General features: G+C 63.8%; 48 protein-coding genes (2 of these 48 only partly in view). 33 read left to right on the forward strand and 15 right to left on the reverse strand.

What is annotated here, in order from left to right; translation table 11 throughout:
* On the reverse strand, nt 1-111 hold the 5' portion of the coding sequence (locus CAG00_RS16275; RefSeq protein WP_084785190.1) for a DUF2790 domain-containing protein. The gene continues 135 nt to the left of window position 1, outside the view; only the first 111 of its 246 coding nucleotides appear in the window; its start codon is at nt 109-111; its stop codon lies beyond the left edge, outside the window.
* 251 nt (nt 112-362) lie between these two features.
* On the opposite strand from CAG00_RS16275, the gene lexA reads away from it, so the two are divergent.
* From lexA to CAG00_RS16295, 4 genes are read left to right on the forward strand one after another with little or no spacing between them, the layout of a single operon-like run.
* A complete protein-coding gene (lexA, locus tag CAG00_RS16280; RefSeq protein WP_025339260.1) occupies nt 363-980 on the forward strand; it encodes a transcriptional repressor LexA in 618 nt (205 codons plus the stop codon).
* Nucleotides 980-1,600 carry a translesion DNA synthesis-associated protein ImuA gene (gene imuA / locus CAG00_RS16285; RefSeq protein WP_025339259.1) on the forward strand — a complete coding sequence of 207 codons (621 nt, stop codon included), beginning with the start codon at nt 980-982 and terminating at the stop codon, nt 1,598-1,600. Before lexA ends, imuA begins: the two co-directional genes overlap by 1 nt.
* Before the next feature lie 6 nt (nt 1,601-1,606).
* Nucleotides 1,607-3,025, forward strand: a complete 1,419-nt coding sequence (locus tag CAG00_RS16290; RefSeq protein WP_085664774.1) for a DNA polymerase Y family protein — start codon at nt 1,607-1,609, stop codon at nt 3,023-3,025.
* Nucleotides 3,022-6,102, forward strand: a complete 3,081-nt coding sequence (locus CAG00_RS16295; protein WP_085664775.1) for an error-prone DNA polymerase — start codon at nt 3,022-3,024, stop codon at nt 6,100-6,102. Before CAG00_RS16290 ends, CAG00_RS16295 begins: the two co-directional genes overlap by 4 nt.
* Before the next feature lie 279 nt (nt 6,103-6,381).
* On the opposite strand, the gene CAG00_RS16300 is transcribed toward CAG00_RS16295, so the two are convergent.
* Together CAG00_RS16300 and CAG00_RS16305 are read right to left on the reverse strand one after the other, a co-directional pair.
* A complete protein-coding gene (locus CAG00_RS16300) occupies nt 6,382-7,203 on the reverse strand; it encodes an aldo/keto reductase (RefSeq protein ID WP_085664776.1) in 822 nt (273 codons plus the stop codon).
* Entirely contained in the window at nt 7,191-8,096 is a 906-nt protein-coding gene (locus CAG00_RS16305; protein WP_025339255.1) for a LysR family transcriptional regulator, read from the reverse strand. Before CAG00_RS16305 ends, CAG00_RS16300 begins: the two co-directional genes overlap by 13 nt.
* A 140-nt stretch (nt 8,097-8,236) precedes the next feature.
* Between CAG00_RS16305 and CAG00_RS16310 the strand changes: the two genes are divergently transcribed.
* The 9 genes from CAG00_RS16310 to CAG00_RS16345 all read left to right on the forward strand — a co-directional run bounded on the left by CAG00_RS16310 (nt 8,237) and on the right by CAG00_RS16345 (nt 16,770).
* Nucleotides 8,237-8,935: a CoA transferase subunit A gene (locus CAG00_RS16310; protein WP_085624876.1), complete on the forward strand. Its 699-nt coding sequence runs from the start codon at nt 8,237-8,239 to the stop codon at nt 8,933-8,935.
* Nucleotides 8,936-8,970: 35 nt separating this feature from the next.
* Complete coding sequence (locus tag CAG00_RS16315) at nt 8,971-9,627, forward strand: CoA transferase subunit B (protein ID WP_025339254.1); 657 nt, start codon at nt 8,971-8,973, stop codon at nt 9,625-9,627.
* A gap of 190 nt (nt 9,628-9,817) precedes the next feature.
* Entirely contained in the window at nt 9,818-11,236 is a 1,419-nt protein-coding gene (locus CAG00_RS16320) for a short-chain fatty acid transporter (protein ID WP_075045303.1), read from the forward strand.
* Between the two features lie 222 nt (nt 11,237-11,458).
* The gene (locus tag CAG00_RS16325) at nt 11,459-12,001 is read left to right on the forward strand and encodes a helix-turn-helix domain-containing protein (protein WP_075045302.1); all 543 of its coding nucleotides are present in this window, start codon (nt 11,459-11,461) and stop codon (nt 11,999-12,001) included.
* A 252-nt stretch (nt 12,002-12,253) separates the two neighbouring features.
* A complete protein-coding gene (gene eppA / locus CAG00_RS28830) occupies nt 12,254-12,430 on the forward strand; it encodes an EPS-associated small membrane protein EppA (RefSeq protein ID WP_075045301.1) in 177 nt (58 codons plus the stop codon).
* A gap of 243 nt (nt 12,431-12,673) precedes the next feature.
* Nucleotides 12,674-13,231 (forward strand): polysaccharide biosynthesis/export family protein, encoded by a 558-nt coding sequence (locus tag CAG00_RS16330; protein WP_025339251.1) that lies wholly within the window; start codon nt 12,674-12,676, stop codon nt 13,229-13,231.
* Between the two features lie 24 nt (nt 13,232-13,255).
* Nucleotides 13,256-14,371 (forward strand): hypothetical protein, encoded by a 1,116-nt coding sequence (locus CAG00_RS16335; RefSeq protein WP_025339250.1) that lies wholly within the window; start codon nt 13,256-13,258, stop codon nt 14,369-14,371.
* 19 nt (nt 14,372-14,390) lie between these two features.
* Nucleotides 14,391-15,953, forward strand: a complete 1,563-nt coding sequence (locus tag CAG00_RS16340; RefSeq protein WP_085593461.1) for a Wzz/FepE/Etk N-terminal domain-containing protein — start codon at nt 14,391-14,393, stop codon at nt 15,951-15,953.
* A gap of 10 nt (nt 15,954-15,963) precedes the next feature.
* Complete coding sequence (locus tag CAG00_RS16345) at nt 15,964-16,770, forward strand: CpsD/CapB family tyrosine-protein kinase (protein WP_085593459.1); 807 nt, start codon at nt 15,964-15,966, stop codon at nt 16,768-16,770.
* A gap of 690 nt (nt 16,771-17,460) precedes the next feature.
* Here CAG00_RS16345 and galE read toward each other — a convergent pair.
* From galE to CAG00_RS16360, 3 genes are all read right to left on the reverse strand, one after another.
* Nucleotides 17,461-18,435: a UDP-glucose 4-epimerase GalE gene (galE, locus tag CAG00_RS16350; protein ID WP_085615582.1), complete on the reverse strand. Its 975-nt coding sequence runs from the start codon at nt 18,433-18,435 to the stop codon at nt 17,461-17,463.
* Nucleotides 18,436-18,514: 79 nt separating this feature from the next.
* Nucleotides 18,515-21,130, reverse strand: a complete 2,616-nt coding sequence (locus CAG00_RS16355) for a cellulase family glycosylhydrolase (RefSeq protein ID WP_085664777.1) — start codon at nt 21,128-21,130, stop codon at nt 18,515-18,517.
* 5 nt (nt 21,131-21,135) lie between these two features.
* Nucleotides 21,136-22,662, reverse strand: coding sequence for an O-antigen ligase (locus tag CAG00_RS16360; protein ID WP_085664778.1), 1,527 nt, complete (start codon nt 22,660-22,662; stop codon nt 21,136-21,138).
* Nucleotides 22,663-23,035: 373 nt separating this feature from the next.
* Between CAG00_RS16360 and CAG00_RS16370 the strand changes: the two genes are divergently transcribed.
* From CAG00_RS16370 to CAG00_RS16410, 9 genes are all read left to right on the forward strand, one after another.
* Complete coding sequence (locus CAG00_RS16370; RefSeq protein ID WP_085664779.1) at nt 23,036-24,502, forward strand: FAD-dependent oxidoreductase; 1,467 nt, start codon at nt 23,036-23,038, stop codon at nt 24,500-24,502.
* Nucleotides 24,503-24,557: 55 nt separating this feature from the next.
* A complete protein-coding gene (locus CAG00_RS16375; RefSeq protein ID WP_085664780.1) occupies nt 24,558-25,514 on the forward strand; it encodes a glycosyltransferase family 2 protein in 957 nt (318 codons plus the stop codon).
* An 8-nt stretch (nt 25,515-25,522) separates the two neighbouring features.
* Complete coding sequence (locus CAG00_RS16380; RefSeq protein ID WP_025339010.1) at nt 25,523-26,047, forward strand: serine O-acetyltransferase; 525 nt, start codon at nt 25,523-25,525, stop codon at nt 26,045-26,047.
* A gap of 5 nt (nt 26,048-26,052) precedes the next feature.
* Nucleotides 26,053-27,030, forward strand: coding sequence for a glycosyltransferase (locus tag CAG00_RS16385; RefSeq protein WP_085664781.1), 978 nt, complete (start codon nt 26,053-26,055; stop codon nt 27,028-27,030).
* Between the two features lie 70 nt (nt 27,031-27,100).
* Nucleotides 27,101-28,105: a VirK/YbjX family protein gene (locus tag CAG00_RS16390; RefSeq protein ID WP_085664782.1), complete on the forward strand. Its 1,005-nt coding sequence runs from the start codon at nt 27,101-27,103 to the stop codon at nt 28,103-28,105.
* A gap of 60 nt (nt 28,106-28,165) precedes the next feature.
* On the forward strand, nt 28,166-29,368 hold the full coding sequence (locus CAG00_RS16395) for a glycosyltransferase (RefSeq protein WP_085664783.1): 1,203 nt from the start codon (nt 28,166-28,168) through the stop codon (nt 29,366-29,368).
* Nucleotides 29,365-30,552, forward strand: coding sequence for a glycosyltransferase family 2 protein (locus CAG00_RS16400; RefSeq protein ID WP_085664784.1), 1,188 nt, complete (start codon nt 29,365-29,367; stop codon nt 30,550-30,552). Before CAG00_RS16395 ends, CAG00_RS16400 begins: the two co-directional genes overlap by 4 nt.
* Entirely contained in the window at nt 30,552-31,304 is a 753-nt protein-coding gene (locus CAG00_RS16405; protein WP_085615600.1) for a WecB/TagA/CpsF family glycosyltransferase, read from the forward strand. The genes CAG00_RS16400 and CAG00_RS16405 overlap by 1 nt, the downstream gene beginning before the upstream one ends.
* Before the next feature lie 157 nt (nt 31,305-31,461).
* Nucleotides 31,462-32,883: an undecaprenyl-phosphate glucose phosphotransferase gene (locus tag CAG00_RS16410; RefSeq protein WP_085664785.1), complete on the forward strand. Its 1,422-nt coding sequence runs from the start codon at nt 31,462-31,464 to the stop codon at nt 32,881-32,883.
* A 170-nt stretch (nt 32,884-33,053) separates the two neighbouring features.
* On the opposite strand, the gene CAG00_RS16415 is transcribed toward CAG00_RS16410, so the two are convergent.
* Nucleotides 33,054-33,995 carry a LysR substrate-binding domain-containing protein gene (locus tag CAG00_RS16415; protein ID WP_075046970.1) on the reverse strand — a complete coding sequence of 314 codons (942 nt, stop codon included), beginning with the start codon at nt 33,993-33,995 and terminating at the stop codon, nt 33,054-33,056.
* 146 nt (nt 33,996-34,141) lie between these two features.
* Between CAG00_RS16415 and CAG00_RS16420 the strand changes: the two genes are divergently transcribed.
* On the forward strand, nt 34,142-35,518 hold the full coding sequence (locus CAG00_RS16420; RefSeq protein WP_085664786.1) for an L-serine ammonia-lyase: 1,377 nt from the start codon (nt 34,142-34,144) through the stop codon (nt 35,516-35,518).
* Between the two features lie 140 nt (nt 35,519-35,658).
* Here the strand turns inward: CAG00_RS16420 and CAG00_RS16425 are convergent, their stop codons facing one another.
* The 4 genes from CAG00_RS16425 to CAG00_RS16440 form a co-directional block, all read right to left on the reverse strand.
* Nucleotides 35,659-36,336: a DUF3313 domain-containing protein gene (locus tag CAG00_RS16425; protein WP_025339019.1), complete on the reverse strand. Its 678-nt coding sequence runs from the start codon at nt 36,334-36,336 to the stop codon at nt 35,659-35,661.
* Between the two features lie 161 nt (nt 36,337-36,497).
* Nucleotides 36,498-37,793, reverse strand: coding sequence for an FAD-binding oxidoreductase (locus CAG00_RS16430; RefSeq protein ID WP_085664787.1), 1,296 nt, complete (start codon nt 37,791-37,793; stop codon nt 36,498-36,500).
* A gap of 13 nt (nt 37,794-37,806) precedes the next feature.
* Nucleotides 37,807-38,895 carry a polyamine ABC transporter substrate-binding protein gene (locus tag CAG00_RS16435; RefSeq protein ID WP_075045168.1) on the reverse strand — a complete coding sequence of 363 codons (1,089 nt, stop codon included), beginning with the start codon at nt 38,893-38,895 and terminating at the stop codon, nt 37,807-37,809.
* Nucleotides 38,896-39,034: 139 nt separating this feature from the next.
* Nucleotides 39,035-40,393, reverse strand: coding sequence for a glutamine synthetase family protein (locus CAG00_RS16440; RefSeq protein WP_085589569.1), 1,359 nt, complete (start codon nt 40,391-40,393; stop codon nt 39,035-39,037).
* Nucleotides 40,394-40,576: 183 nt separating this feature from the next.
* On the opposite strand from CAG00_RS16440, the gene CAG00_RS16445 reads away from it, so the two are divergent.
* Together CAG00_RS16445 and CAG00_RS16450 are read left to right on the forward strand one after the other, a co-directional pair.
* The gene (locus CAG00_RS16445; protein WP_085664788.1) at nt 40,577-41,476 is read left to right on the forward strand and encodes a helix-turn-helix domain-containing protein; all 900 of its coding nucleotides are present in this window, start codon (nt 40,577-40,579) and stop codon (nt 41,474-41,476) included.
* Between the two features lie 164 nt (nt 41,477-41,640).
* Nucleotides 41,641-43,551: an AAA family ATPase gene (locus CAG00_RS16450; RefSeq protein ID WP_085664789.1), complete on the forward strand. Its 1,911-nt coding sequence runs from the start codon at nt 41,641-41,643 to the stop codon at nt 43,549-43,551.
* Nucleotides 43,552-43,673: 122 nt separating this feature from the next.
* Here CAG00_RS16450 and CAG00_RS16455 read toward each other — a convergent pair whose 3' ends face one another.
* Entirely contained in the window at nt 43,674-45,059 is a 1,386-nt protein-coding gene (locus tag CAG00_RS16455; RefSeq protein ID WP_025339025.1) for an aldehyde dehydrogenase family protein, read from the reverse strand.
* 107 nt (nt 45,060-45,166) lie between these two features.
* On the opposite strand from CAG00_RS16455, the gene CAG00_RS16460 reads away from it, so the two are divergent.
* The 4 genes from CAG00_RS16460 to CAG00_RS16475 all read left to right on the forward strand — a co-directional run bounded on the left by CAG00_RS16460 (nt 45,167) and on the right by CAG00_RS16475 (nt 48,122).
* A complete protein-coding gene (locus CAG00_RS16460; RefSeq protein ID WP_013972688.1) occupies nt 45,167-46,033 on the forward strand; it encodes a LysR substrate-binding domain-containing protein in 867 nt (288 codons plus the stop codon).
* 125 nt (nt 46,034-46,158) lie between these two features.
* Nucleotides 46,159-46,602: a hypothetical protein gene (locus CAG00_RS16465; RefSeq protein WP_025339026.1), complete on the forward strand. Its 444-nt coding sequence runs from the start codon at nt 46,159-46,161 to the stop codon at nt 46,600-46,602.
* Nucleotides 46,603-46,656: 54 nt separating this feature from the next.
* A complete protein-coding gene (locus CAG00_RS16470; RefSeq protein ID WP_085664790.1) occupies nt 46,657-47,403 on the forward strand; it encodes a phytanoyl-CoA dioxygenase family protein in 747 nt (248 codons plus the stop codon).
* 197 nt (nt 47,404-47,600) lie between these two features.
* Entirely contained in the window at nt 47,601-48,122 is a 522-nt protein-coding gene (locus CAG00_RS16475; protein WP_015270391.1) for an acyloxyacyl hydrolase, read from the forward strand.
* A 169-nt stretch (nt 48,123-48,291) separates the two neighbouring features.
* On the opposite strand, the gene CAG00_RS16480 is transcribed toward CAG00_RS16475, so the two are convergent.
* Both CAG00_RS16480 and CAG00_RS16485 read right to left on the reverse strand, forming a co-directional pair.
* Nucleotides 48,292-50,415 carry a TonB-dependent siderophore receptor gene (locus CAG00_RS16480; RefSeq protein ID WP_085664791.1) on the reverse strand — a complete coding sequence of 708 codons (2,124 nt, stop codon included), beginning with the start codon at nt 50,413-50,415 and terminating at the stop codon, nt 48,292-48,294.
* A 245-nt stretch (nt 50,416-50,660) separates the two neighbouring features.
* Entirely contained in the window at nt 50,661-51,551 is an 891-nt protein-coding gene (locus CAG00_RS16485; RefSeq protein ID WP_025339029.1) for a universal stress protein, read from the reverse strand.
* A gap of 146 nt (nt 51,552-51,697) precedes the next feature.
* On the opposite strand from CAG00_RS16485, the gene hisN reads away from it, so the two are divergent.
* Complete coding sequence (hisN, locus tag CAG00_RS16490; RefSeq protein ID WP_075045172.1) at nt 51,698-52,489, forward strand: histidinol-phosphatase; 792 nt, start codon at nt 51,698-51,700, stop codon at nt 52,487-52,489.
* A 233-nt stretch (nt 52,490-52,722) separates the two neighbouring features.
* Nucleotides 52,723-53,454, forward strand: a complete 732-nt coding sequence (locus CAG00_RS16495) for a hypothetical protein (RefSeq protein ID WP_085664888.1) — start codon at nt 52,723-52,725, stop codon at nt 53,452-53,454.
* A 139-nt stretch (nt 53,455-53,593) separates the two neighbouring features.
* Here the strand turns inward: CAG00_RS16495 and CAG00_RS16500 are convergent, their stop codons facing one another.
* Nucleotides 53,594-54,574 (reverse strand): LysR family transcriptional regulator, encoded by a 981-nt coding sequence (locus CAG00_RS16500; RefSeq protein ID WP_025339032.1) that lies wholly within the window; start codon nt 54,572-54,574, stop codon nt 53,594-53,596.
* Between the two features lie 418 nt (nt 54,575-54,992).
* On the opposite strand from CAG00_RS16500, the gene CAG00_RS16505 reads away from it, so the two are divergent.
* Nucleotides 54,993-56,153, forward strand: a complete 1,161-nt coding sequence (locus tag CAG00_RS16505; RefSeq protein WP_025339033.1) for a glycine betaine/L-proline ABC transporter ATP-binding protein — start codon at nt 54,993-54,995, stop codon at nt 56,151-56,153.
* A gap of 19 nt (nt 56,154-56,172) precedes the next feature.
* Nucleotides 56,173-56,957: the 5' portion of a glycine betaine/L-proline ABC transporter permease ProW gene (gene proW / locus CAG00_RS16510; RefSeq protein WP_085664792.1), read on the forward strand. It continues 169 nt past the right edge of the window; only the first 785 of its 954 coding nucleotides appear in the window; its start codon is at nt 56,173-56,175; the stop codon falls past the right edge of the window.

Raw genomic sequence — 56,957 nt, forward strand, 5'->3', positions numbered from 1 at the left:
GGCGATATCCAGGTTCATGCCGTACTGGTACGGGGAGGCGGTCTGGGCGAAGGCGCCGACGCTGCTGCCGAAGGTCAGGGTGGCGATGGCGATTGCTTTGATGAAGGTCATGATCATGCTCCGTTAGCTTGGGTAGTGGGATCAGCGACTGCTTGCTGCCTGGGTTGAATATTGCGTGATAATATTTAGCGCGCAAAATATATTTCCACTATCTGGTCTATTGGAGCGCTGCATCGCTGGCAAGCGCGGCTCCCACAGTGTCCCTGCTGATTCAATTCGCCATGTGCAGTCAGGTTTGCCGGATCGCAGCCGCCAAGCCGTCGACGAAGGGGGCTGTTCAGCGTGCTCCGAAAAGAGTACAAATGTGCTCCATGGACAATCTTACCCCAAAACGCCGCGCCATCTTCGAGTTCATCCGTGAGCGCATCGCCGACCACGGCCAGCCGCCGAGCCTGGCCGATATCGCCACGCGCTTCGGTTTTGCCTCGCGCAGTGTCGCGCGCAAGCACATCACCGCCCTGTGCCAGGCCGGCTACATCGACGTCACGCCGAACCAGGCGCGGGGCATACGCCTGGCCGAACGGCTGCGCCGCCCGGAAATCCTCGAAGTGCCGGTGCTGGGCCAGGTGGCGGCAGGTGCCCCCATCGGCCCGGACCTCGACATTCACGAGCAGTTGCTGCTCGACCCCAGCCTGTTCCGCCGTACCCCTGACTACCTGCTGAAGGTGCGTGGCGACTCGATGATCGACGACGGCATTTTCGACGGCGACCTGGTCGGCATCCTCCAGCAGGCCGACGCTCGCGATGGCCAGATCGTGGTCGCCCGCCTGGACGGCGAGGTGACCATCAAGCGCCTGCAGCGCCAGGGTGGCAATTACCGGCTGTTGCCACGCAACCCGGCCTATGCGCCTATCGATGTGCGGCCTGAACAGGAGTTCTTCATCGAAGGCGTGTTCTGCGGCTTGCTGAGGCGTGACTGATGGGCGCGGTGGTCGACCTCGACAGGTTGCTCGACCAGCGCCGGGTATGGCGCGGTCGGCAGGCCCAGGCGCGGCCGCTCGGCCTGCAGCCCACGGGCCATGCCGCCCTTGACCAATGCCTGCCGGAAGGCGGCTGGCCGGCGGCTGCGCTCAGCGAACTGTTGCTGGCCAGCCCCGGCTGTGGCGAATTGCAGCTGCTGTGGCCAACCCTGGCCCGCTTGAGCGCTGAAGCCAGCCGAATCGTGCTGGTGGCACCGCCATTCATTCCTTACGCCCCGGCCTGGCAGGCCGCGGGGGTAGACCTGCGCTGGCTGGTACAGGTGGACGCCGCACCTGCCGATGCCCTGTGGGCCGCCGAGCAGTGCCTGCGCTCCGGCAGTTGCGCGGCGGTGCTGTGCTGGCCGGAACGTGCCGATGACCGCGCCCTGCGGCGCTTGCAGGTGGCTGCCGAAACCGGGCAGGCGCTGGCCTTCGCCTGCCGGCCGCAACAGGCGGCGCACAACCCTTCGCCCGCAGCGCTGCGCATTGCCGTCGACACCCGCCCGGCACAATGGCGCGTGCTGAAAAGCCGTGGCGGCATGCCCCCGGCGCTGCCCATCGCCTGCCCGGGGCGGGGCTGATGCAACATGCTCTGGGCCTGCATCCTGCTTCCGCAGCTGGCGCTGGACACGGTCCTGCGTGAGCGTGACGACCCTGATACACCCCTGGTGCTGCTTGGCGGGCCGACCCAGCGACGCGTGCTGCAGGCGGTCAACCCGGCGGCGGCCGCGCTCGGCCTGCGGGCCGGGCAAACCCTGACGGCGGCGCGTGCGCTGGCCGATGGCTTCAGCTGCGTCGAAGCCGACCCCAGGCGCATCGACCAGGTGCAGCAGTTGCTGGCAGCCTGGGCCTACCGCTTCAGTGCCCAGGTCAGCCTGCACTACCCACGGGCGCTGTTGCTGGAGGTGGGCTCCAGCCTGCAACTGTTCGGCCCCTGGCCGCTGTTCGAGGCACGCCTGCGCCAGGAACTGGCGGAACTGGGCTTGCGCCAACGCATCGTCCTGGCCAGCAACCCGGTGGCGGCGCGCATGCTCGCCAACGCTCACGATGGCCTGGCCGTGAGTGACGCCGATGCCACCCGTGCGGCGCTGCTGGGCATGCCCATCGAGCGTATCGGCCTGCCTGCGCCGGCTGCCGAGGCCTTTGCCCGCATGGGCCTGCGCCAGTTGAGCCAGGTGCTGGCCTTGCCCCGCGACAGCCTGGCCAGGCGCTTTCCGGCCCAGGTGCAGCTGCACCTTGACCAGTTGCTCGGCCTGCGCAACCTGGGGCTGGGCTTCTACCAGCCACCGGACCGTTTCGAAGCCCGGCTGGAGCTGAACTTCGACGTCGAATCGCACCAGGCCCTGCTGTTCCCGCTGCGGCGCATGCTCAACGACCTTGCCGCGTTCCTCGCCGGGCGTGACTGTGGCGTGCAGCGTTTCTGCCTGCACCTGGAGCACGCCGAAGGGCCGGATACCTTGCTGCAGGTAGGCCTGCTGGCCGCCGAACGCGATGCGGCAATGTTGTTCGAACTGGCGCGCGGGCGCCTGGAACCGCTGCGCATTCCCGCACCGGTGCGCAACCTGCGGCTGGTTGCCGAGGACCTGCCACCCTTCGTGCCGCAACACCAGGCATTGTTCGACCCGCGTGCGCAACAGGCGCAACCTTGGGAACAATTGCGCGAACGGCTGCGCGCCCGCTTGGGGGATGAGGCGGTCAAGGGCCTGAGCGCGGCAGCCGATCATCGCCCCGAGTGTGCCTGGCAAGCGGTAGAGCAGGGTGCCCAGGGCAACATGCCGGTCGTTCCTGGCAGCCGCCCTGGCTGGCTGCTGTCGGCCCCCATGGCGCTGGACGAAGGCGGCTATCGCCTGCAAGGCCATGCCGAGCGCATCGAGTCGGGCTGGTGGGATGGCGGCGATGTGCGCCGCGACTATTACCGCATCGAAACCCGCGACGGCCTGCGCGGCTGGGCCTATCGCGACCTGGGCAAGGCCGGCCCGTTGTGGCTGCAGGGCTGGTTCGCATGAACACCCCGGGTTATGCCGAGCTGCACTGCCTGTCCAACTTCAGCTTCCAGCGCGGCGCGTCGAGCGCCGACGAGCTGTTCCGGCGCGCGCGTGAACAGGGCTACCAGGCGCTGGCGATCACCGACGAATGTACCCTGGCCGGTATCGTCCGTGCCTGGCAGGCGGCCAAGGAACACCAGCTGCGGCTGATCGTGGGCAGTGAAGTGCAGTTGCAGGACGGCCCCAGGCTGGTGCTGCTGGTGCAGGACCTGGTCGGCTACCAGAACCTGTGCGCGCTGATCACCCGGGCCCGGCGGCGGGCGCAGAAGGGCGAGTACCAACTGTTTCGCGATGACCTGCAGCAGCACCATCAGGGCCTGCTGGCATTGTGGATAGCTGATGACAGCGGCGATGCCACGCCCGGGCAGTGGCTGCACGGCGTGTTCGGCGAGCGCCTGTGGCTGGCCGTGCACCTGCACCGCGGCAGTGACGATACCTTGCGCCTTGAACGCTTGCGTAGCCTGGCGGCCAGGGTCGGCATCCGCGCCGTGGCCTGTGGCGACGTGCACATGCACGTGCGCGGTCGTCGCGCCCTGCAAGATTGCATGACCGCCATTCGCCAGCATTGCCTGGTGGCCGAGGCGGGGCGCTTCCTGTTTGCCAATGGCGAGCGGCACCTGCGCAGCCAGGCGCAACTGGGCGAACTCTATCCCGCCGACCTGCTGGCCGAGACCCTGGCCATCGCTGCGCGCTGCCAGTTCGAACTGAGCGAATTGAAATACCAGTACCCACGCGAACTGGTGCCCCAGGGGCATAGCCCGGCGAGCTGGTTGCGCGAATTGTGCCAGCAGGGTTTGCCGTCGCGCTGGCCAGACGGGCCGAGCAGCAAGGTGAGGGATGTGCTGGCCAAGGAGCTGGCGCTGATCGAGGAGCTGGGCTACGAAAGCTACTTCCTGACTGTGCACGACATCGTCGCCTTCGCCCGCAGCCAGCGCATTCTGTGCCAGGGGCGGGGCTCGGCTGCCAACTCGGTGGTGTGCTTCGTGCTGGGCATCACCGAGCTCGACCCCATGCAACACCACCTGTTGTTCGAGCGCTTCCTGTCGCGCGAGCGCAACGAGCCGCCGGACATCGACGTGGACTTCGAGCACGACCGGCGCGAGGAGGTGATCCAGTATGTATTTCGTCGCTATGGCCGGCACCGGGCGGCGCTCACTGCGGTGGTCAACACCTACCATGCCGCCGGTGCGGTGCGGGATGTGGCGCGGGTGCTGGGGCTGCCGGCCGACCAGGTGGACGCCCTGGCCAAATGCTGTGGCCGCTGGAGCGATCGCATTCCCGATGACCAGCGCCTGGCCGAGGCCGGTTTCGAGGCGGGCAGCCCTTCGCTGCGCCGGGTGCTGGTGCTGGCCGGCGAGCTGATCGGCTTTCCCCGGCACCTGTCACAGCACCCGGGCGGCTTCGTCATCTCGCAGCAACCCCTGGACGAGCTGGTGCCGGTGGAGAATGCCGCGATGCCGGAGCGCACGGTGATCCAGTGGGACAAGGACGACCTGGACATGGTCGGCCTGCTCAAGGTCGACGTGCTGGCGCTTGGCATGCTCAGCGCCTTGCGCCGTTGCTTCGACCTGCTGCAACGCCACCGTGGCCGGCACCTGACCCTGGCGACCATCCCCGCCGAAGACCCGGCCACCTACGCGATGATCAGCCGTGCCGAGACCATGGGCGTGTTCCAGATCGAGTCCCGCGCGCAAATGGCCATGTTGCCGCGGCTGCGGCCCGTAAAGTTCTACGACCTGGTCATCGAGGTGGCCATCGTCCGCCCCGGGCCGATCCAGGGCGACATGGTCCACCCTTACCTGCGCCGGCGGCTGAAGCAGGAGCCGGTGACGTACCCCTCGCCGCAACTGAAGGAAGTGTTCGAGCGTACCTTGGGCGTGCCGCTGTTCCAGGAGCAGGTGATGGAACTGGCGATGGTCGCGGCCGACTACACCCCGGGCGAGGCCGACCAGTTGCGCCGCAGCATGGCCGCCTGGAAGCGTCACGGCGGCCTGGAGCCGCACCGCGAGCGGCTGGTGCAGGGCATGTTGCGCAATGGTTACGACTTGGCGTTTGCCGAGCGCATCTTCGAGCAGATCAAGGGCTTTGGCAGCTATGGCTTTCCGGAGTCGCACGCGGCCAGCTTTGCCTTGTTGTGCTATGCCAGCAGTTGGCTCAAGTGCCATGAACCGGCGATTTTCACCTGCGCGCTGGTCAACAGCTGGCCCATGGGCTTCTACAGCCCCGATCAGTTGCTGCAAGAGGCCCGGCGCCAGGGTATCGAGGTCAGGCCGGTGGATGTGTGCCACAGTGACTGGGACTGCACGCTCGAGCCTGAGCCTGGAGAGGTGCTGGCCATTCGCATGGGCTTGCGCCTGGTGCGCGGCCTTGCCGAGGCCGATGCCAGGCGCCTGGAGCAGGCGAGGGCGCAGCGACCATGGCGCGATGTCGAAGACCTGTGCCTGCGTGCCGGGCTCGATTCGCGCGCCCGCGCTCACCTGGCCGATGCCGGCGCGCTGCGCGCCTTGGCCAGCGACCGGCACCAGGCGCGCTGGCAGGTGGCGGCGGTGCAGCCGCAGCTGCCTTTGTTCGCCGATATCGAGGCCTTGCCGGAAAGCACCGTCGAACTGCCCGTTCCCAGCGTGGCAGAGGACCTGATGGCCGATTACCAGGCCCTGGGTACCACGCTTGGGCCGCATCCCTTGACCTTGCTGCGCTCACGCCTGCGGGCGCTGGGCTGTCGCAGTTCGCGCGAGCTGCAAGATGTCGGGCATGGTGACAACATTGCCGTGGCCGGGTTGGTGGTGGGCCGCCAGCGGCCCCAGACCGCCAGTGGCGTGACCTTCGTCACCCTGGAGGACGAGCACGGCATGGTCAATGTGGTGGTGTGGCGGGCGCTTGCCGAACGGCAGCGGCGGGCGCTGGTGGGGTCGCAGTTGCTCAAGGTCAGCGGGCGGCTGGAGCAGGAGAATGGCGTGCGCCACCTGATAGCACGGCGGCTGGAGGATGTGAGCCCGCTGTTGCAAGGGCTGGACGTACGCAGCCGGGACTTTCACTGAATCCCCATCTTTGCGCGGGCCCTTGTGGGAGCGGGCAAGCCCGCGAAGCAGGCACTGCGGTGCATGGCACCGGCTTTGCCGGTGTTCGCGGGCACGCCCGCTCTCACAGGAGTCTCGCCATAGTCCGGATTGCGCTGACCTGTGGGGGCGGCCTTGCGTCGCGAAAGGGCTGCGTAGCAGCCCCAGGATTTCGGCGTCACTGCAGATAATGCTGGGGCCGCTTTGCGGCCCTTTCGCGACGCAAGGCCGCTCCTACAAAAAACGAGTCCGTGCCAGTCGCTACACCATCGCCAACCGCTGCTTGCGCGTCGGTGCCGGGAACGCCCGGTCGATCGCCCGTAGGTCTTCGCTGGTCAAGGTCAGCATTCCCGCAGCCGCATTCAACTGCACATGCTCGGGCGTCACGGCCTTGGGGATGGCTATCACCCCGTCATCACGGGTCACCCAGGCCAGGCTGACCTGGGCCGCCGTGGCACCATGGCGCTCGGCGATTTCCGCCAGCACCGGGTGCTGCAGCAGACGCCCGGCCTGGGCCAGCGGGCAGTAGGCCATGGTCGGCAGCGCGCGCTTTTCGCACCACGGCAACAGGTCGAACTCGATGCCACGCTGGGCCGGGTTGTACAGCACCTGGTTGGTGGCGCAATCGGGGTTGTGCAGTTCGCGCAGGTCGTCGACGTCGAAATTGGAAACACCCCAGCGCTTGATCTTGCCTTGCTCGCGCAAGCGCTCGAAGGCCTCGACGGTTTCCTCCAGTGGGTGCTGGCCACGCCAGTGCAGCAGGTACAGGTCGATGCAGTCGGTGCCCAGGCGCGTGAGGCTGCGTTCGCAGGCCGCCGCCATACCGCGCCGGCTGGCATTGTGCGGGTACACCTTGCTGACCAGAAACACCTGGTCGCGGCGCCCGGCAATGGCCTGGCCAACCACTTCTTCCGCGCCACCTTCGGCATACATCTCGGCGGTATCGATCAAGCTCAGGCCAAGTTCGATACCCTGTTGCAGGGCCGCCACCTCGGCCGCCTTGCGGGCCGGATCTTCACCCATGTACCAGGTGCCCTGGCCGATGGCCGGAACGCTCGAACCTGCCAGTTTCACGTAACGCATGTCACCTCCGGGATGCGGGTATTGGAAAGCAGTACTTCAAGCAGCGCTTGCGCCGCCGTGGAAAGCTTGTGTTCGCTGAGGGCAATCACGCCGATGCGGCGCTCGACCGTGGGCTCGACCAGGGTGACGCAGCGGGCGCCAAGCTCCTGCATCTGGTTGATGCACAGTGCCGGCACGGCACTGACCCCCAGGCCACTGGCAACCATGCGGCCGATGGTCGACAGCTGGTGGCTCTCGAAAGCCACCGCCAGTTTGCCGTGCTGGGCGGCCACGTTCTGTTCCATCAGCAGGCGCACCGCCGAAGGGCGTTGCAGGGCCACGAAGTCTTCGGCCAGCAACTGTGCCCAGCTGACCTGGGGCAGCTGCGCCAAGGGCGAATCGGCGGGCACCACGGCGACGAAGCGGTCCATGTACAACGGGTGGAAATCCAGGCCATCGATGTTGTCCGGTTCGAAGCCGATGCCCAGTTCGACGCGGCGATGGCGCACCAGTTCCTGCACCTGTTCGTTGATCACATCGTGCACCGTGACGTTGACCTTCGGGTATCGCTGGCGAAACACCTTCAGCGAGTAGGGCAGCAGGTTGCCGGCAAAGGCCGGCATGGCCGCCACCGAAACCCGGCCCAGTTGCAGGGTGAAACGCTGGCGCAGCATTTCTTCGGTGTCGTCCCAGTCGGCCAGCAGGCGCCGCGCCAGTGGCAGCAGTACCTCGCCCTCGGCAGTCAGGCTGACGCTGCGTGTTGTGCGGCTCAGCAGGGCGCCGCCAAGGTTTTCTTCCAGGGCCTTGATGGTCAGGCTCAGGGCCGGTTGCGAGACATGCAGGTGTTCACCGGCCTGGGCGAAGCTCTGGTACTTGGCCACAGCGACAAAGGCGCGCAGTTGCTTGACGTTCATGACAGGCCTTTTGGTTGTTTTGCAAAAGTTATCAATCGATGATGAAAACAAAATTAACAAATCAGTCGCTTGCGGTGAAGATGTCCCCACACGCTCACCGACAGCCTCGTCGGTTCAACAACTACAAAAGGCGGATCAGCATGGCCGGACTGGACAAGCGCGTTGCAACCTATGAACAGGCCCTCGAAGGCCTGACCGACAACATGACGGTACTGGCTGGTGGTTTCGGCCTGTGCGGCATCCCGGAAAACCTTATCAGCGAAATCAGGCGCCGTGGCGTCAAGGGCCTGACCGTGGTCTCCAACAACTGCGGTGTCGATGGCTTTGGCCTGGGCGTCCTGCTGGAAGACCGGCAGATCCGCAAGATGGTTGCTTCCTACGTGGGCGAGAACGCCGAGTTCGAACGCCAGCTGCTGAGCGGCGAGCTGGAAGTGGAACTGACCCCGCAAGGCACCCTCGCCGAGAAAATGCGCGCCGGTGGCGCCGGCATCCCGGCCTTCTACACGGCCACCGGCTACGGCACCCCGGTTGCCGACGGCAAGGAAGTGCGCGAGTTCAACGGCCGCAAGTACATCCTCGAAGAATCCATCACCGGCGACTTCGCCATCGTCAAGGGCTGGAAGGCCGACCACTACGGCAACGTGGTGTACCGCAACACCGCGCAAAACTTCAACCCGCTGGCCGCCACCGCCGGCAAGATCACCGTGGTCGAAGTGGAAGAGATCGTCGAACCTGGCGTGCTGCTGCCCAGCGAGATCCACACCCCGGGCATCTACGTGGACCGCGTCATCGTCGGCACCTTCGAAAAGCGTATCGAAAAGCGCACCGTCAAGGCCTGAGCGCCATCCACCAGAACAACAAAGAGATCCTGACCATGGCACTGACCCGCGAACAGATGGCGCAACGCGTCGCCCGTGAACTGAAGGACGGCTACTACGTCAACCTGGGCATCGGCATTCCGACCCTGGTGGCCAACTACGTACCCGCCGACATGGATGTGATGCTGCAATCGGAAAACGGCCTGCTCGGCATGGGCGAATTCCCCACCGAAGGCACCATCGATGCCGACATGATCAACGCCGGCAAGCAGACCGTCACCGCCCGCCGCGGTGCCTCGATCTTCGATTCGGCGCAGTCGTTCGCCATGATCCGTGGCGGCCATGTCGACCTGACCGTGCTCGGCGCTTTCGAAGTGGATGTGCAAGGCAACATCGCCTCGTGGATGATCCCGGGCAAGCTGGTGAAGGGCATGGGCGGCGCCATGGACCTGGTGGCCGGTGCCGAGAACATCATCGTCACCATGACCCACGCTTCCAAGGACGGCGAGTCCAAGCTGCTGCCGCAGTGCAGCCTGCCGTTGACCGGTGCTGGCTGCATCCGCAAGGTGCTGACCGACCTGGCCTACCTGGAAATCGAAGACGGCGCCTTCATCCTGCGCGAGACCGCGCCCGGGGTGAGCGTTGAGGAAATCATCGAGAAAACCGCCGGCAAGCTGATCGTGCCGGATGATGTGAAGGAAATGACCTTCTAATCTATCGCCGCGCACCGCCCCTGTAGGAGCGGCCTTGTGTCGCGAAAGGGCTGCAACGCAGCCCCGCGATTTTGGCATCGATGCCGAGATCGAGGGGCCGCGTTGCGGCCCTTTCGCGACACAAGGCCGCTCCTACAGGGGTTTTGCATTTGCTGATGTATCCGATAAAACCAATAAAAGGAATTGAACTGTGGCCGCTGAAATCCAAGACAGCCGTTCCGCGCGCTTTGCCTTGCGCTGCTCCAACTGGGCCGAACGCTGGTTCCCCGATTCCTGGGTGTTTGCCGCCCTGGCGGTGCTGCTGGTGTGCATCGGCGCCCTGGCCATGGGCGCCAAGCCGACCGACACCGCCAAGGCCTTTGGCGATGGCTTCTGGAGCCTGATCCCGTTCACCATGCAGATGGCCTTCGTGGTCATCGGCGGCTATGTGGTGGCGAGCTCGCCGCCCGCGGCGCGGCTGATCGACCGCCTGGCGCGCATCCCCGGCAATGGCCGTTCGGCAGTGTGCTGGGTGGCGCTGATCTCGATGCTGGCATCGCTGCTCAACTGGGGCCTGTCGCTGGTGTTCGGCGGCCTGCTGGTGCGCGCCCTGGCCCGGCGCACCGAACTGAAGATGGACTACCGCGCCGCCGGTGCAGCCGCCTACCTGGGCCTGGGTGCCGTGTGGGCGCTGGGCCTGTCTTCGTCGGCGGCGCAACTGCAGGCCAACCCGGCCAGCCTGCCACCGTCGATCCTGTCGATTACCGGGGTAATCCCGTTCACCGAAACCATCTTCCTCTGGCAGTCCGGCGTGATGCTGGCGGCGTTGGTGGTGGTCTCGCTGGTGATCGCCTACGCCACGGCCCCGGGCCCGAACAGTGCGCGCAGCGCCCAGGACTGTGGGGTCGACCCCAGCTTCACCGCGCCACCGGCACCCCAGCGCACCCGCCCGGGCGAGTGGCTGGAACACAGCCCCATCCTGATCCTGCTGCTGGTGGCCCTGGCTGCCGGCTGGCTGTACCAGGAGTTCGCCACCAAGCCGGCGATTACCGCCATTTCCGGGCTGAACACCTACAACCTGTTGTTCATCATGCTTGGTGCCTTGCTGCACTGGCGCCCGCGCAGCTTCCTCGATGCGGTGGCGCGCGCGGTGCCGACCACCACCGGGGTGCTGATCCAGTTTCCGCTGTATGGTTCGATCGCTGCCATCCTCACCCAGGTGAAGGGCCTCGACGAGCAGACTTTGGCCCACCACATTTCGCTGTTCTTCACCCAGATCGCCACGCATGACACCTATGCCGTGCTGATGGGCGTGTATTCGGCGGTGCTGGGCTTCTTCATCCCATCGGGTGGTGGCAAGTGGATCATCGAGGCACCTTACGTGATGCTGGTGGCCAATGACCTGCAGTACCACCTGGGCTGGGCAGTGCAGATCTACAACGCCGCCGAAGCCTTGCCGAACCTGATCAACCCGTTCTACATGCTGCCGCTGCTGGGGGTACTGGGGCTCAAGGCACGCGACCTGATCGGCTTCTCGTTCGTGCAGTTGCTGGTGCACGTGCCGCTGGTGCTGGTGTTGCTGTGGGCATTGGGTACGACGTTGCAGTACCTGCCGCCGGTGATGCCGTAACCCTGGGCCTGCGCTGGCTTTTTGTAGGAGCGGCCTTGTGTCGCGATAGGGCCGCAAAGCGGCCCCAGGATTTCAGCAACTGTGCACAAATTGCCGGGGCTGCTCTGCAGCCCTATCGCGACACAAGGCCGCTCCTACAAGACTCAGCGCAGCAGCCCCAGCATTTCCTGAGCAGTCCACGTATCATTACCAGGCTGCCTTCGCCTGGGAAACCCGCGTCACATGTCTATCCGATTGAAACTGCTGCGAAAGAAACTGGGGATGACCCTGGAACTGCTGGCCGACAAGACCGGCATGACCAAGAGCTACCTGTCCAAGGTCGAACGTGGCCTGAACACCCCCTCGATCGCCGCCGCGCTGAAGCTGGCGCGGGCACTGAATGTCAATGTCGAAGAACTGTTCGCCGAAGAGCAGGCCGGCCAGAGCCGCTACAGCCTGGTGCGCCATGGCGAGCGCCAGGCCCTGGTGGGTGACGGGGCAGGGCCGGGGTACGCGGCCCTCACCAGCCAGGTCGGGCAGCGCAGCCTGCTGCCGTTCCTGATCCAGCCGCCGACCGAGTTCAGCGACCCCACGTTCAAGGAACACCTGGGCGAAGAATTTCTGTTCGTCCACGCCGGCCAGGTGGAGGTGGACTTCATGAACGAGCGGGTGCTGCTGGAGCAAGGCGATGCCTTGCATTTCAATGCCCAGACACCCCACCGGCTAAGGTCGGTGGGGCCGCTGCCGGCGCAGTTGCTGGTCGTGGTACATCACGCAGACGAGTAACACGCTGGGGCGCCAAAGTGCCCCACGGCCTTGCCTTTCTCAGCGATGAAACTCTGGCGTCACCAATGCAGCGCCCTTTGCTCAATTTGTGCGCCGATATTTTGACTGCATTGTCCGGCGCCCATTGAATTTTATTATAGTGTCGAATCGTTGACGCAATGTCATTGTGTTCATAAGCTCAATTCAACAGTGAAACAACTCCCGAACACCACGCCAACAAATAGTTGATTTTCCTCTTTACAGGAGGGGCGTATGCGCACGGCTCTGATTATCAAATCGATGTCTTTGCTGGCGCTGATGAGTGGCGCGGCGCGTGCGGCGGATATGTATATCAATCAGAACAGTATCATCCCTGTTTCAACCGCAGGGTGGTTCTTTGCATTTGCTGTCGTTGGCTTTGTGGCAGTCGCCAACAGGAAACAGATCTGAGTCCGCCAGCCTGGGTTTAACCCTTGACGCCAGCGGCCCGGGGCCTGGCTTGTCAATTCCCCAGCCGTTGCTATATTGCCAGTAGCCCGTGCAGGTCCACGGTTGCAGGCACACAGCGTCAAGGCAAGGCCTCTGGAAGATCGAGGCCATCGCGGTTGGTGTATGCCGCGAAGCGGAGCGAGAGTTGGTGTGTTGTTCTCATTCAGTGCTCTTTGTCGGGCCTTTTCGGCCGGAGGGACCCTCATGGTGCGTTCAATGTTTGCCGCGTTCTGCATGCTGATGGTGTGGTCTGGTGCCGGTAAGGCCGACCCGCACAGTGCTACCTACCTGCTCAGCCCCGGCGATGTGGTGATGGTTTCGGTATGGCAGGAAGACAGCCTGCGCCAGGAAGCCACCGTACTTCCCGATGGCAGTATCACGTTCCCCCTGGCCGGGCGCATCGATGTTGCCGGGCTGGATGTGACGACCGTTGAAAAACAAGTGGCTGCCAAACTCGAGAAGTTTCTCCCCGACCCGAATGTCAGCGTTGTCGTCAAGAGCATCGCCGGCAACCTGGTCTATGTACAAGGCAAAGTGATCAAGCCCGGGCCGGTACAAATGGCAGGCCCTACGGCAGTGCTGCAGGCTTTGAGCATGTCGGGCGGCCTGGACAAGTTTGCAGATGAAAGCGAAATCAAAGTGGTGCGTGGCACCGGCGCTTCCCAAAAAATTCTGCCCGTGCGATATAGAGACCTGGTGTCTGGCCGGGATATGTCCACCAACATCCAACTGCAGGCTGGCGATACGCTGGTCGTTCCTTGATCTTGCCTTTAATAAGAACACTTAATGCCTCTTCTCAGAACAACTAGCATTGCAACGGCAATCTTGGTGTTGCCGTTTACGGACACAGTCCTGGCAGCAAATTGGCAGTCTACGGTGGTGGTACCGACATCCGTCGAACATGACAGCAACCCCTTGCTGCTGTCGTCGGGTGAAAAGGGCATAACGCGCACGATCATCGCGCCGGATTACACCCTGATCGGTACCTTCGACCGTGACGAACTGAGGTTGGGGCTGGGCGTACATGTATTGCGCTCGTCCGACACGGCGGTGGTCGACAACCGTGAGGACCCCGACGTGAGCCTGGGCTGGCAGCGCCAGACCGAGCGCGGGCGGTTTGGCCTGCTGGCACGTTACAACGAAAGTTCGACGCTGTCGGGAACGGTGCTGGATACCGGCGTGGTCACCACCGATGGCACGCAAAAGCTGTATACGCTGGCCGGCAACTGGAGCCAGGCGGTTACCGAACGCAGCACCTTGAGCAACGAAACCACGTACAACCGTGCCCGTTATGACATCAGTACGCTGACGGGTTACGAAGAACTGGGCAACGTGTTCACCTGGACCTACGCCTGGAGCGAGCGGGCTGATCTGTACAGCCGCTTTGGCGCCCGGCGCTATGAGCCCGAGCAAGACCAGACGGCGACGGCGTCCAACAGCTACAGCCCGGCGGTCGGGGTCAAGTACCAGTTCTCCGAACGCCTCAGCGCCGATGCACATGTGGGTGTCACCGAGGTTTCCGGTGACGAAGGTGGCCGACGCGGGGAGGGTGGGGTAGCGCTGCTGTATACCGGTGCGCGCGCCGTCGCCAGCTTTACCGCCGAACGCAGCACGGTGGCCAGCGCCGAAGGCGGCTTCGCCGAGCTGGACCAGGTGCGCGGTGTGTGGAGTTACGCCGTCAGCGAATTGACCCGGGTGGGCGCGGACGCTGCCTGGCAAGACAGCAAAGGGCAGACCCCCAACACCCTGCAGACCTACAGCGTGTGGGCCAGCCGCGAGTTTTCGCCCTACTGGGACCTGCGCCTGTCGCTGATGTACAAGGATCGGCAGCAGGATCACGAAGCTGATGCGAACGCTACGATCGTGGGTTTGACGTTGACGTACAGGTACCCCGACATCTGAACTTCAGGCAGGTGGCCCCATGAAGTCCGACTACGAGCTCTCCCTCAGAGATTACATCGCCATAATCAAGGACCGGGCCCTGTTGTTGGGGGTGAGCATCGTAGTCATCCTGGCCGCGACCGTCGCTGTCGCAGTGATGGTGCCGCCGATCTACCAGTCGACCGGCACCATCCTGGTGGAGTCGCAGCAAATTTCACCCGAGCTGGTATCGACCAACAACACCAGTTTCGCCGATGAACGCATCGAAGTGATTCGCCAGCGGGTGATGACCCGCGAGAACCTGCTGCGCATCATCGACAAGTACAACCTGTTCCCCGACAAGCGCTTCAGCGATAGCGACAAGATCGACCACATGCGCAGTGCCATCGTGGTTGAAACCCTCACCACCTATGTACGCGGGCGTGGCGAAGCGACCGTGGCGTTCAATGTGTCCTTCGAGCACAAGCAGCCGGAGGTGGCCAAGGAAGTTGCCGACGAGTTGGTCACGCTGTTCCTCAACGAGAACCTCAAGCAGCGTACCGAGCGGGCTAACGAAACCACCGAGTTCCTCACCCAGGAGGCGAACAAGCTGGGTGCCGAGCTGGCCAGCCTGGAAAACCAGCTGGCGGATTTCAAGCAGGCCCACGCCAATGCCTTGCCCGAGCACCAGACCCTGCGCATGAACATGCTGTCACGCTCGGAGCTGGAGTTCCGCGAGGTCGACCGTGATTACAAGGCCGCCCAGGAAGAGCTGCGTTACCTTGAGCTGGAACTGTCCGCGGCCAGTGCCGGGCTGGCTACCAAGGTCGGCGAAGGCCCCAGGGTGGCCAGTGCCGAGCAGCCCCAGGACCTGCCCAGCCTGAAAGCCGAGTATGCCCGGCTGCTGAGCCGCTACAAGGAGGCCCACCCCGATGTGGTGGCGGTCAAGCGCAGGATCCAGGCGCTCGAAGCCAGTGGCAATCGCACGGCTGCGGCCTCCACGGTCGGCCTCGATGTCGCCCGCGTGCGCGCCAAGATGAGTGCGGCACAGGTGCGCATTGCTTCGCTGGCCGAGCAGAAGCGCGAGCTGACCCGCAAGATGGAAGGCTACGAGGCCGAGATCCTCGAGGCGCCGCAGGTCGAGCGTGGTCTGGTGACCTTGATGCGTGACCACGACAACGCGCGCAAGAAGTACGAGGAAATCCGCGCCAAGGAAATGGGCGCGAAGATTACCGAAAGCCTGGAGCAGGAGAACAAGGCCGAGCGCTTTGTGCTGCTGGAGCCACCGCTGATGCCCGAGAAACCGATCAAACCCAACCGCAAGAAAATCGCTGCGCTGGGCCTGGTGCTGGCACCGGCAGGTGGCGGTGCGCTGGTGATGCTGCTGGAAATGCTCAACCAGCGCATTCGCGGCGTCGGTGCCTTGGAAAACCTGCTGGGCAGGCGGGTGCTGGTGGCGCTGCCATACATCGATACCAAGGCCGATGTGGCCAGGCGCAAGCGTTGGCGCAACTGGCTGATCCTGGCTGCATTGGTGCTGGCGGCTATCATGGTGGTGCTGGTGCACGTGTTCTACATGCCACTGGATGTGCTGTTGTTCAAAGTCATGTCGCGGTTTGCATAGGAAAGCAGTGATGGACAGGACCAAGCCGGCTGTTGGCAATAATCTTCACCAGGTTACCCCAGGTACCCCGCAGGCCTTGTCACCCGCTCCAGGTACGGCGCTGGTGGAAGTGCCTGGCCAGTTCGATTACGTGAACACCAAGGTGGTGCCGCTGCGCGCGGAGCACCTGGAGCGTCACCGTATCGTCGCCTACAACAAGAACTCCAACATGAACGGGCCGATCGACCTGCTGCGCACGCAAGTGCTCAGGACCATGGACGAGAATGGCTGGCGAACCTTGGCCATCACCTCGCCAACACCTGAAGCGGGCAAGACGGTGCTGTCGATCAACCTGGCCATGAGCATCGCCCACCACACCACCAAGACTGCGTTGCTGGTGGACTTCGACCTGCGTCGGCCCAAGGTCGGCAGCAGCCTGGGCCTGCCCATGGACCAGGCGTTGAACGAGTTTCTGACGGACAAGGCCGAGCTGCAGGACTGCCTGGTCAACCCGACCTTGCCTCGGTTCGTGGTACTGCCCACGCGGGTACCGGTGCCATTGTCTACCGAAATGCTGTCGTCGCCCAAAGTGAACAACCTGATCAGCGAACTGCGCAACCGCTACGAGTCGCGCATCTGCATTTTCGATTTGCCGCCGTTGCTCAGCTCTGACGATGCGATCACCGTGATACCCAAGTTCGACTGTGTGCTGCTGGTGGTGGCCAACGGTATGAACAACAGGAAGGAAATCGAAGATTGCCTGCATCACCTGGCCAGGGTGAACCTGGTGGGGACGGTATTGAACAAGGCTGACGAGCAGCCTCGGACCTATTATTGAGGCACAGGATTCTGGGGCTGCGTCGCAGCCCATCGCGACACAAGGCCGCTCCTACAGGTACAGCGCATACCCTCAGTTGACGGGGTTTCCTGTGGGAGCGGGCATGCCCGCGAAGCAGACGACGCGGTGGCTGGCACCGGCTACGCCGGTGTTCGCGGGCGCGCCCGCTCCCACAGGTATCGCGCATTCTTTCAGCTGGTGGGGGCCCTGTGGGAGCGGGTTCACCCGAAGCAGGCGACGCGGTGGCTGGCACCGGCTGCGCCGGTGTTCGCGGGTAAACCCGCTCCCACAGGTATGGCGCATTCTTTCGGCTGATGGGGTCCCTGTGGGAGCGGGCATGCCCGCGAAGCAGACGACGCGGTGGCTGGCACCGGCTACGCCGGTGTTCGCGGGTAAACCCGCTCCCACAGGTATGGCGCATTCTTTCGGCTGATGGGGTCCCTGTGGGAGCGGGCATGCCCGCGAAGCAGGCGACGCGGTGGCTGGCACCGGCTGCGCCGGTGTTCGCGGGCGCGCCCGCTCTTACAGGTATGGCGCATTCTTTCGGCTGATGGGGTCCCTGTGGGAGCGGGTTCACCCGCGAAGCAGGCGACGCGGTGGCTGGCACCGGCTGCGCCGGTGTTCGCGGGCGCGCCCGCTCCCACAGGTATGGCGCTTGCCTTCAGTTGGTGGGTAGCGAGCCCCACAATCTCAGCTTTGGCGCTGAACCCAGGGATACTGCAACTCCCATTGCCACGCATGCCGCACAATCGGCTCCAATGCGGCAAACTCCGGCCGCCAGCCCAGCATGCGCATGGCCTTGCCAGCATCCGCCACCAACCGGGGCGGGTCGCCGGGGCGGCGGGGCGCGTCGAGGGTGCGGATCTGCCGGCCAGTCACCGCCCTGGCCATATCGATCACCTGCTGCACCGAAAAGCCCAGCCCATTGCCCAGGTTGAACGCGGTTCGCTCGCCACCCGCCAGCAGGTAATCCACCGCCAGTGCATGGGCCGCCACCAGGTCGGCCACATGCACATAGTCGCGTATGCAGGTACCATCCGGCGTGTCGTAGTCGCGGCCAAATACCGTTACCGCATCACGCCGGCCCGAAGCGGCCTGCAGGATCAACGGGATCAGGTGGGTTTCCGGGTCATGGCGCTCTCCCAGCCGGCCTTCCGGGTCTGCTCCCGCTGCGTTGAAGTAACGCAGGCATACCGACTTCAAACCGTAGGCCCGGTCGAAGTCCTCGAGAATCTGCTCGACCATCCATTTGCTCAGCCCATACGGGTTGATCGGCCCCTTGGCATGCGCTTCGTCGATCGGCACATACTGTGGGTTGCCGTAAACGGCTGCACTGGAAGAAAAAACCAGGTGCCTGATACCGGCATTCACCATGGCCTGCAGGAGGGAAAGGGTAGCCGAGACATTGTTCTGGTAATACTTGCCGGGCACGCTGACCGACTCGCCCACCTGGATGAACGAGGCAAAGTGGAACACAGCGTCGAAACGGCAAACCCCGAACAGCACATCCAGCGCGGGTTCGTCGGCGATGTCCAGTTTCGCCCACTGCACGCCGGGGCCGGGCGAGACCAGGTCCGCCACCACCACCTCATGGCCCGCGCCGAGCAAGTGCTTGACCATGTGCGAGCCAATGTAGCCTGCGCCACCGACAACCAGAAACTTCATCCATGCCTCCCGGACTCTGCTGTTGTACAGCCGCGCTTTTCAGCTACAGGTCTGTGGTGAGGGTAGATGGCCATATACCCTATTTCAAGAACAGCCAGTTGGACATGTACTTGCCATCGAACGTGATGCTGTAGCGCCCATCCTGGTAAGCCATCGGCAACGGTTTCAACTGCGCCTGCGCATCCCGGGCGAACAGTTTCAGGCCAGCAGGCGCCTTGATGCTCAAGGTGCCGGCAAGCGGCTCGACGTTGAACGGTGTCTTGTAATCGGCCTTGGGCACGGCACGGGTACCCAGCGACAGCAGCAGTTCGCGTGACTGGCCCAGGGGCTTGCCGTCCAGGCTTTGCACCACGACGCTGGCGTACGGCGTTCGTGCTTGCACCTGGATGGCGCCCAGGCTGATCGAGCGATCTCCCAGCCAGCCGGTGGCGGCCTGGGTCAGCGGTGTGTCGATGGTATAGATGCCCTGTTGCCAGTTGCGCTTGAGCTCGCCCGTGTCGCTGAGCGCTTGCGTGGCGTCGGCTGGCAGCAAGGACTGCCCCGGGTCCTGCAGTACCTGCGCACCGACAGGGATGGCGGCGGGCTTCAGCCAGGGCAACTCCGGCGTCTGTGGCAGGGCGATCTGCAGTTGGCCCTTTTCCATGGCCGTGCGCAGCAGCGCTGAAGTGCGCGGGGTGATCTCCTGGTTGTACAGGGTGGCGGGCGTCGGCGCGAACACATAGCGGGTAGTGGCCGGCTTTACGTCCGCGCGGCGATAGAGCAGGGCGGCAGCGGGCAGGGTGGCGATCATCGCCGGGTCGTTGTACGCGTGCCAGTTGTCCGCCGTACGCCAGCCTGGGTTGAAGGCTTGCTGGCTGTAGGCGTACTGCAGCATGGCGTCCCAGCCCTGGTGGGCGGCGGTGCCGGCCACGTACAGCGGCAGCGAGTGGCGGTCGGGCAGCGGGAAGGGTTCGGCGTTCCACTCGGAGACGGTCAGCGGCTTGCCGACTACCTGGGCGGCGGCGAGCCAGTCGATCATGCCGTCGCTGGTCAACGGGTTCTTCTCCAGTTGGCCATTGGCACCGTAGGCATGGGCATCGATGACATCGCCTGCGGTCAGTGCCGGCAGCGCGCTCAGGCCATTGCCGCCCCAGGTACTGGTGGTGGCAATCGGTACTTTCACGCCGAGACCGCGCAGGTGGGCGATCATGTCTGCGTTGAAGCGCTGTTCCAGGTCGTTGAGAAACAGCTTCGAAGGGCCATGCTCCCAGGCGCGCCAGGTGAGGTCGGTGGGCAGGTCGTATTGTTTGGCGAAGGCTTTGGCCGCTTCCATGTAGCGCTCGCTGTGGCGCGGCACATCCTTGTTCGGCATCAGGGCGTTACCATAATGCTGGGTGAGGTCGTTCTCATTGGTGAGCAGTACGGCAGCGATGGCCGGGTCGTCCTTGTAGGCCAGGCCGGTGTATTCGTTCACATGGGTCAGGTACTGCTCGGCAAAGCGTTTCATCGCTTGTTGGATACTGCGGTTCACATACGCGTAACCCTTCAGGTCGACGTGGTTCTCGCCCTTGGCCAGTTCCTTGAAGTCATCGATGTTGTCATTGGCGGTAAGCGCCCGCTGCACGTGCAGATCCAGCCAGATATAGATGCCTTCATCCTTGAGCGCCTTGATCCACAGGTCCAGCTTGCGCAGCGATTCGACACTGAGCTGCTGGGTATCGCGCACCAGGGTGCCGTCGCCAAACACGTTAGGGCTGACCCAGGGCGAGTCGTGGTGGTGCAAACGCACCAGGTTGAAACCCAGTGCCGACAGGCGTTTGGCCTGTTGGCGGATTTCTTCGTCGGGGCTCTTGAACAGTGAATAGGCGGACAGGTTGGTGCCCCAGAAGCGCACCGGGGTGTCGTTTTCGAACATCAATTGCTCGCCAACGGCCTTGACGAAGCCGTGCTTGCCGGCAGGCTTTTCCGCAGCGTTGAGGAATGACAGGTCCACTGGCGAGGTGCGCCAGTCCAGTTGGTCGTCGGGCCAACCGGCGGGGTCGGCCAGGCCGAAGCGTTCGCTGGGCGTGGGCCCCAGCTCAATGTCGCCGGTAATGTTCAGCATCGCCTTGATCTGCTGCTGTCCGGCGTTGATCGGGTCGCTGTAGATGAACGCACGCAGTTCGGACGGGTTGCCGCGCTCGAAATACACCTTGGTCAGCGGCGGGTCGAAGCGCATTTCGATGCGCCGGCCCTGGTCAGCCTTGCCCCACGACCAGCCACGGTTGCCGGGCAGCAGCTGCGGGGCGCCCATCTCGCCGGCAATTTGCGCAGGGTCGAACTCGAACACCATGCCGCCGCCCATCACCCCGGCCTGGCGGCTATGGGCGTCGAGGTCGAAGGCCCAGCTCAGGGTTTGCGCCTGCTCCTTGCGGATATCCGCCGCCAGGTCGAAGTCCAGCTCCTTGTTCTTGCCCTGCAGCATGTAGTGGTAGGGGCCATTGACCTTGAACGTGGTGGAGAAACCGGTCCAGCTCCAGTTGGCTGCCCAGAAGTCGAACTTGGCTTTCATCACCGGCCCACCGCCGCGGGTCACCATGGGCAGGCCGTTCTGTTCATCGACACTGACTTGCCACGCTGATGCCCAGCCGGTGAGCGGCAGCAAGGCCAGGCCGGCAATGGCCGAAACCCGCAGCAGGGTTTGAAAACCCCGGCTGCGCAGGGGGAGCAAGCTCATAAGTGTCACCTTGGTTGAAGGCCGGGGTCGGCCAGCGCGATGGCCTGGCTGTTGTGCAGCCTGCGGACCATCTGGATGTAGGCCACGCCCAGCCCGGCGACAGTCCAGTACACCACCGGGATGAAGGTGATGCTGCTGACGGTGAAGATGATCACCAGGATGCCGATCAGTGTCGCCAGCAATGCCCGGCCGAGCTGGCGTTGTTCGTCATCCTTGTCAGGGAAACTGCGCATGGCCTTGCGGATGCCGTGCAGTACGGCGGCGAAGAACGCCACGAACAGGCCAAGCCCGACCAGCCCTACCCGTAGCGCCAGGTTGATGTAGGTGTTGACGATGTCGATGATGCCTTCACCCTGGATCATCGATTGCATTTCCGGGGTGTTGCGGAAGTCGAACGAGCCGAACAGCGGGTTGCGCTGGATGACGATCCACGAGTTGTCCATCAGCCTTGCGCGGTAGGTGATGTTCTCTTTCTCGAGGTTGCCAATGAACGGCAGCATGTCCAGTACCTTGTCGCCACCGGGCACGATGGTCAGCAAGGGCAGGGCCAGCACGCCTGCCACGGCGAGCAGCGCCAGGCGCCTGACCGCACCTTTGCCCAGGGCGATGAACACCACCACGATGACCACGGCGCCGATCCACGGGCCACGGGACAGTGGCGCGAACAGCCCGGCGGCCAGCAGCAGGGCGCCCAGCGCCCGCTGCAGGGGGCGGCGCACGTAACCCTGGACGAACAGGAACAGGCCGATGGCCACGCTCATCACATAGCCCAGGGCAATCGCCTGCCCGGTGGTGACGCTGGCGCGCAGCGAACCGCCACGGCTCAGGTAGCCGGACATGCTCCACGGCACGCCCATGGCGTCGACCAGGGCGCTGTACAGCAGCCAGTGGCGCACGTACTCGGCCACGCCGATCAGGGCCAGGACGAAGGAGGCAAGCACGAAGGCCAGCAGGGTGTCCTTGAAGTCGCTGATCTGGCGCAGGCCACGGCTGGCCACGTAATACGGCAGTAGCACGTCGACATACAGGTACAGCGTCTGGCGCAGGGTGTCGGTCAGGGTGGTTTCGCGCAGGTACAGCACGCTCATCAGCAGCAGGCCGGCCGCCAACAGCCTGTCGGGCCAGGTGCGGCCGAAGCGCAGGGTGTCGCCCTGCCGGCGCAGGGCCAGTGCCGCCGGCAGCAGCACGCACAGGGTCAGCAGGCGGATATGGTTGAGGTCGACCAGGTAATTGACCACGCCAAACCCGGGCACCTGCACCGAAGCCGGCGGGACCAGGAACAGCAGCATGTAGAACAGCGCCATGGGGTTGTGTTCGCGGCGCCCGGCGATGTACAGGATGACGGCGCCAGCACCCAGGTACAGCCAGAAGCTGTGCGAGAAGAACGCCAGCAGGGTAAGCAGGAACCACAGGTTGCGCCGGCGCTTGAAGTCGCTGAGCGGGATCAGGTCGGTGGCAGGCCGCCGCGCCAGCAGGAAGACCACGCTCGCCAGAAACAGGATGACGATCAACGCACGAAAATGTTCAGGCATTGGCTATGTGCACCTTTGCGTCGGTGGGCAACGGCTAGCATCGTGGCTGATTGAAACTATAGTGACCTTTTAGCCAATCGGTCAGAGATCGACGCCATGCCGTCGATTGTGAAGCTGGCCCCGGGGACTGGCGGTAATGCGGCTTGTCGGGTAAATCTTTCAAAGGTGCAGGTCACTGTGTCATGGGGAAGCTTACTTTTTGTACTGCGCAAACGGGTCGTAGAGGATTTCTCCAGAGTTGCGTGTTGCTGGGGGTTGGTGGTTTGGTGTTCGCTGCTACGCCAGCCGCTGCCAGCCAACCTGCCGGCAGGCCCGGGTTCGTGGTGATCAACGGCTGGGTATTGCCGTCTCGCTACTTCCGGAACGAACACCCATGATCAAGGATTATCAGCAGCAGAAGGCCCTGCGCGACAGTTACGATGTCTGCATCATCGGTGCCGGCCCCGCGGGCATTACCCTGGGCCTGCGCCTGGCCGCCGCCGGCTGGAGCGTACTGCTTGCCGAAGGTGGCGGGCGTGAATATTCGGCGAACTCGCAAGCCTTGTACGCCTGTGCATCCACTGGCCTGGAGCTTTACGCCGGGGAGGCTCGCCTGCGTTACCTGGGCGGCACCTCCAACCATTGGGCCGGCCGTTGCCGGCCGTTCAGCCCCTCGGACTTCGCCGTTCCCCCCATTGGCGACCTGCCTGGCTGGCCCATTCCTTATTCGGAGATAGCAGGCTACCTGCCTGTTGCAATGGATATCGTCGACCTGCCGCCCGGGTCGGATTTTCACGCGTTGAATGCTGGCCTCGACGGCGGAGAATTCGAGCCAGACCGCTTTCTGCTCAGCCCGCCCACGCGTTTTGCGCAAAAGTACGCCACGGCCCTGGAGCAGACCCAAGGCCTGGACGTGTTCATCAACTGCAATTGCGTGAACCTGGAGTTCGACCAGGCCTCCGGCCACCTGGCCGCAGTCGTACTGTCCGATTACGCGTGCAATCGCCAGCGCCTGGTTGCGAGAAACTTCGTGCTGGCCACCGGTGCCATCGAGAATGCCCGGCAACTGCTCAACAGCGAGTCGTTGCTGGCGGCGGGGGTCGTGAGCAAGGACGGGCTGGTCGGCCGGTGTTTCATGGAGCATCTGAACATTGACCTTGGCTCCTTCATCCTCAAGTCGGGGCTGGACCCCGAGCCGCGCGAGTACTACACCACCGATGCCTTCGTTGACGAATACAAGGCAGGTAAAGGCAATGTCAGGGCCGCCTTGCTGGCCGATGTACAAACCTATGGTCGTACTGCCGAGGTGAAGCATTTTCTGGAGAACCTGGCCTGCGACATGGGGGTAGCCAGCAAGATCGCCTTCGTGACCAAGTTCAGTTGCCCCGGTGACGGTGTCATCAGCACCATGATCGAGCAGTTCCCCAACCTGCGCAGCCGCATTTCGCTGCTGGACGAGAAGGACGCACTGGGCGTGGCCAAGGTCAATGTCAACTGGGCCCTGAGCGCTGATGACCGGCACACCATCAAGTGCATTGGCAGCGAACTGGCCAAGCAGTGGGCGGACATGAACCTGGGCTTCATCAAGCTCAATGACTTCGTTTATGACACCTCGATACCGCTGAAGCTGTCGCCACATGCCCACCACATGGGTACCACGCGCATGGCGTCGTCGGCGCAGTTCGGTGTTGTCGATACCAACTGCAGGGTGTTCGGTACCGAAAACCTTTACATCGCCGGCAGCAGCATCTTTGCCACGGGCGGTGCCTCCAACCCGACCATGCCGCTGCTGCAGTTTGCGGTACGCCTGGCCGACCACCTCGATGCCAGGATGAGCGCGGCCAGGGAAGCCGTGGTGTGACGAATGTTGTGCTGATGCTGCAAAGGCGCGGGGACTTCTTCGAGGGATGGCAACAATGGCTAGCAAACCTGTGGACGTCATGGTGGTCAACTTCAACACGGCCAGGCTGCTGCAGCCGATGTTCGATGCGTTGCGCCGGGCCGACAGCGAACGGCTGGCCAGCTACCTGGTGGTGGACAATGCCTCGGTCGATGACTCGCTGCAGCGCATGGCCGAGGTGTGCCCGCAGGCGCTGCTGCTGAGCAACACGCAGAACGTGGGGTTCGGCCGGGCCAACAACCAGCTGCTGGCGCACCTGAAGGGCAAGTACGCCTTGCTGCTGAACACCGATGCTTTCGTCGCCACCGACTCCCTGCAGAAAACCCTCGACTACATGGAAGCCCACCCGGAGTGCGGGGTGCTGGGGGTGCGCCTGGAGAGCCGCGACGGCGACCTGCAGCCCAGTTGCCGCTACTTCCCCACACCGCTCAACGTGTTCGTCGGGCGTACCGGGCTGGGGCGCTTGTTCCCCGGCCTGAAGATGGTCGACGAAATGAACTGGGACCACGCCTCGGTCCGCGAGTGCGACTGGCTGCCTGGCTGCTTCTACCTGGTGCGCCGCGAAGTGCTCGACCAGGTGGGCCTGTTCGACCCGCGCTACTTTCTTTATTACGAAGAGGTCGACCACTGCAAGCGGGTGAAGGCGGCCGGCTGGAAGGTGGTGTTCTACCCGCATACCACGGTGGTGCACATCGGTGGGGAAAGCTCCAGATCGGTGGCCGAACTTGAGGCGGCCAGCCGGCAGATCTCGTCATACCAGATCGAAAGCGAGCTGCTGTACTTCCGAAAGCATCACGGGCTGGCGGGCCTGGCCCTGCACATGCTGCTGGTCACCTTGGGCGACCTGGTGCTGGCACTCAAGGCGCTGTTGAAACGACGCGGCCGGGGCGCGATACAGGCCTGCTGGCGTCACTGCCGGGCGACCTGGTCTCTGTTGTTCAAGACCCGGTACGCCAGCCAACCGACAAGGTAGGTGGAGCCATGTTCGAGAATATACGTGCCGACCTGCGTGCCCATGGTGGCGACTGGGGCGCCCAGGGCTTCTGGGTACTGCTGGTGTACCGCTTCGGCCGCTGGCGCTATGGGGTGCGCCCGGCACTGCTGCGCAAGCTGTTTTCGCTCATCTACAAGGTCCTGTTCAAGTTCGTGCAGATCATCACGGGTGTGGAGTTGCCGTGCGAAGTGGTAATCGGCCGCAACTTCGTCATCGACCATTTTGGCGGCATCGTCATCAGCGGCTATGCCCGCTTTGGCGATGACTGCCGCATCCGCAATGGGGTGGTGGTGGGCCTGAAGAACGTCAACGAGCCGATTGCACCGGTGTTCGGCAACAACGTCGATATCGGCACCGGGGCCAAGGTGCTCGGTAGCATCCGTATCGGCAACGACGTGATCATCGGTGCCAATGCCGTTGTGCTGGTGGATGTGCCGGACAATTCGCTGGCGGTGGGGGTGCCGGCCATCATCAAGGCCAGGCAACCGGCCGCCACGGCGCCCGTGGAGTGAGGCCCATGGCGAGCGGGATCGGTGTGGTGGTGATTGGCCGCAACGAAGGCCAGCGCCTGGAACGTTGCCTGATTTCGCTGCAGCAGGGGGCGGACAAGGTCATGTACGTCGATTCGGGCTCCACCGATGGTTCACTGCACTTGGCCCGCAGCCTGGGGGTAGAGGTACTGGCGCTGGACCTGGGCACCCCGTTTACTGCCGCACGCGCCCGTAACGAAGGCTTTTTCGCCTTGCAGCGGCGGCTGCCGTCGATGCAACTGGTGCAGTTCGTCGATGGCGATTGCGAGGTGGATAGCGGCTGGCTGCCCGCGGCGCAGGCGTTTCTCGACGACCATCCCGACGTGGCAGTGGTGTGTGGCCGCCGACGCGAGCGCTTCCCGCAGCGGTCGGTGTACAACCTGTTGTGCGACCTGGAGTGGGACACCCCCATCGGCGAGGCCAAGGCGTGTGGTGGCGATGCCCTGATGCGGGTAGATGCCTTTGCCGCGGTCGGCGGCTTTCGCCCCGAGCTGATCGCCGGAGAAGAGCCCGAACTGTGCGTGCGCCTGCGGGCAAAGAATTGGAAGGTCTGGCGCCTGGACGCCGAGATGACCCTGCACGACGCCGCCATGACCCGTTTCAGCCAATGGTGGCGGCGTAGCCTGCGCGCTGGCCACGCCTATGCCGAAGGGGCTTACCTGCATGGTCAGCCGCCCGAGCGGCACTGGCTGCGCGAGTCGCGCCGGGCCTGGCTGTGGGGCCTGGGCATCCCCGTGGTGATCGTGCTGGCCTGCCTGCTGCTGGGCGGCTGGAGCCTGCTGTTGCTGCTGGTTTACCCGCTGCAGGCCGTACGCCTGGCCCGGCGTGGTGGCAAGTCGGTGCGGGAGAACTGGCTACAGGCGGTGTTCCTGGTATTGGGCAAGTTCCCGGAAATGCTCGGGCAACTGAAGTTCTTGCGCCACCGCATCGCGGCCGGCAAATCGACGTTGATCGAGTACAAGTGACAAGGAGTCCGCCCCCAAAGGGCCCCTGCTAATTCAATAAGTTATGTGCAGTTCTATGAGAAAGAGGCCCATGATGCTCGGCATGATCGTGAAAAGCGTGTTTACCTTGCAACCGGGCTACTCGTTGCGGGCGCTGAACAACAAGCGCAAGTTGACGCTGCAGATTGCCAGGCAATGGCCTGAGCTGAATGCGTTCCTGCAGCGCATGACGGCGACGCTGGGCCCGCAAGGTTTGCAGCGGCTGGGGGTGGATTGCATCGGTGTCGTGCAGTGGCCTTACCTCAGCAAATGTTGGGAAGCCTCGCAGCGCCTGGAGGTGCTGGCTTCGCACTTCGAAGTGCTGGCCGGGCAGTTTCCGGCGCTGTTGCTGCTGGGGCGGGACGAAAGCCTGACGCTGTGCGAGCTGTCCAGCCATTCGCCGGGCTGCCGCCTGGTGCTGGACCGGCCGATCTGGTTCAAGCGCGAAGGCGAGTTGGTATTGAACCTGTTCCAGGGCGACCTGCGGGTGGCCTCCCTGGCGTTCAGCCTGTGCCGCAGCCAGGGCGAGCTTTGCCTGTTCATCGGTGCCGTGCAGGGCATCCACAAGGGTGTCGACAGCGAAACTTCATTGGCCATCTACCGCGACCTGACCAAGGACTTCGAAGGGTTGCGCCCACGCAGCCTGCTGCTCGAGGCATTGAAGTGCCTGGCCAGGACCCTGGGCGTGGCACACCTGTATGCCGTCAGTGACGCCTGCCGCCACCATCGGCACGCTTATTTCGGCAACGACAAAGGCCAGGACCTGGCGGCCAATTATGACGTGATCTGGCTGGAGCACGGCGCTACTGCGTCGAACCATGCGGATTTCTTCGCCCTCCCGCTGGCCGCGGTACAGCGGGCGGAACAGGACATCCCGGCGAAGAAACGGGCGATGTACCGCCGCCGCCAGGCGTTGCTCGACGATGTTTTCACCCGCTTGCAGGCCACGTTGCCAGGCAGCGGTCACAACCTTGGACTACAAGGGAAACAGGAGGATGCACCTGACGAGGTGGCATCGGCGGGGCGCCGGCCGCCGGTAATCGACAGCCTGAAGTAACGGCCGGCCCTGCCACGGCAGGCCTGAAGGTTCATTACGCGGGTCTTGATCTGGATTCCTATGCGCATTGCTTATTTCATAAACCAGTACCCGAAGGTCAGCCACAGTTTCATCCGCCGCGAGATCCTGGCGCTGGAGCGCCAGGGGGTAGAGGTGCAGCGTATTGCCCTGCGCGGGTGGGACGCCGAGTTGCAGGATGCCGAGGACTCGAGCGAACAGGCCAGGACCCGCTATGTGCTGCAACGTGGCGTCAAGGGCTTGCTGGCACCGTCCTGGCAAGTGCTGCGCGCACAGCCGCGCCGGTTCTTCCAGGCGCTTTGGCTGGCCATGCGCCTTGGCCTGCGGGCCGACCGCGCCTGGCCCTACCACCTGGTCTACCTGGCCGAGGCCTGCCAGGTACTGCAGTGGTTGAAGGCTGGCGAAGCAAAACATGTGCATGCGCATTTCGGCACCAACTCCACCGAGGTGGTGATGCTGGCCAACGTGCTGGGCGGGCCAGCCTACAGCTTTACCGTGCACGGGCCGGAAGAGTTCGACAAACCGCAGTTCCTGCACATGGGCGAGAAGGTGCGGCGTGCCGCATTTGTCGCGGCGGTCAGCTCGTACGGGCGCAGCCAGTTGTTTCGCTGGGTGGCGCACGACCACTGGGCCAAGGTGAAGGTGGTGCATTGCGGCCTCGAGCGCAGCTTCCATGAGTTGGCGCCGGTCGGCGTGCCCACGGCGCCACGCCTGGTGTGCGTCGGCCGCCTGTGCGAACAGAAAGGCCAGCTGCTGTTGCTCGAGGCCGCGCGGGTACTTGCCGCCCGGGCGATCGCCTTCGAGCTGGTGCTGGCCGGCGACGGTGAAATGCGTGGGCAGATCGAGGCGTTGATTGCCCGGCATGGCTTGCAGCAGCAGGTGCGCATCACTGGCTGGATCAGCAGCGCACAGGTGCGCGAGGAAATCCTTACGGCGCGTGCGTTGGTGCTGCCCAGCTTTGCCGAGGGGTTGCCGGTGGTGATCATGGAAGCCATGGCCTTGCGCCGGCCAGTACTGACCACCTATGTGGCAGGTATTCCCGAGCTGGTGCGGCCGGGCGAGAACGGCTGGTTGTTCCCTGCCGGCGCCGTGGACGAGCTGGCGGCGGCCATGGCCGACTGCCTGGCGCAACCTGCCGAAGCGCTGCAGCGCATGGGCGAGGCAGCCCGCCAGCGTGTGCTGCAACGGCATGACATCGATACCGAAGCGGCCAGGCTGGCCAGCTATTTCAAGGCATCCGCATGATGAGTGTATTGGCTTGGTTACTGGGCACGCTGGCGGCCATCGCCCTGTTGCCGGTGCTGCTGCTGTTGGTGCAGGTGCTGATGGCTTGCCTGCCAGCGCGCGCGCAGCCGTTGGGCAACAACGCTCGTCCGCAGGTGGCAGTGCTGGTGCCAGCCCATGACGAGGCCTCGATGATTCGTGCCACGCTGGCAAGCATTGCCCCGCAGTTGCGGCCTGGCGACCGCTTGCTGGTGGTGGCGGACAACTGCACTGACGACACCGCGCAACTGGCGCGCGAGGCCGGTGCCGAAGTGGTGGAGCGCCGCGATGCGCGGTTGCGCGGCAAGGGCTACGCCCTGGATTTTGGCGTGCGCCACCTGGCCAGCCAGCCGCCCGAGGTGGTGATCGTGGTGGATGCCGACTGCCAGGTGGATGAGGGGGCGATCGAGCACCTGGCGCGGCGCTACCGCGAGGTCGCTCGCCCGGTGCAGGCGCTGTACCTGATGCACGCATCGGCAGGGGCCGGGCTGGCAGTGCAGGTTGCCGAGTTCGCCTGGCGGGTCAAGAACCTGGTGCGCCCGCGTGGTTGGGCACGGCTGGGCCTGCCTTGCCAGTTGATGGGCGCCGGCATGGCGTTCGGCTGGCGTGACCTGGCCTTGATCGACCTGGCCAACGGGCATCTGGTGGAGGATGTGAAACTGGGCCTGGACCTGTGCCAGCAGGGCAAGCCGCCAGTGTTCTGCCCCGAGGCCGTGGTCAGCAGCCAGTTCCCTGCCAGCCAGCAAGGCTTGGGTAGCCAGCGCACCCGCTGGGAGCATGGGCACCTGAGCCTGATGCTGGCCGATGCGCCCAGGCGTGCGCTGGCCGCAGTCACCCAGCGTAACGGCAGCTTGCTGGCCATGACCCTGGACCTGCTGGTGCCGCCCCTGGCGTTGCTGGTGCTGAGCCTGCTCGGGCTCAACCTGGTGGCCTGGCTGGCGTACCTGCTGTTCGGCCTGGCGGCACCTGCCTGGATCGCCCTTTGCGCGCTGGCATTGCTCGGCCTTGCCGTCGCACTGGCCTGGGCGCGCTTCTGTCGCGAACTGATCCCGTTTTCCGTGCTGCTGTACGCGCCGTTTTACGCCGCAAGGAAGGTCCCCTTGTATCTGGGGTTCCTGATCAAGCGCCAGGTTGAATGGGTACGTTCGAAACGGGATGAAGACTGATGGCTGAATGGCAGAAACGTTGGAACACCCTTGTCGGCAAGCTGGAAGTGGTGGTGGATACCACTGCCGCGCAGCGCCTGCTGGACAGGCTGAGCGCCCCGGAAGCCGCGACAGTGCTGGGCTTCGTCAATGCCCATGCAATGAACCTGGTGGTGCGCGATGGCGCCTGCCACCAGGCATTGTCGGCGGCCGACGTGCTGCTGCGCGACGGTTCCGGCATGGCGATCCTGTATCGCCGGCTGGGGCTTGAACCGGGGCTCAACATGAATGGCACCGACTTCATTCCTCGGCTCCTGGCCGCCTACCGTGGGCGGCGGGTCGCGTTCTGGGGCACCCGGCAACCTTACCTGGACCAGGCCGTGCAGCGCAGCGCAGCCATGTTCGGGGTGGTGCCAGTGTCGGTCCACGATGGCTTTGCCAGCGTCGATACCTACCTGCAACTGGCCAGGGAGCAACAACCGGAGCTGATCGTGCTGGGCATGGGCATGCCCAGGCAGGAGGTTGTGGCGGCAAGGCTGGCTGCAACTGGCGGGCCGTGCCTGATCGTGTGCGGCGGCGCGATCCTGGATTTTCTCGGCGGCAAGGTCAGCCGGGCGCCCGAGTGGTTGCGGCGGTTGGGCGGGGAGTGGCTGTACCGACTGTTGCGCGAGCCGAAGCGTTTGTTCATGCGTTATGTGGTGGGTAACCCGTTGTTCCTGCTGCGTACCTTGCTGTACCGCCGCGACGGAGGGGCGGCCAGACACCCCGTATGAGCGGCACAATCCGCGCACACTGATGGCGGGTGGCTGCTACAGTGAGATCAATGGGTTGGGGCTGCAGGATTTCGCTTCACGGGCTTTGCATGAGCCGTTGTCAAGTCTTGCTGGTTTGTGGAAGGCACTTGCTGCGCGCAAATTGATGAGGTCTGAAATGGTTCTCGAGCCCAGAAGCAGTCGTTCCTTGCTGCAGAGAAGAAGCAGCGTAAGTAACGCCATTCAGGCCGGCCTCGATGGGATTGCAGTCACCGGTATTGCCTGGTACCTGATCTACGACCAGTTTGGCTACATCACCTCCGATTACGTGATCATGCTGCTGTTGCTGGTTGGCGCCCTGGCCGTCATCTACGATCATTATGCGATCTACCGTACCAACGTTGGCCTTTCCATCAAGGCTTTTCGGCTGTTCAAGGCCTGGTCGGCAACCTTTTGCTTCCTTGTGGTCATGGCCTTCCTGGCCAAGCAGAGCGAAACCTATTCGCGTCTGCTGGTGGTGCAGTTGTTCATCATTGGCTACATCGCCCAGTTGTTCCTGCACTTTGCCGTGCGTGAATTGCAAAAGCGCTTCACCGCCCATGCCCGCCTGGACAACGCCCTGATCATCGGCGCCGGTGACCTGGCCAACTTCCTGTACCAGAAAATCAGCAACAACCCCTGGTTCGGCGAGCGTGTGCTGGGCTGCGTGCTGATCGACAGCGCCGATGAGCCGGGGCGCGAAAGCGCCGACGGCAAGCAGCGCATGCCAGTACTCGGGCATGTTGCCGAGCTCGACGATGTCGTGGCCCGTTACGGCATCCGCACGGTGTACCTGGTGACTCCACTGGGTGGTTCCGAGGTCATCAATGATGTGTATTTCAAGTTGCTCGACAAGTGCATTGCGGTGAACTGGGTGCCGGATATCTTCTCGTTGCGCCTGATCAACCACAGCGTGCGGGAAATTGCCGGCATTCCCGTGCTGACCTTGTCGGAAACACCGCTGACGGGCATGAGCCTGTTCCTGAAGAACCTCGAGGACAGGGTGTTGGCGGCGCTGATCCTGCTGCTGGCATCGCCGGTGTTGCTGGCCGTTGCGCTGGCCATCAAGCTCGATAGCCGCGGCCCGGTGTTCTTCCGCCAGGAACGCACCGGCTGGACCGGGGAAGCGTTCCGCATCTGGAAGTTCAGGAGCATGCATGTCCATCAGCCGGAAGAGGGCGTGGTCAGGCAGGCGCAGAAGAATGACCCGCGGCTGACCCGGGTCGGCGCCTTCATCCGCCGCACCAGCCTGGATGAACTGCCGCAGTTGTTCAATGTGCTGACCGGGGAGATGTCGCTGGTCGGGCCAAGGCCGCATGCCTTGCAGCATGACACGCTGTATTCGCAGGACATCGTCGACTACTTTGCCCGCCACAATATCAAGCCTGGCATGACCGGACTGGCGCAGGTGCGTGGGTTCAGGGGCGAGACCAGGGATATCGAGCAGATGATCCAGCGGGTGGACTCGGACATCGAGTACATCAACAACTGGTCGCTGTGGCTGGATTTCGTGATTCTGGTGCGCACACTTAGCGCCTTTACCGGCAAGCAGGCCTACTGACGCACAGATCTCGCAAGCGCTCTGCGCACCCTGTGGGAGCGGGTTTACCCGCGAAGAATCCAACGCGGTGCATGGCACCGGCTGTGCCGGTGTTCGCGGCTAAAGCCGCTCCCACAGGGTCCCTGCCAATTCAATGAGTCATTTGCAGCGTGCAAGCGCAATTGGCTGGCCTAGTCCTTGTTCAGCGGGTGCAACTCCCTGAACCCCCGCGCTTCCTCCACCAGCCAGTCATGCACCGCCCGCGCCCCCGGCTGGTTCAGCCCGCCCGGCGGGTAATGCACCACATAGCGCTTGTGATTGGCGATCGGCACCCCGAACGGCACGATCAGCGCCCCGCGCTCCAGTTCGTCGTTGAGCAGCGTGCGCCGGGCAATCGCCACGCCAATGCCGGCAATCGCCGCCTCGATGGTCAGGTGGTTGCGGTTGAAGGTATGCCCGCGCCGCACATCCAGGCCGGCGGCGCCGATGCCCTCCAGGTAGAACTCCCATTCGGCATATTCCGAACTGCCGCGCCAGGCCGTGATGTCGTGCAGCAGCGGGTAGTGCGCCAGGTCTGCCGGCCCGTGCAGCGGCGGGCGCCCGCGCAGCAAGGTGGGGGAGCACACGGGGAAGATCTGCTCGTCCAGCAGCGGCGTCGAGAGCATGCCGGGGTAGCTGCCATCGTTCAGGTCGATGGCCAGGTCGAAATCGCCCGGGGTCAACGCCTGGGCACTGTCTTCGGCCACCAGGCGCAGCTCGATGTCCGGGTAGCGTTGCTGAAAGCGCGGCAGGCGAGGCGTGAGCCATTTGGCCAGGAACGACGGGATCGAGCGCAGGCGCAAGGTGCCGCGGATTTCCCCCGCGTCCAGGCGCAGCAGTTCCGCTTCGATGCTGCCGTAGGCTTCGGTCACCGTCTGCGCCAGGCGTTGCCCTTCGGCGCTCAGTTCCACACCGCGCGCCCGGCGCAGGAACAGCCGATAGCCCAGGCGTTCCTCCAGCTGGCGCATCTGTTGGCTGACGGCGCCCGGGGTGATGTGCAGCTCTTCGGCACAGCGGGTGAAGGACAAGTGCCGGGCCGCACAGGCGAACACGTGTAGCCAGACGAATGTCTGGCCATTGAGTTGTCGTCGCATCGTTTAGTACCACTAAAGCCTTGCTTAGGAAGTTTCGTTGGTCATCCATGAGCCAGCGCGGCAGTATCGCGCAAAATCGCAATACCGCTCAATTTCTCCAGATAACCGTGCTGCGGCTTCATACCCGGGCACGGGTAGGCATTAGCATGGCTATCAGTGTTTTCGACCTTTTCAAAATCGGCATCGGGCCGTCCAGTTCCCACACCGTCGGCCCGATGCGGGCGGCGGCTACCTTTGCCCAGGCCCTGCGCGAACAGGGGCTGCTGGCCCGGGCAAGCCGTGTCGAGGTGCGGCTGTACGGGTCGCTGTCGGCCACCGGGGTTGGTCACGCCACCGATCGCGCCTGCCTGCTCGGCCTGATGGGGCAGTGGCCGGATCGTATCGACCCGGCCACCATCGAGTCGCGCATTGGCCAGGTGATGCAGGAGCACTGCCTGATGCTCGATGGCAGCCACCCGCTGGAATTCGAGTACAGCCGCGACATGCTGCTGCTCGACGAGAACCTGCCGTACCACCCCAATGCCATGAGCCTGGAAGCCATGGACGGGCAGGGCAGCCTGTTGCGCCAGACCTACTATTCGGTGGGCGGTGGCTTTATCGTCGAGCAAGCCGAGATCGATGCGCCAGCCGTCGAAGCGAATGCGGTGGTGCTGCCGTACGAGTTCGACAGTGCCGCGCAGTTGCTGGCCTTGTGCAAGGCCCATGGCTTGAACGTGGCGCAGTTGATGATGGCCAACGAATGTGCCTGGCGCCCGGAGGCCGAGGTACGCGAGGGCTTGCTGCGGATCTGGGGCGCCATGCGTGAATGCGTCGACAACGGCCTGCGCAACGAAGGCATCCTGCCGGGCGGGTTGCACGTCAAGCGCCGCGCGGCGCGGCTGCATCGCAGCCTGCAGGAACTGGGCAAGCCCAACGTGATCGGTTCCACCCTCAGCGCCATGGAATGGGTCAACCTGTTCGCCCTGGCGGTGAATGAAGAGAACGCCGCCGGCGGGCGCATGGTCACGGCGCCTACCAATGGTGCGGCTGGCATCATTCCGGCGGTGCTGCACTACTACATGAAGTTCAACCCGGGCGCGTGCGACGCGGACGTGGTGGACTTCCTGCTGGCGGCAGCGGCGGTCGGCATCCTGTGCAAGAAGAACGCTTCGATTTCCGGAGCCGAGGTTGGTTGCCAGGGAGAGGTGGGCTCGGCCTGTTCGATGGCCGCTGCCGGCCTGGCCCAGGTGCTGGGCGCTACGCCGCCGCAATTGGAAAATGCCGCCGAGATTGCCCTGGAACACAACCTTGGGCTGACCTGCGACCCGGTTGGCGGCCTGGTGCAGGTGCCGTGCATCGAGCGCAACGCGATTGCTGCGGTGAAAGCGATCAACGCCGTGCAGATGGCGTTGCGGGGGGATGGCGAGCACTTCATCTCGCTCGACCGGGTGATCCGCACCATGCGTGACACCGGGGCGGACATGCATGCCAACTACAAGGAGACTTCGCGCGGCGGCCTGGCCGTTGCCTTCGTCGAATGCTGACGCGGTCAACTGTAGGAGCGGCCTTGTGTCGCGAAAGGGCTGCGAAGCAGCCCCAGCGATTTCACCTTGAATACGTGGATCTGGGGCCGCTCCGCGCCCCATCGCGACACAAGGCCGCTCCTACATGGACCAGTGAGGCTTTAGCGGGCTTTCTGCTTCGCTTCCAGGAAGCTCGCGCGCATGTCCTTGGCCCAGCCATCCAGCACCGGCTTGACGTCATTCAGGGTCAGCTGCGTGGTCTTGTTCTCCAGATCCTGCCCCGTGCCCTTGCGCACGACCTGGGCCAGCACTTTCTGGCTGGCACCATCGAGGAACGCAGCCTCCACGCCGACATCAACCTCCTGGTCACGGCCGCCCATGGCGGTGTTCACACCGGCTGAAATCAGCGCGATAGGGATGACCTCATAGGGCTTGAGGCCCTCGTTGCTGGTGGACACCGCAGTAATGGCCGGGCGCACCACGATCACGCCCGGGCCGGGGCCCTTGGCCAGCGGTACCACGCTGCCCATTTCACGGCGCAGCGCTTCGTTGAAGTAGCGGGTGATTTCCTGCAGCGTCTGCGCCGAGATGACCGCCGTCGGCTGCGGCCTGGGGTAGAACTGGCTGGGCTCGATGAACACCTGGCTGTACTGGTTGACGTTGACCTTGGGGTCGATCCAGCGCATCACCGGGTCACCCGACGGGCTCTTGGTTTCCTGCAGCCGGCTGTAATCCTTGAGGAAGCCGGAGTAGTCCTTTGGGTCCACGCGATTGCTGGAGCAGGCGGCCATGGTAAGCAGTGCGGCGCACAACAGGGTAATGCGGGGCAATGATTTCATGATGAAGATGCATCCATGATAGGTCGGCCAGAACAACGCTAGCAGGTGCGCGACAGTTGGCCAGTGGGTAGGTTCAATCGATTGTGAAATGGTAGAAAGTTGGAGGGGTTGGAAGGGTTTGTCTTGAGTTTTTCTGCGCCTGTGAGACCGAGCGCCGCAACTCAACCCAACACCTCCCGCAATCGATACCACAACATCCCCAGCGCCAGCAGCGGCGAGCGCAGTGCCTTGCCGCCGGGGAAGGTCAGGTGTGGAACGGCGCTGAACACGTCCAGCCCCTGGCTGTGGCCGAGCGCGATGCTTTCGGCCAGCAGTTTCGCCGTCCAGTGCGTCACGTTCAGCCCATGCCCGGAATAGCCCTGGGCGTAGTAAACGTTGGGGTGCTGGCTGAGGCGCCCGACCTGGGGGAAGCGGTTGGCGGTGATGCCGATCATGCCGCCCCACTGGTAGTCGATACGCACGTTGGCCAGCTGCGGGAACACCTTCAGCACCTTGGGCCGCATGTAGGCGGCGATGTCCTTGGGGTCGCGGCCGGAATAGTGGCAGGCGCCGCCGAACAGCAGGCGCCGGTCTGCCGTCAGGCGGTAGTAGTCCAGGCCGACTTTCTGGTCGCACAGCGCCATGTTCTGCGGGATCAGGCTGCTGGCCAGTGACTCGGGCAATGGCTCGGTAGCCACCACGTAGCTGCCGGCCGGCAGCACCTTGCCGCTCAGGCGTGGTTCCAGTTCATCGAGGTGGGCGTTGCAGCCCAGCACCAGGCTGCTTGCCCGCACCTTGCCACGGGCTGTGTGCAGGGTCACGCGGGGGCCGTGCTCGATGCGCAGCACCGGGCTCTGCTCGAAGATGCGTACGCCCAGGCCGTGGGCGGCGCGGGCTTCGCCCTGGACCAGGTCAAGCGGGTGCAGGTGGCCCGAGCCCATGTCCACCAGGCCGCCGGCGTACTGCTTGCTGGCGACGATTTCATGCAGCTGGTCGGCACTGACCAGGCGGGTTTCAGGGCGATAACCGAGTGCGGCCAGGTCGTCCTGTTCGTCCTTGAATGCGGCGAACTGCGCTGGGGTATTGGCCAGTTCGCAGAAGCCCCAGCGCAGGTCGCAGGCAATGCCGTACTGGGCGATGCGGCTGGCCACCAGCGCTACCGAATCGATGCCGGCCTGTTTCAGGTACTGCACGCCGTCCTGGCCGACATGCCGGGCAAAGCCGCTGACGTCATGGCCGATGCCGCGAATCAACTGGCCGCCGTTGCGGCCGCTGGCGCCCCAGCCGATGCGCCGGCCTTCAAGCAGCACCACCGAGAGCCCGCGTTCGGCCAGTTCCAGGGCGGTATTGACCCCGGTCAGCCCGCCGCCGACCACGCACACATCGGCGCTCAGTTCGCCGTCCAGGCTGGGATAGGGCGCTGCATCGCGTGCCGTGGCGGCATAGTACGAAGCGGTGTGTTGGGTAGTGAAAGACATGGGCGTTCTCGACTCAGCGGTTGGACTTGATCTTGCTCCAGGAACGGGTCATGACGCGCATGATCTTCGGGCTCGGCGTGCTGGAGATGTACAGCTTGTCCAGCACGTCCTGGGGTGGGTAGATCTCGGGGTTTTTCACCAGCGACGCGTCCATGTAGGCCTGGGCATCGGGGTTGGCGTTGGCATATCCGACCGTGGCGCTGACCTTGGCGATCACCTTGGGATCGAGCAGGTAGTTGATGAACGCCAGGGCCTGTTCGGGGTTGTTGGCGTCCTTGGGGATGGCCAGCAGGTCGAACCACAGGTTGCTGCCTTCCTTGGGAATGCTGTAGGCGACTTTTACGCCGTTTTTCGCCTCCACGGCGCGGTTGGCGGCCTGGAACACGTCGCCGGAGTAGCCGAAGGCCACGCAGACATCGCCATTGGCCAGGTCGGAAACGTACTTGGAGGAGTGGAAGTAGGTGATGTAGGGGCGCAGTTCGAGCAGGCGGGCTTCCGCCTTGGCGTAGTCGGCCGGTTTTTCGCTGCGCGGGTCCATGCCCAGGTAGTTGAGCACGGCCGGGAACAGTTCATCGGGCGAGTCCATGAACGCCACGCCGCACTGCTTGAGCTTTTTCAGGTTCTCGGGCTCGAACAGCACCGCCCATGAATCGATATGGTCGACGCCCAGGGCCGCCTTGACCTTGTCGATGTTGTAGCCGATGCCGTTGGTACCCCACAGGTAGGGTACGGCGTACTGGTTGCCAGGGTCGTTCTGCTCAAGCTGCTTGAGCAGCTTGGGGTCCAGGTGCTGCCAGTTGGGCAGCTTGCTGCGGTCCAGCGGCAGGAAGGCACCGGCCTGTGCCTGGCGTGCAAGGAAGTGGTTGGATGGCACCACCACGTCATAGCCGGTGCGCCCGGCCAGCAGCTTGCCTTCCAGGGTTTCGTTGGAGTCGAACACGTCATAGACCACCTTGATCCCGCTGCTGGCCTGGAAGTCGGCCACGGTGGTGTCGCCGATGTAGTCGGTCCAGTTGTACACGCTGACCGAGGGGGTCGCCTGGGTGGTGGTGGCGAACAGCAGGGTGAATGCGGCGGGGATCAGGGCTTGCAGATGACGCATGGGGACACCTCGTTGGTCTTGTTCTTGGAGTTCGGTGCAGGGGCTCGTGCCCTGTGGGAGCGGGTTTACCCGCGAATACGTCGTTGAATGCACCACAGCATTCGCGGGTAAACCCGCTCCCACAGGTACCGCGAAAAAGTCAGACGCTCAGCATCAGGAATTCACGCTCCCACGAGCTGATCACGCGCTTGTAGTTCTCATGTTCGGCACGCTTGACCGCCACGTACCCCTGGACGAACTGCTTGCCCAGGTACTGCTGCACGGTCTCGCAGTCTTCCATGTGCTGCAGGGCGTCCTCGATGGTGATCGGCAGGCGCAGGTTGCGCCGCTCGTAGGCTCGGCCCTGCACCGGGGCGCTGGGCTCGATGCGCTCGATCATGCCCAGGTAGCCGCACAGCAGGCTGGCGGCGATGGCCAGGTACGGGTTGGCATCGGCGCCCGGCAGGCGGTTTTCCACGCGCATCGCCTCGGGGCTGGAGGTGGGCACGCGCAGGCCGGCGGTGCGGTTTTCTTCACCCCACTCGACGTTCACCGGTGCCGAGGTGTCCGGCAGGAAGCGGCGGAACGAGTTGACGTTGGGCGCAAACATCGGCAGCAGCTTGGGGATGTACTTCTGCAAACCGCCGATGTGGTACAGGAACAGCTGGCTCATGCTGCCGTCTTCATTGGCGAAGATCGGCTTGCCGGTGGCGATGTCGACCACGCTCTGGTGCAGGTGCATGGCACTGCCGGGCTCGTCGGTGATCGGCTTGGCCATGAAGGTGGCGGCCACGTTGTGCTTGAGCGCGGCTTCACGCATGGTGCGCTTGAACACGGTGATCTGGTCGGCCAGGTCCAGGGCGTCGCCGTGGCGGAAGTTGATCTCCATCTGCGCCGGACCGTCTTCATGGATCAGCGTGTCCAGGTCCAGGCCCTGGATCTCGCACCAGTCGTAGACGTCTTCGAACAGCGGGTCGAATTCGTTGGCGGCATCGATCGAGAACGACTGGCGGCCGCTTTCGGCACGGCCGGAACGCCCCAGCGGCACTTGCAGTGGCAGGTCCGGGTCTTCGCAGCGCTGGGTCAGGTAGAACTCCATCTCCGGTGCCACGATCGGCTGCCAGCCTTTGTCGGCATACAGCTTGAGCACTTTCTTCAGCACGTTGCGCGGCGACAGCTCGATGGGGTTGCCTTGCTTGTCGAAGGTGTCGTGGATCACGATCGCGGTCGGCTCGATCGCCCACGGGATCTGGTACACGGCGCTCGGGTCTGGGCGGCAGACCATGTCGATGTCGGCGGCATCGAGCAGGTTGTAGTAGATGTCATCGTCAACGTAGTCGCCGGTGACCGTCTGCAGCAGCACGCTCTCGGGCAGGCGCATGCCACGCTCATGGAGAAACTTGGCGGTGGGCGCGATCTTGCCGCGGGCGATGCCGGTCAGGTCGCTGATCACGCATTCGACTTCGGTGATCCGGTGTTCTTTCAGCCAGGTGGACAGCTGATCGAAGGGGGCGTTCATACAGACCTCTTGGTTGGGTTTTAGTGTGGGAGCAGGCGTGCCAGCGTAAACCGTTCTACGGTTTCGAAGGCGTCCCGCTTCCCAGGTGACGCGCTGGAGACTATCTTGGTCGCAGCCCGCATGGCTGATCTATCCACTTTCTCCGGCAATGAATGCACCAAAAGAGTGCAACTAGGACCGAGCGTGACAACCGCCAATGCCCTGCAAGTCCAGGCTTTCCACACCACCGACGTGACCGAACAAGTACGTGCCACCCCTGGCTGGCAGCAGCAGTACCGGCAGATGTCGCCCGGGCATTTCAGCGGAGAGCTGCGTTGCCTGGGGCTGGACGGGGTGGAGGTATACGAGGAGCGGCTGAACACCCGGGTGGAGCAGTTTTTCCGCGCACCCAGCGGTTCGCTGGCGTTCTGCTTCGACCGCAGCGAGAACAGCCTGTACCTGCTGAACGAACAGAGCCGCAACATCTGGATCACCCCGGAGAACTACCAGGAAGTGGCGGTCGTGTTCGACCAGGCCTTCCTGGCCCGCCATGGGCTGGACCCGCAGCGCCTGGAAGGGTTGTTCATGGTGCCGCTGGGCAGCGGCCAGAACGCGCTGTTCGGCAGCTGGCTGAGCGCGACACTGACCCGCCTGGGCCAGGCGGATTGCCCGCTGCAGGGGCAGGCCCTGGCGGAGCAACTGCTGGAAGACTGCCTGTTCATCCTCGACAACGCCTGCCAGCGCCTGCAGGGCGTGGCATTGGGCCGGCGTGACGAGGAACGGGCGATCATGCGCCGGGTGAGCGAGTGGGCGGCCGATTGCCCGGAGGAGACGCTTAACCTGGTGGAGCTGGCGGATGCTGCCGGGGTTTCCTTGCGTCAGTTGCAGCAAGCCTTCAAGGCGTATACCGGGATGCCGCCGGCGCACTGGTTGCGCCTGCGCCGGCTGAACGGTGCGCGGCGCGATCTGCTGCATGGCGGTGAAGTGACGGTGGCCGAGGTGGCGATGCGTTGGTCCTTCTGGCATTTGGGAAGGTTTTCAGAGAGTTACCGGCAGTTGTTCAAGGAGTTTCCCAGCGAGACCTTGAAGCGGGGCAGGGGCTGAATCTGGTGGTGTAGCTGCTCCCACAGGATCACCTCAGTGCCAGGCGTTGTGAGGTCCCTGTGGGAGCGGGTTCACCCGCGAAGAGGCCGGCCCAGGCAATACACAACCCAGCATTCCACAGCGAAAATTGCTATCGTGCCGCCCTGATTCCACCCGAGGTGCCGATGTTCTACCTGCCTTTGCCCAGCGACCAGGCCGACCGCCTCGCCAGCGAGCCCACCACCGACTTCTTCACCACCGCCAGCGTCCTCGACGCCGCCGCCGTGCTGTTCGTGCAGAACCTGCCGCGCCAACCCGCCACCGCCTCGGCGGATGCGCAGGAACGCCGCTTTGCCGAAATAGTGCGCATTGCCAACGAGGTCGAAAGCGCCGCGCCGGGGCGCTTCCAGGGCCAGGTGGCGCAGCACTTCGATCGCGAAGCCTTCGCCATGGGCCTGGGCATGCTGGGCGAAAACGGTATCGCACTGCTGTCGACCGAGGTGGAGTACCAGGCCGACGAGCTGCTGGACGCCGAGGGCCAGTGGAACTTCCAGTTCGCCGACAGCTACCGCCAGCGGGCAACCCCGCTGCACCCGGTGTACCTGCCGTCACTGGCCAGCGACCTGATGCTCAGCGACCAACAGAACCGCCTGCTGCGCGAATTCCTCAGTGGCATCGATGAGTCGGTGGCGGTACAGGGCTTTGCCGGCACCGGCAAGACCTTCCTGATTCACCAGTTCGCCCGTTTGCTCGAGCCGCAGCGCACGCTGTTGCTGGCGTTGACCGAAGGCCAGCTGCGCGCGCTGCAGGCGCGAGTCAAGGATGCCGCCGCCTACACTGCACTGACCTTCGGCCAGCTGGCCGACGAGCTGCTCAACCGCGACCTCACCAGCAATGGTTGGCGCCTGCGCGACCCGTATCGCACCAAGCTTTCGTGGCGCCCGCAGGATGCGCAGGTGGTACGTTGGCTGGCCATCCCCGACATCGGCCCGCTCGCCGCGCGCGATGTGGTTGCCTTGTGCATCCGCGCGGTGCGCACGTTCTGCCACAGCGCCGACACCCAGCTGCAGTTGCACCACCTGCCCTGGGCCGGGCCGGGGACCACGCCACTGGACCAGGAAGTGTTGCTGGAAAAGGCACGGGTGTACTGGCAGGAGCTGATTCGCCCGTCGGCACGGGAAATCCAGTTGCCGGTGCGCGACTACCACCGGGTCAAACTGCTGTCGCTGACTGGTCATGTGATCGACAGCCGCTACACCCATGTCATCGTCGACGAGGCCCACGAGCTGTCGGCACCGATGCTTGCCGTGCTCGACCGCAGCCCGCAGTCGATCATTGCCCTGGGTGACGAGCTGCAGAACCTCAACGGCCTCAGCGCGCACCATGGCGGCTTCATCCGCCAGCGTTACATCGACCACTCGCTGCGGGCCGGCCCGGCGATGGACAACGTGCTCAACCCGCTGATCCAGGCCCACCCGGCGGCGATCCAGGCAGCCTTCAGCGGCAGCGCCGAGCATTACACGCGGGTCAGCTTCTTCGATGCGGTGACGGTGCCGGAACAGCCCACGGCGCTGATCGTCGACGATGAATGGGGCCTGTTTGGCTGGTTCCAGCGCCTGACCCACCAGGGCGTGCCGTTCGTGCTGCTGAAAAGCGCGCGCAAGGACTTCGAGCTGTTCGTCGAAGACTGCATCGAGCTGTACCGCCATGGCACCCGGCCGCGTCACCCGATGCTGTTCCGCTATGCCAGCTGGCAGGCGCTGGAGCAGGACAAGGGTGATGACAAGGCGTTCGTCGCCGTGGCCAACATGCTGCGCAAGGGCTACACGCCAGAGCACTTTGCCAGGGCCAAGAGCCGTTACCGTTGGGACAAGGCGCCCAAGCTGTTCCTGGGGCGGGTGCGGGATGTGAAGAACATGGAGTTCGCCCGGGTAATGGTGTCGCCGGAGCTGATGGTAGTGCCGCAGGTGGCGGGGAACCGCAATGAGCGGGCGCGGATGCTGGCGGGGTTGTATACCGCCTGTTCGCGGGCGCGGCATGAACTGATCGTGCCGGGGGGGATGCTGGACTGGGTCAAGGACCAGGTTCGGGATTGAGGCCCTGGGGCCGCATTGCGGCCCTTTCGCGACACAAGGCCGCTCCCACAGGGGAAACGCAATTTCCTGTGGGAGCGGCCTTGTGTCGCGAAAGGGCTGCAAAGCAGCCCCAGGGTCATGAATCAGTTACGGTCCAGCCACACCGTCTGGGCATTGGTGAACTCACGCACACCAAAGTGCGACAGCTCACGCCCGAAGCCGCTCTTCTTCACCCCGCCAAACGCCACGCGGGGGTCGGAAGCGCAATAGCCGTTGATGAACACGCCGCCGGTATCCAGCGCCGCGGTCATGCGCTCGGCCAGCGCGTAGTCGGCGGTGTAGATGGTCGAGGCCAGGCCGAACTCGCTGTCGTTGGCCAGCTCCACCGCATGCTCCGCATCACGTGCGCTGATGATCGCCGCCACCGGCCCGAACAGCTCCTGCTTGAACGCTGTCATCTGCGGGGTGACGTTGGCGAACACGGTCGGTGCGTAGAAATTGGCCACGCCATCGACCTTGTGGCCGCCCAGCAACAGGGTGGCGCCTTCGGCGATGGTCGCCTGGACCTGGCCATCCAGCTCGTCGCGCAGGTCGTAACGGGCCATCGGGCCGATGTAGGTACCTTCTTCCAGCGGGTTGCCGACCTTCAGCTCGCGAGTGGCCTCGACGAACTTGCGGGTGAATTCGTCAACGATGCTTTCCTCGACGATCAGGCGCTTGGCCGCAGCGCAGACCTGGCCGGTGTTCTGGTAACGGCCGATCACGGCAGCTTTCACGGCGGCATCCAGGTCGGCGTCGGCCAGCACGATGAACGGGTCGGAACCGCCCAGCTCCAGCACGCACTTCTTCAGCGCCGCGCCGGCTTGTGCACCAATCGCCATGCCGGCACGCACGCTGCCGGTCAGGGTCACGGCGGCGATGCGTGGGTCGTTGATGGCGCGGGTGACGCCATCCGGGGTCACGTTCAGCACTTCGAACACGCCTTCCGGCAGGCCGGCATCCTTGAACAGCTCGCCCAGCAGGTAGGCGCTGCCCATCACGTTCGGTGCGTGCTTGAGTACGTAGGTGTTGCCGGCCAGGATCGCCGGCACGGCGCCGCGCAGAACCTGCCAGACCGGGAAGTTCCATGGCATCACGGCCAGGATCGGGCCCAGCGGGCGGTACTCGATGCGGGCTTTCTCGACCTGGGTCGGCTCGGCGGCGAGCATGGCCGGGCCATGTTCGGCGTACCAGCGGCACAGGCCGACGCACTTGCTGACTTCACCACGGGCCTGGACGACAGGCTTGCCGATTTCGCGGCTGATCATTTGCGCGAAGGCTTCGGCCTTGGTTTCGAGGGTGCTGGCCAGGGCAAGCAAGTACTCGCTGCGCTGACCCAGCGACACCTGGCGCCACTGGCGGTAGCCAACCTTGGCGCGTTGCAGCGCCGCTTCCAGTGCGGCGTCGGTGTCGAACGGGTAGGCGCCGATCTGCTCGCCGCTGTACGGGTCGAGGGAGATGGCGTGGGTCAGGCTGCTGATCGCGCTCATGGCGGGACACTCTCGTTGTTGTTGAACCGTGACGCCAGACTAGTGGGCTATGGCTTTAATGAAAACTGAATAATAATGAGCGAAACATTCACGTTTGGAGAAAGGCTGTGGACCTGGTGCAACTGGAGATCTTCAAGGCCGTGGCAGAGCAGGGCAGCATCAGTGCCGCCGCGCAGCATATCCATCGGGTGCCGTCGAACCTGACCACGCGTATCAAGCAACTGGAGGAGGACCTGGGCGTGGAGCTGTTCATCCGCGAGAAGAGCCGCCTGCGCCTGTCCCCCGCAGGCTGGAACTTCCTCGAATACACCCGGCGCATCCTCGACCTAGTGCACGAGGCGCGGTTGACTGTGGCCGGTGAAGACCCGCAGGGCACCTTCGCCCTGGGGTCGCTGGAAAGCACGGCCGCGGTGCGCATCCCGGCCTTGCTGGCGGCCTACAACCAGCGCTACCCCAAGGTCGACCTGGACCTGTCCACCGGGCCGTCCGGGACCATGCTCGAAGGCGTGTTGTCTGGCCGCCTGGTGGCGGCGTTCGTCGACGGGCCGGTGCTGCACCCGACGCTGGAAGGCATGCCGGTGTTCGAGGAAGAAATGATGGTCATCGCGCCGCTCAACCACGCCCCGGTAACCCGCGCCCAGGACGTCAACGGCGAAAGCATCTACGCCTTCCGCGCCAACTGTTCGTACCGCCACCACTTCGAGAACTGGTTCGTGCAGGACCAGGCAGTGCCTGGCAAGATCCACGAAATGGAGTCGTACCACGGCATGCTGGCCTGCGTCAGCGCCGGCGCCGGCCTGGCGATGATGCCGCGCAGCATGCTCGACAACATGCCCGGTTGCAGCACCGTCAGTGCCTGGCCGATGTCGGAGGATTTCCGTTACCTGAAGACCTGGCTGGTGTGGCGCCGGGGCACGGTATCGCGCAGTTTGAGCATGTTCGTGAAACTGCTCGAGGAAGGGCGCGCAACCTGATGTTCCAGCACAATATTCACACCATTGATGCGAATTTCATCAAGACGACCATGCATCAGCACGAACGCCGTTACGCCCGAAGGATCAGATAATAGGTAAGCCATCCTCGAAAGGAGGGTCGTACCATGCGTAACCATCACTATGCCCTCGGCGCGGCGCTGCTGATCACCCTGGCGCTGCCATGGACCCTGGCGGCCGCCGCCGACCTCAATGCCCCCATCGACATGCAGGCCGTGCAACTGCAACAGCAGGAGCAGAACGGCGTCCGCTACCTGCAAGGCGGCATCGGCCAGGATGAAGCCAACGCCCTGCGCAAGACCCCGGGCTATGACCTGCACGTGGAACTCTCCACCGGCCCGGAAGGCAAGTTCCAGAGCGGTGCCACCGTCGACATCCAGAATGCACAGGGCCAGCCCGTGCTCAGCCTTACGGATGCCGGGCCGCTGCTGTATGTGCAGTTGCCTCCCGGCAAATACAAAGTGACTGGCAACGCCCAGGGTGAGACGGTGCAGCAATTGGTGACCGTGAATGGCAAGACCCCCGCAACCGTGAACCTGAACTGGCGTTGATGGAAAAACGGGCAGGAGTACGGATGTGCTCCTGCCTGAAAGGAGCGCATCGCCATGAGCCTGGACCTTCAGCTGGAGATGTTGGACGAGCGGGGCTATGTGTTGCTCCCCGGTGTGCTCGAACCCTTGCGTATCGCCTTGTTGCGCTGCGCCATCGATGACCTGCAGCCCATCCACTGGGATTACCAGGGGCTGCTGGAACACTACAAGTGCGTGTTCAACCGCAACCCGTTGTGGTTGCCCTTTCTCGACCTGCCGCCGCTGATTGCCCTGGCCGAAGCGGCACTGGGCGCCGACTGCCATGTGATCGGCCAGACCGCCTGGCGCAGCCACCCGGGTTACCCCGGCGTGGCCCTGCACCTGGACCATCTGCCCATGCAGTTGCCCGACTGGCTCAGCGAGCGCGGCGACTTCACCCAGCCCCCGCAGATCCTGACTGCGCAGCTGTACCTCAGCGATATCGACCATCACATCGGGCCGACCTGGATTGTGCCCGGCAGCCACCGCGCGGCGCGGCAACCACAGGCTGGCGAGCAACACTGGCAGGGCTGTGAGGCCCAGCCGGTGCTGTGCAAGGCAGGGGACGCGCTGGTGTTTCGCAGCGATGTCTGGCACAGCGGCGGGGCCAACTGCACCCAGTCACGCGAGCGCGACATGCTGCAAGTGCACTATGGCCGGCGCATGGTCGCGCAGAAGTTTTCGCCGTACCTGAACTGGCGTTTCAACCCGCAGGTGCTGGAGGAGGCCACCCCCAGGCAAAGGCGCCTGCTGGGCGAACACGAAGAGGCCGAATACGACTGACCGCTGCTGTTCGGCATGGCAGATGCTGGCGCAGGGTATTAGCCAATGGTGGCAATTCACTTTCAACTTTCTGTTTATCTGGTCGATAATCAGAAAAGTATTACTTCGTGTGACCGGTCTGGATGCAACCGGTCACCACATAAGATCGAGGGGCCCAAGCCCCCACTTGCCGTATAGACCATCAGGAGAAGTCATTGATGAAAACCCGTCTAGCAGCTTCGCTGGCTGCTGCAGTGCTGGCCTTTGCCGGGGCGAATCTGGCCCAGGCAGCACAGGTGAGCGGTGCCGTTGGCGCCACTGGCCAAGGTGACATGACCTACCGTATCGGCCTGTCGTTCGACTGGGACAAGAAATGGCTGGAAAGCAGCACCGGTCATCTGACCGGGTACTGGGATGCGGCCTACACCTATTGGGAAGGCGGTGAGGCCAGTGGCGCGCACTCGCTGTCGTTCAGCCCGGTGTTCACCTACGAGTTCAGCGGTTTCACCTATACCCCGTACATCGAAGCCGGCATTGGCCTGGCAGCGTTTTCCAAGACCGACGTGGGCGACCAGCGCCTGGGCTCGTCGGTCAACTTCGAAGACCGCATCGGCTTCGGCCTGAAACTGCCGGGGGAGCAGAAGGTGGGGATCCGCGCGATGCACTACTCCAACGCGGGGCTCAAGCAGCCTAACGACGGCATCGAGTCGTACTCGCTGTTCTACAGCAAAGGGTTCTGAGACCGGGGGGCCGCTTTGCGGCCCATCGCCGGCAAGCCAGCTCCCACAGGGACCGTGCAGCTCTTTGGATCTGCGCTGGCCCCTAAAGAGACTGCGTATGGCTGGGACGATGCGGTCGAGGTGGGAGCTGGCTTGCCTGCGATGGGCTGCAAAGCAGCCCCATTAACTGTCAGAAGGTATACGAAACCCCAGCTTGCACTGTCCGCGGCGCTCCTGGGTAGGCGTAGAAGTTGAATGCTCCCTCGTCGTATTCCTTGTTGAACAGGTTCTTCAGGTCCAGGTTGAGGCGAATGTTGTCGTTGACCTTGTAAAAGGCCAGCAGGTCGACAACGGTGTACCGGTCCATGTTGTAAGTCACTGCCTCTGTTTGGCCATTGCGGTCATCGACGTACTTCACCCCAACCCCCAGACCAAGGCCTTTAGCCAATCCGTCCTGGAATTCGTAGGTGTTGAGTAGGCTGAAGCTGTTCCTTGGAATGTTCGCCAGCCGGGTGCCAGAGGGCAGGCGGTTGTCCTTGGTCACTTCAGCGTCAACGTAGGCATAACCACCGATCACACGCCACTCCGGTGTCAGGTTTCCGGCAACGTTGATATCCAGGCCACGGCTACGTACTTCGCCAGCGGCAAGGTTGTAGTTGGGGTCCGCCGGGTCGCGTGTCAGCACATTTTCCTTGACGATGTGGTAGATCGCCGCGTCAACGCTCAGTTGACGGTCCGGCGCTTCCCATTTCACACCCAGCTCATACGACTTGCCTTTCTCCGGGTCGAAGCCCGAACCTTGCAGGCTGGCGCCGCTGTTGGGCTTAAATGAACGGGCGGTATTGGCATAGACGGCAACCGTATCGGTCAGGTCGTAGATCAGGCCAAAGCGCGGGGTGACGCCGTTTTCGCCCTTGCTGAAGTCGCGGTTTGCGGGCCGCTTGTCGTCGTAATCATGCTCGAAACGTTCGAAGCGCACACCGGCCAACGCCTTCAGGCGCTCGGTAAGGGCCACCTGGTCCTGGATGAAGAAGGCCCAGGTTTTCAGGTTTTCTGTATCCCAGGTTGTAGGCACTGTAGCTAATGCCGGCCTTGGCTGGCCCAGTACCGGGTTGTAGATGTCGATTGGGTAGGAGGCCGTGGATCGTCGGATGATAGAGCTGTAGTCGTAGTCTTCGTACTCGATGCCAGTCAGCAGGGTGTGGCTGAACGCTCCTGTATCGAAATGCCCGGTCAGGTTCAGTTGCCAATCGCGATCAGTCCACTCCAGCTTGCGATAGTTGAAGTTTCGCTGCAGCGTGCGGCCGTCTGCGGGTGCGCCATTGGCTTCGACAGCATTACCCTTGAGCGAGCCATCCAGAAACTGGAACCCGCCACCCAGCGTCCAGTTATCGTTGAGCAGGTGTTCGAAACGCACCTGAGCCATGTTGTTGTCGTTGTGCAGAAGGTTGTCGCTGCCTTTTTCCCAGATATAGGTGTCGCGCGAGGCGCTGCCAGTCTGGGTGGCGTAGCGGGTCAGGCCACGGTCCAGCGGGTGGTTGTTGCGCATGAAATCGCCCTCGAAGACGATCTTCGTGCTGTCGTTGACTTGCCAGCTGAGCACCGGCGCCACGTCATAGCGCTCGCTTTCCACGTCGTCACGGAAGCTTTCGCCGCCTTCGCCCAGCAGGTTCAGGCGGTAGGCCAGCGAGCCGTCCTGGTTCAGCGGCCCGGTGGCGTCCAGGGTCGCGCGGTGCATGCCCTGGTCATCGAACTGGCTGCCCAGGGTGACTTTCGGCTCTGGCAGCGGCTGCTTGCTGACCACGTTGAAGGTGCCGCCGGGGTCGCCACGGCCGTACAGGCTGCTGGCCGGGCCACGGATCACTTCCAGGCGCTCAACGGTGTTGGCGTCGGGGGCGTTGGGGTAGCCGCGGTTGATCGGGAAACCGTTGCGGTAGAACTCCCCGGTGGTGAAGCCACGCACGGTGAAGGTGGTCAGGCCCTGGCCGCCGAAGTTGTTGGCGCGGCCGACACCGCCGGCGTAGTCCAGGCCGTCCTGCAGGCGCGTGGCGCCGGTGTCTTCCAGTACATCCTTGGGCACCACGCTGACCGATTGCGGGGTTTCGTGCAGGGCGGTGTCGGTGCGGGTGGCGCTGGCCGAGCGAGTAGCCTTGTAGCCCTCGACCGGGCCATCGGCACGTTCGCTGTCGGCGCTGCTGGTGATGTTCAGGGCCTGGAGTTCGATCTGGGCGGGTTCGCCGAGCGGTTCAGGCTCGGCAAAGGCCAGTGGGGAGACAGCATGAAGCACACAAAGCGAAACGAACGTGCGACGCATCGACGGTACGATCCTGGAGTAGGGCGCTGAGGGTAGGGTGGGCAAGCGCCGAGAAACTACTACGAATCATTATCAAATGCATTCTTTTTGTGTGGCACTGGTGTACCAGATACCAAGGGTGAAATCCGTGTTGGCCTCTTCGCGGGTAAACCCGCTCCCACAGGGGGTTCACCAGGCCTGAGGTCAGTGGGGTACCTGTGGGAGCGGGTTCACCCGCGAAGAGGCCGGTGCAGGTACACCAGCACTCAACGAACCGCCTTGATCGCCAGCACATTGCACAGCGGATGCTCCAGCACATGCGCCGTGGTCCCGCCCAGGAACGTCTGCATGGCATCATGCCGGTGGCTGCCCATCACGATCACATCCGCCCGGCTGTGCCCGACGAACTGGGCAATCACCTTGATCGCGGCCCCTTCCAGGAAGTGCCTGCGCTCCAGCGGGATCTGGTGGTGGTCGCCCAGCCGGTTGAACGCCGCCCGCTGCGCGGTCCGCACGCTGACATCGAAGCCTGGCATGGTCACTGTGCCGGCGCCGAAGTCGGCAATGTGGGTCTTGGCCGCGTCGCACACATGCAGCAGGTGCAGCTCGGCATTGCACTGCAGGGCCAGGGCATGGGCACAGTGGATCACCTGCTCATCCAGGTGCTCGCCGGCGCCATGGCTGTTCAGGTCCACCGCGGCGGCAATCTGCCGGGGCAGGGGCAGGCGGATATCGCTGACCAGGTGCACGGCGACCGGGCTGTCCTTGAGCAACTGCCAGTCCAGTGGCGTTACCAGCAGGCGCTTGAGCACCGGTTCGTGCTGCACGTCCTTGATCAGCAGGTCGCAACCCAGCCGTTCCACCCGCTCCAGCACGCTGCCCAGCGGGTCGCGGGTCAGCAGCAGTTCGGTAGACACATCCAGGCCGGCGTTGGCCAGTTGTTCGGCTTCGTCCGCCAGCCATTGGCGGTTGTCGCTGAGCAGCCGCTCACGCTCGCGGCTATCGCTCATCAAACCGAAGGTGTCGACATCGTCGACGAACACGTTGATATCCAGCAAGGCACCGCTGGATTCCGCCAACGCCGCAGCGCGTTGCAGCGCTGGCGTGTGGCGCATCTGCGGGCCGAGCATGACGAACAGACGCTTGAACTGGCTCATCTCACACCTCCACGTGTGGCAGCCCCCCGGTGTCTGGTCTTGTTCAGTCTAGACCGCGCAGGGCCGCATGAGCGGCCGACGGAGGCTGGCGCGGCACGGTGTGTCGGGTATGATGCGGGCCCCATCATTTTCACGAGGCCCGCCCCATGTCCCTGAGTGCTGAACAGATCGGTGAATTCCGCGCCTTCGCCGAGCAGCTGGCCGATGCTGCTGCCGTGGCGATCAAGCCATACTTTCGCGCCAGCCTGGACGTCGAGGACAAGGGGGGGCGCCTGTACGACCCGGTGACCGTGGCCGACAAGGCAGCCGAGGACGCCATGCGCGAGCTGATCCAGGCCCGCTATCCCGAGCACGGCATCCTCGGTGAAGAAGCCGGCGTGGCAGTCGGCAGCAGCCCGCTGACCTGGGTGCTCGACCCGATCGACGGCACCCGTGCCTTCATCACCGGCCTGCCGCTGTGGGGCACGCTGATTGCCCTGAACGACGGCACGCGCCCGGTGGTAGGGGTGATGAACCAGCCGTTCACCGGCGAACGCTTTGTCGGCACACCGGAAGGCGCCTGGCGCAGCGGTACGCCATTGCAGACCCGCGCCTGTGCCGACCTGGCCTCGGCCACGCTGATGTGCACCACCCCGGACATGTTCGATACCGCCGCGCGCAAGGCTGCATTCGAAGCCGTTGCCGGCAAGGCGCGCCTGATGCGCTACGGTGGCGATTGCTATGCCTACTGCATGCTGGCTTCCGGGTTTGTCGACGTGATCGTCGAGGCGAGCCTGCAGCCGTATGACGTGCAGGCGCTGATGCCGATCATCGAAGGGGCGGGAGGGGTGATCACGGCGTGGGATGGCAGCAGCGCGCAGAATGGCGGTTGCGTGGTGGCCTGTGGTGACCCGGCGCTGCATGCGCAGGTGGTGGAGATGTTGCGTCACGCCATGTGATCCATGTGATCCATGTGTTGCTTGTGCCGGCCTCTTCGCGGGTAAACCCGCTCCCACAGGTACTGCGCAGTTTTCAAGATATGTGGTGATCTTTTGGGAGCGGGTTTACCCGCGAAGAGGTCGGCACAGGTATCCATAACCCCGATCACCGCACTTTTTCCAATTTCCGGGCTCTATGCTTGGCCAGGCCACACTGATCCCCGGTGCGGCCGCCGAATATCGACCCGGTGCCGATGGTTGCAAGCAAGCCAGAATTCTTCCTCCGCCTGCTATTGGCAGGCACCCTCACGTGCCTGTGCGCCTGCACCCAGCAGCAGGGTCGCGACATGGTCAACCAGCTCGGCAACGGCAAGCCCAGCGAACTGTTCCAGACCAGCGTCGACCGCCTGGCCACGCTGTCCATGCGCGACAACCTGCAGAGCTTGTACCTGCTGATGAACAAGCTTTACCTGCGCAACCCCAACCAGTGGAAGCTGTCCGGCTACGTGGACGCGGCCACTGCCGAGCGGCAGATCCGTATCGCCATCGAACAACGCCAGCCCTTGCCGCAACTGGGCAACCGTCGCGACCTGGCAGCCTTGAGCTATGCCCTGAGCCCCGAGTTTCGCGGTGACCGGGTCGGTGCCTTCATCTACGCCATCGGCAGCATGCTGATCACCGCGCACGGCGGGCGTACCGAGTTCTACATGACCGATACCATCGACCCGCTGTTCATCAACAACGCGGCGCGCAATATCGAGAAGGCCACCTGGATGCTGAGCCAGCGGCAGGATGCCAATGGCGTGCTGCTGTTGTTCTCCAACGAAATCTCGGAAGAGGGCAGCAACCTGAGTTTTGCCGTTGAGTTCGGCAAGATCGTGGCACGGCTGGATTTGCTGGCGGAGTTGCTGGATGAGCGGTACAGGCGGATTGGATTGAATTATGCGCAGAGCCTGCTGTTGATGAACTTCCTGCCGGTGCAGTGAAGTGGGCGGTTCCGGGTTGCCTGTACCGGCCTCTTCGCGGGCATGCCCGCTCCCACAGGGATATCACCAGCCTGAAGGGCGATGAAGTACCTGTGGGAGCGGGCGTGCCCGCGAAGAGGCCAGCACAGGCAACTGATATTCAGCGGGTACGCAACGACTCCAGCAACGGCTGAAACTCCGCCAGCAACCAGTCCCGCAAGCGGCAGCAACTGGAGTCATGGTCCTTGTCTTCGTTGAACGCCAGGAAGTGGAAGGTATCCTTGAGCACCAGTTCCTCTTCCACCGGCCTTGCCAGCAGCCCTTGGGCCACCAGCGGCTCTACCAGGTGGTGCCAGCCCAGCGCCACGCCCTGGCCACCCAGGGCCAGCTGCACCAGCAGGTTGTAATCGTTGGCATTGAAGAAGTGCGGGCCGGTGTTGGCGCGGCTTTTCAGGTCGATGTCATGGAACGCCAGCCAGACGTTCCAGTCCACGTGCTCGGCCACCTGCGAGCGGCCATAAGGGCTGAGGTTCAACAACGTGCCATCACGCAGCCCCTGCAGGGTACGCACCTCTGGGTGCTGCGCCAGGTACAGCGGCGTGCACACCGGGTAGATCACGTCGTGGTTGAGCTGGTGCGAGCTGTAGCCCGCCTGCACCTTGCCCAGTTTGGTGATGTAGATGTCCGGGCGCACCCCGGGCTCCATGGCCAGGAAGTTCTGCGTGGTCACCAGGTTGATGTCGATGTCCGGGTTCTCATCGAAGAACCTCGGCATCCGCGGCCCCATCCACAAGGCGGCGAAGGCCGGCGAACAGCACAGGGTGACCACCTGCTTGCTGTTGGTGTTGCTGCGAATGCGCTCGGCAGCCTGGGAAATGTTGACGAACGACAACTGCACCGCATCGAAGAAGATCGAGCCGGCCACCGTCAGCTCCACCGCACGGCCCACGCGGGTGAACAACTCGGCGCCCAGGTAGGTTTCCAGTTCGCGGATTTGCCGGCTGACCGCTGCCTGGGTCACGCACAGCGCCTCGGCGGCGCGGGTGAAGTTCTGGTACTTGGCGGCGGCGACGAAGACTTTGACCGCACGCAGCGAGGGCATCTTGATCAGCGTCTGATCGGGTTCGGAGTGTCTGACCATGTCGGTGGGGTGCAGGTCCTTTGTAGGAGCAGTCTTGTGCTGCGAAAGGGCCCCTACAGGCACCCATGGCTCAAGTGTATGAGCCGGTCTCTTCGCTGCACAAGGCTGCGCCTGCATTCAAGCGCACTGCGCCAGGCTGTGGCTCGGGGCTCAGGCCCTGATTGATAACTTCAGGTAATGGTTTGCGTGAAACAAATGTCGTTGGACCCGCTCTGGTTCAAGGCCTAACGTTGAACCCACGGCGCGACATTCGAGACATCGATAGTCGGACAATTTTGAAGCAGGACATTCTGCGTGCCGGTTTTGACTCACGTTCGAATTTGAACGGACTGCCAAGCGTACTCGCACTGATCTCTACCCGCCTTATTGAAAGTGCGAAGTTGAAAGATTGGTTAATAAGCATAATAAAGAGGGTCGTATGAGCCATGCCGATGAGATTCTTTCGGTAAAAAACATCTTCAAAGTGTTCGGTCCCAACCCGAACATGGCCATGGAGATGCTCCGCAAGGGGGCCGACAAGAACGAAATCTTCAGCAAGACCGGCCACGTCGTCGGCGTGTTCGATGCAAGCTTTTCCGTCAAGCGTGGCGAAATCTTCGTCATCATGGGCCTGTCCGGTTCGGGCAAGTCGACCATGGTGCGGCTGTTCAACCGCCTGATCGAGCCCACCTCCGGCAGCATTCACCTCAACGGCAAGGAAATCACCGGGCTCTCCGACAAAGCTCTGCTGGATGTGCGCCGTAAGGAAATGGGCATGGTGTTCCAGTCATTTGCACTGATGCCACACATGAGCGTGCTGGAAAACACCGCGTTCGGCCTGGAAATTGCCGGCGTAGCGGAGGCCGAACGCCACAGCCGCGCCCGTGAAGCATTGAGCCAGGTTGGCCTGGCCGGCCATGAAAACAGCTACCCGCACCAGTTGTCTGGCGGCATGCAGCAGCGTGTAGGCCTGGCCCGGGCCCTGGCCAACGACCCGGCGATCCTGCTGATGGACGAGGCGTTCTCCGCGCTCGACCCGCTGATCCGCAGCGAGATGCAGGGCGAGCTGATCCGCCTGCAGGCCGAGCAGCAGCGCACCATCATTTTCATTTCCCACGACATCGAGGAAGCCATCCGCATCGGCCATCGCATCGCGATCATGGAAGGTGGCCGCGTGGTGCAGATCGGCACCCCGCAGGAGCTGATCAACCAGCCGGCCAACGACTACGTGCGCACCTTCTTCAAGAGCTTCGACAGCTCGCGGGTGCTCAAGGCCGGTGATGTGGCCAAGTTCGACCCGGCGGTGGTGTGCAAGGTCAACGGCAAGGCCCCGAGCTTCCAGGCCGGCGTGCCGTTCGGCTACCTGGTCGACGACCGCGGGCAGTTGCTGGGCGTGGTCGACACCGACGCCAACGGCGCTACCGCCAGTGAGCGTTACAGCCTGCACGAGCAGTGCCCGGTATACACCGACACGCCACTGCACGAAGTGCTCGGGGTGGCGGCCGACCTGCCGTACCCGGTACCGGTGCTCGACCGCCAGGGCGCCTTCAAGGGCACGCTGTCGAAGAACGAGCTGTTGCAGACCCTGAGCCGCCACTAATACCCAGAGGTACACCCTCATGTCCGAATTCAGCATTCTCGACCCATTCCAGGCGGCCACCATCCCCTTGGGCGACTGGGTCACCGCCACCCTGAACTTCCTGGTGCACAACTTCCGCGAGGTGTTCCGCGCCATCCGCTGGCCGATCGACCAGGTGCTCAATGGCATCGAGTTCACCCTGCAGAGCATCCCACCCACCATCGGCATCATCCTCTCCTCGCTGCTGGGCTGGCAGCTGGCCGGCAAGCGCATGGCCGTGCTGTGCTTCGTCATCCTGACCCTGCTAGGGCTGATCGGCGTATGGGCCGAATCCATGACCACCCTGGCGCTGGTGCTGACCTCGGTGTTCTTCTGCGCGGTCATCGGCATACCGCTGGGCATCCTGTGTGCCCGCAGCGACCGCCTGGAGCGCATCATCCGCCCGCTGCTCGACGCCATGCAGACCCTGCCGGCCTTCGTCTACCTGGTACCGGTGGTGATGCTGTTCGGCATCGGCAACGTGCCCGGCGTGCTGGTAACCATCGTGTTCGCCCTGCCGCCACTGGTGCGCCTGACCAACCTGGGCATTCGCCAGGTGCCGGAAGACAAGATCGAGGCCGCCCGTGCCTTCGGCTGCACCCCACGGCAGATGCTGACCCGCGTGCAGCTGCCGCTGGCCACCTCGACCATCATGGCCGGCCTCAACCAGACCCTGATGCTGTCCCTGTCAATGGTGGTGATCGCCTCGATGATTTCCGTCGGCGGCCTGGGCCAGATGGTCCTGCGCGGTATCGGCCGCCTCGACATGGGCCTGGCCACGGTCGG

It is taken from the genome of Pseudomonas sp. B5(2017) (assembly GCF_002112825.1).
Taxonomy (GTDB): domain Bacteria; phylum Pseudomonadota; class Gammaproteobacteria; order Pseudomonadales; family Pseudomonadaceae; genus Aquipseudomonas; species Aquipseudomonas putida_Z.

What these genes read in the sequence shown, in the direction of transcription:
- lexA (WP_025339260.1), top strand. Translation starts at nt 363, where the DNA reads ATGTGCTCCATGGACAATCTTACCCCAAAACGCCGCGCCATCTTCGAG.
- imuA (WP_025339259.1), top strand. Translation starts at nt 980, where the DNA reads ATGGGCGCGGTGGTCGACCTCGACAGGTTGCTCGACCAGCGCCGGGTA.
- CAG00_RS16290 (WP_085664774.1), top strand. Translation starts at nt 1,607, where the DNA reads ATGCTCTGGGCCTGCATCCTGCTTCCGCAGCTGGCGCTGGACACGGTC.
- CAG00_RS16295 (WP_085664775.1), top strand. Translation starts at nt 3,022, where the DNA reads ATGAACACCCCGGGTTATGCCGAGCTGCACTGCCTGTCCAACTTCAGC.
- CAG00_RS16300 (WP_085664776.1), bottom strand. Translation starts at nt 7,203, where the DNA reads ATGCGTTACGTGAAACTGGCAGGTTCGAGCGTTCCGGCCATCGGCCAG.
- CAG00_RS16305 (WP_025339255.1), bottom strand. Translation starts at nt 8,096, where the DNA reads ATGAACGTCAAGCAACTGCGCGCCTTTGTCGCTGTGGCCAAGTACCAG.
- CAG00_RS16310 (WP_085624876.1), top strand. Translation starts at nt 8,237, where the DNA reads ATGGCCGGACTGGACAAGCGCGTTGCAACCTATGAACAGGCCCTCGAA.
- CAG00_RS16315 (WP_025339254.1), top strand. Translation starts at nt 8,971, where the DNA reads ATGGCACTGACCCGCGAACAGATGGCGCAACGCGTCGCCCGTGAACTG.
- CAG00_RS16325 (WP_075045302.1), top strand. Translation starts at nt 11,459, where the DNA reads ATGTCTATCCGATTGAAACTGCTGCGAAAGAAACTGGGGATGACCCTG.
- eppA (WP_075045301.1), top strand. Translation starts at nt 12,254, where the DNA reads ATGCGCACGGCTCTGATTATCAAATCGATGTCTTTGCTGGCGCTGATG.
- CAG00_RS16330 (WP_025339251.1), top strand. Translation starts at nt 12,674, where the DNA reads ATGGTGCGTTCAATGTTTGCCGCGTTCTGCATGCTGATGGTGTGGTCT.
- CAG00_RS16335 (WP_025339250.1), top strand. Translation starts at nt 13,256, where the DNA reads ATGCCTCTTCTCAGAACAACTAGCATTGCAACGGCAATCTTGGTGTTG.
- CAG00_RS16340 (WP_085593461.1), top strand. Translation starts at nt 14,391, where the DNA reads ATGAAGTCCGACTACGAGCTCTCCCTCAGAGATTACATCGCCATAATC.
- CAG00_RS16345 (WP_085593459.1), top strand. Translation starts at nt 15,964, where the DNA reads ATGGACAGGACCAAGCCGGCTGTTGGCAATAATCTTCACCAGGTTACC.
- galE (WP_085615582.1), bottom strand. Translation starts at nt 18,435, where the DNA reads ATGAAGTTTCTGGTTGTCGGTGGCGCAGGCTACATTGGCTCGCACATG.
- CAG00_RS16355 (WP_085664777.1), bottom strand. Translation starts at nt 21,130, where the DNA reads ATGAGCTTGCTCCCCCTGCGCAGCCGGGGTTTTCAAACCCTGCTGCGG.
- CAG00_RS16360 (WP_085664778.1), bottom strand. Translation starts at nt 22,662, where the DNA reads ATGCCTGAACATTTTCGTGCGTTGATCGTCATCCTGTTTCTGGCGAGC.
- CAG00_RS16370 (WP_085664779.1), top strand. Translation starts at nt 23,036, where the DNA reads ATGATCAAGGATTATCAGCAGCAGAAGGCCCTGCGCGACAGTTACGAT.
- CAG00_RS16375 (WP_085664780.1), top strand. Translation starts at nt 24,558, where the DNA reads ATGGCTAGCAAACCTGTGGACGTCATGGTGGTCAACTTCAACACGGCC.
- CAG00_RS16380 (WP_025339010.1), top strand. Translation starts at nt 25,523, where the DNA reads ATGTTCGAGAATATACGTGCCGACCTGCGTGCCCATGGTGGCGACTGG.
- CAG00_RS16385 (WP_085664781.1), top strand. Translation starts at nt 26,053, where the DNA reads ATGGCGAGCGGGATCGGTGTGGTGGTGATTGGCCGCAACGAAGGCCAG.
- CAG00_RS16390 (WP_085664782.1), top strand. Translation starts at nt 27,101, where the DNA reads ATGATGCTCGGCATGATCGTGAAAAGCGTGTTTACCTTGCAACCGGGC.
- CAG00_RS16395 (WP_085664783.1), top strand. Translation starts at nt 28,166, where the DNA reads ATGCGCATTGCTTATTTCATAAACCAGTACCCGAAGGTCAGCCACAGT.
- CAG00_RS16400 (WP_085664784.1), top strand. Translation starts at nt 29,365, where the DNA reads ATGATGAGTGTATTGGCTTGGTTACTGGGCACGCTGGCGGCCATCGCC.
- CAG00_RS16405 (WP_085615600.1), top strand. Translation starts at nt 30,552, where the DNA reads ATGGCTGAATGGCAGAAACGTTGGAACACCCTTGTCGGCAAGCTGGAA.
- CAG00_RS16410 (WP_085664785.1), top strand. Translation starts at nt 31,462, where the DNA reads ATGGTTCTCGAGCCCAGAAGCAGTCGTTCCTTGCTGCAGAGAAGAAGC.
- CAG00_RS16415 (WP_075046970.1), bottom strand. Translation starts at nt 33,995, where the DNA reads ATGCGACGACAACTCAATGGCCAGACATTCGTCTGGCTACACGTGTTC.
- CAG00_RS16420 (WP_085664786.1), top strand. Translation starts at nt 34,142, where the DNA reads ATGGCTATCAGTGTTTTCGACCTTTTCAAAATCGGCATCGGGCCGTCC.
- CAG00_RS16425 (WP_025339019.1), bottom strand. Translation starts at nt 36,336, where the DNA reads ATGAAATCATTGCCCCGCATTACCCTGTTGTGCGCCGCACTGCTTACC.
- CAG00_RS16430 (WP_085664787.1), bottom strand. Translation starts at nt 37,793, where the DNA reads ATGTCTTTCACTACCCAACACACCGCTTCGTACTATGCCGCCACGGCA.
- CAG00_RS16435 (WP_075045168.1), bottom strand. Translation starts at nt 38,895, where the DNA reads ATGCGTCATCTGCAAGCCCTGATCCCCGCCGCATTCACCCTGCTGTTC.
- CAG00_RS16440 (WP_085589569.1), bottom strand. Translation starts at nt 40,393, where the DNA reads ATGAACGCCCCCTTCGATCAGCTGTCCACCTGGCTGAAAGAACACCGG.
- CAG00_RS16450 (WP_085664789.1), top strand. Translation starts at nt 41,641, where the DNA reads ATGTTCTACCTGCCTTTGCCCAGCGACCAGGCCGACCGCCTCGCCAGC.
- CAG00_RS16455 (WP_025339025.1), bottom strand. Translation starts at nt 45,059, where the DNA reads ATGAGCGCGATCAGCAGCCTGACCCACGCCATCTCCCTCGACCCGTAC.
- CAG00_RS16465 (WP_025339026.1), top strand. Translation starts at nt 46,159, where the DNA reads ATGCGTAACCATCACTATGCCCTCGGCGCGGCGCTGCTGATCACCCTG.
- CAG00_RS16470 (WP_085664790.1), top strand. Translation starts at nt 46,657, where the DNA reads ATGAGCCTGGACCTTCAGCTGGAGATGTTGGACGAGCGGGGCTATGTG.
- CAG00_RS16475 (WP_015270391.1), top strand. Translation starts at nt 47,601, where the DNA reads ATGAAAACCCGTCTAGCAGCTTCGCTGGCTGCTGCAGTGCTGGCCTTT.
- CAG00_RS16480 (WP_085664791.1), bottom strand. Translation starts at nt 50,415, where the DNA reads ATGCGTCGCACGTTCGTTTCGCTTTGTGTGCTTCATGCTGTCTCCCCA.
- CAG00_RS16485 (WP_025339029.1), bottom strand. Translation starts at nt 51,551, where the DNA reads ATGAGCCAGTTCAAGCGTCTGTTCGTCATGCTCGGCCCGCAGATGCGC.
- hisN (WP_075045172.1), top strand. Translation starts at nt 51,698, where the DNA reads ATGTCCCTGAGTGCTGAACAGATCGGTGAATTCCGCGCCTTCGCCGAG.
- CAG00_RS16495 (WP_085664888.1), top strand. Translation starts at nt 52,723, where the DNA reads ATGGTTGCAAGCAAGCCAGAATTCTTCCTCCGCCTGCTATTGGCAGGC.
- CAG00_RS16500 (WP_025339032.1), bottom strand. Translation starts at nt 54,574, where the DNA reads ATGGTCAGACACTCCGAACCCGATCAGACGCTGATCAAGATGCCCTCG.
- CAG00_RS16505 (WP_025339033.1), top strand. Translation starts at nt 54,993, where the DNA reads ATGAGCCATGCCGATGAGATTCTTTCGGTAAAAAACATCTTCAAAGTG.